At 59.6% G+C, this 57671-nt stretch carries 51 protein-coding genes and 1 tRNA gene (2 of these 52 cut by a window edge); 33 read left to right on the top strand and 19 right to left on the bottom strand.

Features of this window, described 5'->3' with window-relative positions; genetic code table 11:
• The 3 genes from AC2FJ6_RS13370 to AC2FJ6_RS13360 form a co-directional block, all read left to right on the top strand.
• Positions 1–642 carry the 3' portion of an amidohydrolase gene (locus tag AC2FJ6_RS13370; RefSeq protein WP_496669296.1) on the top strand. The gene continues 987 nt to the left of window position 1, outside the view, so only the last 642 of its 1629 coding nucleotides appear in the window; its start codon lies beyond the left edge, outside the window; it ends in the stop codon at positions 640–642.
• On the top strand, positions 639–1520 hold the full coding sequence (locus AC2FJ6_RS13365; protein WP_170773199.1) for a CobW family GTP-binding protein: 882 nt from the start codon (positions 639–641) through the stop codon (positions 1518–1520). Before AC2FJ6_RS13370 ends, AC2FJ6_RS13365 begins: the two co-directional genes overlap by 4 nt.
• A gap of 177 nt (positions 1521–1697) precedes the next feature.
• The gene (locus tag AC2FJ6_RS13360) at positions 1698–2066 is read left to right on the top strand and encodes a response regulator (RefSeq protein ID WP_170773197.1); all 369 of its coding nucleotides are present in this window, start codon (positions 1698–1700) and stop codon (positions 2064–2066) included.
• A gap of 9 nt (positions 2067–2075) precedes the next feature.
• Here AC2FJ6_RS13360 and AC2FJ6_RS13355 read toward each other — a convergent pair whose 3' ends face one another.
• Together AC2FJ6_RS13355 and AC2FJ6_RS13350 are read right to left on the bottom strand one after the other, a co-directional pair.
• Positions 2076–3689: an adenylate/guanylate cyclase domain-containing protein gene (locus AC2FJ6_RS13355; RefSeq protein ID WP_214646825.1), complete on the bottom strand. Its 1614-nt coding sequence runs from the start codon at positions 3687–3689 to the stop codon at positions 2076–2078.
• Between the two features lie 3 nt (positions 3690–3692).
• A complete protein-coding gene (locus tag AC2FJ6_RS13350; protein WP_496669294.1) occupies positions 3693–6416 on the bottom strand; it encodes a response regulator in 2724 nt (907 codons plus the stop codon).
• Positions 6417–6692: 276 nt separating this feature from the next.
• On the opposite strand from AC2FJ6_RS13350, the gene AC2FJ6_RS13345 reads away from it, so the two are divergent.
• The gene (locus AC2FJ6_RS13345; protein WP_496669292.1) at positions 6693–8867 is read left to right on the top strand and encodes a CARDB domain-containing protein; all 2175 of its coding nucleotides are present in this window, start codon (positions 6693–6695) and stop codon (positions 8865–8867) included.
• On the opposite strand, the gene AC2FJ6_RS13340 is transcribed toward AC2FJ6_RS13345, so the two are convergent.
• Positions 8864–9763, bottom strand: a complete 900-nt coding sequence (locus AC2FJ6_RS13340; RefSeq protein WP_480877014.1) for a LysR family transcriptional regulator — start codon at positions 9761–9763, stop codon at positions 8864–8866. The two genes, AC2FJ6_RS13345 and AC2FJ6_RS13340, sit on opposite strands and share 4 nt — an antisense overlap.
• 106 nt (positions 9764–9869) lie before the next feature.
• Here AC2FJ6_RS13340 and AC2FJ6_RS13335 point away from each other — a divergent pair, with 106 nt between their 5' ends.
• Genes AC2FJ6_RS13335 through AC2FJ6_RS13325 form a run of 3 tightly spaced genes read left to right on the top strand, consistent with a single transcriptional unit; the run spans position 9870 to position 12628 of the window.
• Positions 9870–10598 (top strand): TSUP family transporter, encoded by a 729-nt coding sequence (locus tag AC2FJ6_RS13335; protein ID WP_480877016.1) that lies wholly within the window; start codon positions 9870–9872, stop codon positions 10596–10598.
• A 6-nt stretch (positions 10599–10604) separates the two neighbouring features.
• Positions 10605–11627, top strand: a complete 1023-nt coding sequence (locus AC2FJ6_RS13330) for a D-cysteine desulfhydrase family protein (protein ID WP_480503631.1) — start codon at positions 10605–10607, stop codon at positions 11625–11627.
• A gap of 38 nt (positions 11628–11665) precedes the next feature.
• The gene (locus AC2FJ6_RS13325) at positions 11666–12628 is read left to right on the top strand and encodes a TAXI family TRAP transporter solute-binding subunit (RefSeq protein ID WP_480877022.1); all 963 of its coding nucleotides are present in this window, start codon (positions 11666–11668) and stop codon (positions 12626–12628) included.
• 46 nt (positions 12629–12674) lie between these two features.
• Here AC2FJ6_RS13325 and AC2FJ6_RS13320 read toward each other — a convergent pair whose 3' ends face one another.
• The 4 genes from AC2FJ6_RS13320 to AC2FJ6_RS13305 form a co-directional block, all read right to left on the bottom strand.
• Positions 12675–14180, bottom strand: a complete 1506-nt coding sequence (locus tag AC2FJ6_RS13320) for an FAD-binding oxidoreductase (RefSeq protein ID WP_496669290.1) — start codon at positions 14178–14180, stop codon at positions 12675–12677.
• Between the two features lie 79 nt (positions 14181–14259).
• Positions 14260–15063 (bottom strand): MBL fold metallo-hydrolase, encoded by an 804-nt coding sequence (locus tag AC2FJ6_RS13315; protein ID WP_170773184.1) that lies wholly within the window; start codon positions 15061–15063, stop codon positions 14260–14262.
• Positions 15064–15073: 10 nt separating this feature from the next.
• The gene (locus AC2FJ6_RS13310; RefSeq protein WP_496669289.1) at positions 15074–15421 is read right to left on the bottom strand and encodes a pentapeptide repeat-containing protein; all 348 of its coding nucleotides are present in this window, start codon (positions 15419–15421) and stop codon (positions 15074–15076) included.
• 150 nt (positions 15422–15571) lie between these two features.
• Entirely contained in the window at positions 15572–16168 is a 597-nt protein-coding gene (locus tag AC2FJ6_RS13305) for a cytochrome P460 family protein (protein ID WP_170773180.1), read from the bottom strand.
• A 313-nt stretch (positions 16169–16481) separates the two neighbouring features.
• Between AC2FJ6_RS13305 and bioB the strand changes: the two genes are divergently transcribed.
• From bioB to AC2FJ6_RS13265, 8 genes are all read left to right on the top strand, one after another.
• Positions 16482–17462 (top strand): biotin synthase BioB, encoded by a 981-nt coding sequence (gene bioB, locus AC2FJ6_RS13300; RefSeq protein ID WP_496669287.1) that lies wholly within the window; start codon positions 16482–16484, stop codon positions 17460–17462.
• On the top strand, positions 17459–18592 hold the full coding sequence (locus AC2FJ6_RS13295) for an 8-amino-7-oxononanoate synthase (RefSeq protein ID WP_170773176.1): 1134 nt from the start codon (positions 17459–17461) through the stop codon (positions 18590–18592). The genes bioB and AC2FJ6_RS13295 overlap by 4 nt, the downstream gene beginning before the upstream one ends.
• On the top strand, positions 18589–19209 hold the full coding sequence (bioD, locus tag AC2FJ6_RS13290) for a dethiobiotin synthase (RefSeq protein WP_170773174.1): 621 nt from the start codon (positions 18589–18591) through the stop codon (positions 19207–19209). Before AC2FJ6_RS13295 ends, bioD begins: the two co-directional genes overlap by 4 nt.
• A complete protein-coding gene (bioA, locus tag AC2FJ6_RS13285; protein ID WP_496669285.1) occupies positions 19206–20492 on the top strand; it encodes an adenosylmethionine--8-amino-7-oxononanoate transaminase in 1287 nt (428 codons plus the stop codon). The genes bioD and bioA overlap by 4 nt, the downstream gene beginning before the upstream one ends.
• Positions 20489–21103, top strand: coding sequence for a pimeloyl-ACP methyl esterase BioG family protein (locus AC2FJ6_RS13280; protein WP_170773170.1), 615 nt, complete (start codon positions 20489–20491; stop codon positions 21101–21103). Before bioA ends, AC2FJ6_RS13280 begins: the two co-directional genes overlap by 4 nt.
• Entirely contained in the window at positions 21100–21858 is a 759-nt protein-coding gene (locus AC2FJ6_RS13275) for a methyltransferase domain-containing protein (protein WP_496669283.1), read from the top strand. Before AC2FJ6_RS13280 ends, AC2FJ6_RS13275 begins: the two co-directional genes overlap by 4 nt.
• A gap of 471 nt (positions 21859–22329) precedes the next feature.
• The gene (locus AC2FJ6_RS13270; protein ID WP_170773166.1) at positions 22330–24213 is read left to right on the top strand and encodes a DEAD/DEAH box helicase; all 1884 of its coding nucleotides are present in this window, start codon (positions 22330–22332) and stop codon (positions 24211–24213) included.
• A 250-nt stretch (positions 24214–24463) separates the two neighbouring features.
• Positions 24464–25099 (top strand): hypothetical protein, encoded by a 636-nt coding sequence (locus tag AC2FJ6_RS13265; RefSeq protein ID WP_496669281.1) that lies wholly within the window; start codon positions 24464–24466, stop codon positions 25097–25099.
• A 147-nt stretch (positions 25100–25246) separates the two neighbouring features.
• Here AC2FJ6_RS13265 and AC2FJ6_RS13260 read toward each other — a convergent pair.
• Both AC2FJ6_RS13260 and AC2FJ6_RS13255 read right to left on the bottom strand, forming a co-directional pair.
• Positions 25247–25323 (bottom strand) — tRNA-Pro (locus AC2FJ6_RS13260).
• A gap of 88 nt (positions 25324–25411) precedes the next feature.
• Entirely contained in the window at positions 25412–26527 is a 1116-nt protein-coding gene (locus AC2FJ6_RS13255) for a THUMP domain-containing class I SAM-dependent RNA methyltransferase (protein ID WP_170773162.1), read from the bottom strand.
• A gap of 288 nt (positions 26528–26815) precedes the next feature.
• Here AC2FJ6_RS13255 and AC2FJ6_RS13250 point away from each other — a divergent pair, with 288 nt between their 5' ends.
• The 6 genes from AC2FJ6_RS13250 to nqrF are packed head-to-tail and all read left to right on the top strand — an operon-like array spanning position 26816 to position 32676.
• Positions 26816–28159: a Na(+)-translocating NADH-quinone reductase subunit A gene (locus tag AC2FJ6_RS13250; protein ID WP_170773160.1), complete on the top strand. Its 1344-nt coding sequence runs from the start codon at positions 26816–26818 to the stop codon at positions 28157–28159.
• 5 nt (positions 28160–28164) lie between these two features.
• Positions 28165–29373, top strand: coding sequence for an NADH:ubiquinone reductase (Na(+)-transporting) subunit B (locus tag AC2FJ6_RS13245; RefSeq protein WP_170773158.1), 1209 nt, complete (start codon positions 28165–28167; stop codon positions 29371–29373).
• Positions 29366–30181, top strand: coding sequence for a Na(+)-translocating NADH-quinone reductase subunit C (locus AC2FJ6_RS13240; protein WP_170773156.1), 816 nt, complete (start codon positions 29366–29368; stop codon positions 30179–30181). The genes AC2FJ6_RS13245 and AC2FJ6_RS13240 overlap by 8 nt, the downstream gene beginning before the upstream one ends.
• Positions 30181–30834, top strand: coding sequence for an NADH:ubiquinone reductase (Na(+)-transporting) subunit D (locus AC2FJ6_RS13235; protein ID WP_117873115.1), 654 nt, complete (start codon positions 30181–30183; stop codon positions 30832–30834). The genes AC2FJ6_RS13240 and AC2FJ6_RS13235 overlap by 1 nt, the downstream gene beginning before the upstream one ends.
• The gene (gene nqrE / locus AC2FJ6_RS13230) at positions 30834–31442 is read left to right on the top strand and encodes an NADH:ubiquinone reductase (Na(+)-transporting) subunit E (protein ID WP_050603817.1); all 609 of its coding nucleotides are present in this window, start codon (positions 30834–30836) and stop codon (positions 31440–31442) included. Before AC2FJ6_RS13235 ends, nqrE begins: the two co-directional genes overlap by 1 nt.
• 10 nt (positions 31443–31452) lie before the next feature.
• The gene (nqrF, locus tag AC2FJ6_RS13225) at positions 31453–32676 is read left to right on the top strand and encodes an NADH:ubiquinone reductase (Na(+)-transporting) subunit F (protein WP_170789852.1); all 1224 of its coding nucleotides are present in this window, start codon (positions 31453–31455) and stop codon (positions 32674–32676) included.
• A gap of 36 nt (positions 32677–32712) precedes the next feature.
• On the opposite strand, the gene tviB is transcribed toward nqrF, so the two are convergent.
• The 3 genes from tviB to AC2FJ6_RS13210 all read right to left on the bottom strand — a co-directional run bounded on the left by tviB (position 32713) and on the right by AC2FJ6_RS13210 (position 35626).
• Positions 32713–33996 carry a Vi polysaccharide biosynthesis UDP-N-acetylglucosamine C-6 dehydrogenase TviB gene (gene tviB, locus AC2FJ6_RS13220; protein ID WP_480878266.1) on the bottom strand — a complete coding sequence of 428 codons (1284 nt, stop codon included), beginning with the start codon at positions 33994–33996 and terminating at the stop codon, positions 32713–32715.
• Between the two features lie 5 nt (positions 33997–34001).
• Entirely contained in the window at positions 34002–35015 is a 1014-nt protein-coding gene (locus tag AC2FJ6_RS13215; protein WP_170773148.1) for a GDP-mannose 4,6-dehydratase, read from the bottom strand.
• Positions 35016–35101: 86 nt separating this feature from the next.
• Entirely contained in the window at positions 35102–35626 is a 525-nt protein-coding gene (locus tag AC2FJ6_RS13210; protein ID WP_170773146.1) for a CBS domain-containing protein, read from the bottom strand.
• A 110-nt stretch (positions 35627–35736) separates the two neighbouring features.
• Between AC2FJ6_RS13210 and AC2FJ6_RS13205 the strand changes: the two genes are divergently transcribed.
• The 7 genes from AC2FJ6_RS13205 to AC2FJ6_RS13175 all read left to right on the top strand — a co-directional run bounded on the left by AC2FJ6_RS13205 (position 35737) and on the right by AC2FJ6_RS13175 (position 43089).
• Positions 35737–35922, top strand: a complete 186-nt coding sequence (locus tag AC2FJ6_RS13205) for a hypothetical protein (protein WP_170773143.1) — start codon at positions 35737–35739, stop codon at positions 35920–35922.
• Between the two features lie 66 nt (positions 35923–35988).
• Positions 35989–37014: an FAD:protein FMN transferase gene (locus AC2FJ6_RS13200; RefSeq protein ID WP_170773141.1), complete on the top strand. Its 1026-nt coding sequence runs from the start codon at positions 35989–35991 to the stop codon at positions 37012–37014.
• A gap of 12 nt (positions 37015–37026) precedes the next feature.
• Positions 37027–37269: a (Na+)-NQR maturation NqrM gene (gene nqrM / locus AC2FJ6_RS13195; protein ID WP_170356551.1), complete on the top strand. Its 243-nt coding sequence runs from the start codon at positions 37027–37029 to the stop codon at positions 37267–37269.
• 65 nt (positions 37270–37334) lie between these two features.
• Positions 37335–39008: a sulfatase-like hydrolase/transferase gene (locus AC2FJ6_RS13190; protein WP_496669279.1), complete on the top strand. Its 1674-nt coding sequence runs from the start codon at positions 37335–37337 to the stop codon at positions 39006–39008.
• An 89-nt stretch (positions 39009–39097) separates the two neighbouring features.
• Positions 39098–40615, top strand: coding sequence for a 2,3-bisphosphoglycerate-independent phosphoglycerate mutase (gene gpmI / locus AC2FJ6_RS13185; protein ID WP_170773137.1), 1518 nt, complete (start codon positions 39098–39100; stop codon positions 40613–40615).
• Positions 40612–41742, top strand: coding sequence for a murein hydrolase activator EnvC family protein (locus AC2FJ6_RS13180; RefSeq protein WP_496669277.1), 1131 nt, complete (start codon positions 40612–40614; stop codon positions 41740–41742). The genes gpmI and AC2FJ6_RS13180 overlap by 4 nt, the downstream gene beginning before the upstream one ends.
• Before the next feature lie 6 nt (positions 41743–41748).
• Positions 41749–43089 (top strand): S41 family peptidase, encoded by a 1341-nt coding sequence (locus AC2FJ6_RS13175; RefSeq protein ID WP_170773133.1) that lies wholly within the window; start codon positions 41749–41751, stop codon positions 43087–43089.
• Between the two features lie 39 nt (positions 43090–43128).
• Here the strand turns inward: AC2FJ6_RS13175 and AC2FJ6_RS13170 are convergent, their stop codons facing one another.
• The 3 genes from AC2FJ6_RS13170 to AC2FJ6_RS13160 form a co-directional block, all read right to left on the bottom strand.
• Positions 43129–44655, bottom strand: a complete 1527-nt coding sequence (locus AC2FJ6_RS13170; protein ID WP_170773130.1) for an MFS transporter — start codon at positions 44653–44655, stop codon at positions 43129–43131.
• 77 nt (positions 44656–44732) lie between these two features.
• Complete coding sequence (locus tag AC2FJ6_RS13165) at positions 44733–45092, bottom strand: hypothetical protein (RefSeq protein WP_170773128.1); 360 nt, start codon at positions 45090–45092, stop codon at positions 44733–44735.
• A gap of 10 nt (positions 45093–45102) precedes the next feature.
• Positions 45103–45861 (bottom strand): DUF6478 family protein, encoded by a 759-nt coding sequence (locus AC2FJ6_RS13160; RefSeq protein WP_170773127.1) that lies wholly within the window; start codon positions 45859–45861, stop codon positions 45103–45105.
• A gap of 244 nt (positions 45862–46105) precedes the next feature.
• Here AC2FJ6_RS13160 and AC2FJ6_RS13155 point away from each other — a divergent pair, with 244 nt between their 5' ends.
• From AC2FJ6_RS13155 to AC2FJ6_RS13140, 4 genes are read left to right on the top strand one after another with little or no spacing between them, the layout of a single operon-like run.
• Positions 46106–49204 carry an ABC transporter transmembrane domain-containing protein gene (locus tag AC2FJ6_RS13155; protein WP_170773125.1) on the top strand — a complete coding sequence of 1033 codons (3099 nt, stop codon included), beginning with the start codon at positions 46106–46108 and terminating at the stop codon, positions 49202–49204.
• Entirely contained in the window at positions 49191–50093 is a 903-nt protein-coding gene (locus AC2FJ6_RS13150; protein ID WP_170773123.1) for a CPBP family intramembrane glutamic endopeptidase, read from the top strand. Before AC2FJ6_RS13155 ends, AC2FJ6_RS13150 begins: the two co-directional genes overlap by 14 nt.
• A 59-nt stretch (positions 50094–50152) precedes the next feature.
• Entirely contained in the window at positions 50153–51085 is a 933-nt protein-coding gene (gene accD / locus AC2FJ6_RS13145; RefSeq protein WP_170773120.1) for an acetyl-CoA carboxylase, carboxyltransferase subunit beta, read from the top strand.
• The gene (locus AC2FJ6_RS13140) at positions 51082–52356 is read left to right on the top strand and encodes a bifunctional folylpolyglutamate synthase/dihydrofolate synthase (protein WP_170773118.1); all 1275 of its coding nucleotides are present in this window, start codon (positions 51082–51084) and stop codon (positions 52354–52356) included. Before accD ends, AC2FJ6_RS13140 begins: the two co-directional genes overlap by 4 nt.
• A 75-nt stretch (positions 52357–52431) precedes the next feature.
• On the opposite strand, the gene zapE is transcribed toward AC2FJ6_RS13140, so the two are convergent.
• Positions 52432–53490, bottom strand: a complete 1059-nt coding sequence (gene zapE, locus AC2FJ6_RS13135) for a cell division protein ZapE (protein ID WP_170773116.1) — start codon at positions 53488–53490, stop codon at positions 52432–52434.
• A 147-nt stretch (positions 53491–53637) separates the two neighbouring features.
• On the opposite strand from zapE, the gene AC2FJ6_RS13130 reads away from it, so the two are divergent.
• On the top strand, positions 53638–54873 hold the full coding sequence (locus tag AC2FJ6_RS13130) for an MFS transporter (RefSeq protein WP_496669275.1): 1236 nt from the start codon (positions 53638–53640) through the stop codon (positions 54871–54873).
• Positions 54874–54962: 89 nt separating this feature from the next.
• Here AC2FJ6_RS13130 and AC2FJ6_RS13125 read toward each other — a convergent pair whose 3' ends face one another.
• The 3 genes in view from AC2FJ6_RS13125 to fghA are tightly spaced (at most 3 nt apart) and all read right to left on the bottom strand, a layout consistent with a single transcriptional unit that may run on beyond the window.
• Positions 54963–55418 carry a YaiI/YqxD family protein gene (locus AC2FJ6_RS13125; RefSeq protein ID WP_170773112.1) on the bottom strand — a complete coding sequence of 152 codons (456 nt, stop codon included), beginning with the start codon at positions 55416–55418 and terminating at the stop codon, positions 54963–54965.
• Positions 55415–56863, bottom strand: coding sequence for a Si-specific NAD(P)(+) transhydrogenase (gene sthA / locus AC2FJ6_RS13120; RefSeq protein WP_170773110.1), 1449 nt, complete (start codon positions 56861–56863; stop codon positions 55415–55417). The genes AC2FJ6_RS13125 and sthA overlap by 4 nt, the downstream gene beginning before the upstream one ends.
• A 3-nt stretch (positions 56864–56866) precedes the next feature.
• Positions 56867–57671 carry the 3' portion of an S-formylglutathione hydrolase gene (fghA, locus tag AC2FJ6_RS13115; RefSeq protein ID WP_170773108.1) on the bottom strand. The gene runs 29 nt beyond the window's last position, so only the last 805 of its 834 coding nucleotides appear in the window; its start codon lies off the right edge, out of view — the gene reads right to left on this strand; its stop codon occupies positions 56867–56869.

The raw sequence follows: 57671 nt of genomic DNA, 5'->3' as shown, positions 1-57671 counted from the left end.
CAGATTTTCCAGCTGTGCGAAGAGATGCAGCGCCAGGGGCTGCAAATGCATATTCATGTCAACGGGGATGAGGCGGCCGAGGTGACGCTGGACGCGTTGGAGGCGGCGGCGCGCAAACATCCGTGGCCGGGTGCGCGTCACGTGCTGCAGCATTGCCAGATGATGGATGCCGCCCTGTTTCGCCGCGCGGCCGAGCTGGGCGTTGCCTGCAACATCTTTGCCAATCACCTGTGGTATTTCGGCGATCAGCACGCGGCTCTGACCATCGGCCCGGATCGGGCGCAGTCAATGGATGCGGTGCGTGATTGTCTGGATGCGGGGGTGATCACCGCCATTCACTCGGATGCGCCGGTGACGCCGATGGGGCCGCTGTTTACCGCGTGGTGCGCCGTGAATCGCCGCACCATGAGCGGCCAGACGTTGGGTCGGGCGCAGTGTATCTCGGTCGAGGAGGCGCTTTACGCCATCACTCTGGGCGCGGCGCAGACGTTGAAAATGGATGCCGAGATCGGCTCGATCCAAACCGGAAAGCGCGCTGATTTCGTACTGTTGGGCGCGGACCCGACCGCAGTGGATCCGGACGCGTTGAAGGATATTACCGTCTTGGGCACGGTGCTGGGCGGTGAGGTGCATCGGCTATGACGCCGCTGCCCATGACGGTGATCGGAGGGTATCTGGGAGCGGGCAAGACAACGCTGATCAACCGGGTTCTGTCAGGCGATCACGGGTTGCGCATTCTTGTGCTGGTCAATGATTTTGGTGCGATCAACATTGATGCCGACCTGCTGGTTTCGGCCAAAGAGGACACGATAGAGCTGGCCAATGGCTGTGTGTGCTGCACCATGGGCGCTGATCTGTTTCTGGCGGTTGGCGATGTGCTGGACCGTCGCCCAAGGCCCGATCATCTGATCATCGAGGCCAGCGGCATCGCCGACCCCGCGCGGATTGCAAACGTGGCGCAGGCGGAGCCTGATCTGGACTATGCAGGGATCGTGACGGTTGTGGACGGTCAGCAGGTGCAGGCGCTGTGCGCTGATCCTTTGATTGCACCTCAGGTTCTAGGGCAGATCGCCTGCGGCGATATTATTGCCGTCAGCAAATGTGACCTGTCCCCTGCGTTGCGACAAACCCTGTCGGGCCTGAATACCACAGCGGTGCTGACCCGGACGCAGGACCTGAACATCGCGCAAGTGCTGATCGCACCGCAGGGTCCGATTGATCTGCCGCAGACCCCGCACCCGGCCTATACCAAGTGGTCGTTCACCGGCCCGGATCCGGTTGATCGGACGGCGTTGCAAGCCGCCCTGCGTGCCCGCCCCGAGGGGCTATTCCGGGTCAAAGGGCAGTTGAGGGGCCTGGATGGGTCGGGTCTTTTGGTGCAGGTGGCCGGGCGCGACATTGACATTGGCGATATCGAACAACCGGCGCAAAGCCAGTTGGTCGGGATCGGTCTGGCGACCAAATTATCAGCGAAGGCATGTGACCTTTGGTGGACGAAGTCCGCGTTGCGAAAGCAATAGTCGCAAAGGATTGAATATCTCCTCCGAAATACCCGTTGCACGAAAATAAATTGATGAGACAATGCAGTCACCGGCAAGGTTAGGGTGGTTGAGCCGCAGGGGAGGCGACTGAACGGGGGCTTTGTGCCTGGCCGGCATCATTCACAGTCAAAAAGCGCGGCTGCGCGGGGGGGAATTTTGACTAAAGTTCTTTTGGTGGAAGACAACGAGATGAACCGCGATATGCTGTCGCGCCGTTTGCAGCGCAAGGGCTATGAGGTCGTGGTTGCAAAAGACGGGTTAGAGGGTGTGTCGATGGCGGGTTCGGAAAACCCTGACATCATCCTGATGGATATGAGCTTGCCCGAGATCGACGGCTGGGAAGCGACGCGCCGCATCAAGGCCACGCCCGAGACGGCGGCGATTCCGGTTGTTGCCTTGACGGCGCATGCTATGGCCAGCGACCGGGAAAAGGCGCTGGAGGCCGGGTGCGATGATTTCGACACCAAACCGGTCGAGCTAAGCCGACTGCTGGAAAAAATGGACAAGCTGGTGCCTGCCTCCTGACAAGTCCGGTTATTTCGCTGGGGGTTTGCGCCCGGTGACGAAGTGCGTTCTGACCTGACCCTTGCCCTTGATGCGGGTCTCGATGGGATCCGAGACCTGAAACCTGTGTGCGATCCGCCACGCGGTGTCTTCAGACACCTGCACCCGACCGGGTGCACCGGTTGATTCCAGACGGCTGGCGACATTCACCGTGTCGCCCCAGATGTCATAGAGAAACCGGTGCGAGCCGATAATGCCCGCAACCACCGGCCCGCTGTGGATGCCGATCCTGATATGCATTGGATGATCAACCTCGCGATTCAGCGCCTCGACCTGCGCCAGCATCCTGTGGGCCATCTCGACAATCACCTCGGCGTGGTCATCGCGGTGATCGGGGACACCGGCGGCGACCATATAGGCATCTCCGATAGTCTTGATCTTCTCGACGCCCAGTTCTGTCGCGGTCCGGTCAAAGCCCGAGAAGATGCGGTTCAGGTAAGACACCACATGGGCCGGGGGCAGTTTGGCCGACATCTCGGTAAAGCCCACGATGTCGGAAAACAGGACGGTGACATCGCTGTGTCGGTCGGCGATGGTCGCTTCGCCTTGGTTCAGGCGCGTCACGATTTTCTGGGGTAGGATGCTGTGCAGAAGGTCTTTGTATTTCTGCTTTTCCGCCTCCATCTGATCCAGATAGTGGCGTTCGCGTACGCGCCAGCGTTTCTTCTCCAGCGCGGCGTTGATACGCGCTTGCAGCAGAACAGGGTTGAAGGGTTTGGGCAGATAGTCCTCGGCCCCGGCTTCGATACAGCGGGCGACGCTTTCTATTTCGTCCAGCGCCGAGATCATGATGACCGGGATGTCGTGCAGAGCGTCATCCTCTTTCAATCGGGCCAGCACGTCAAACCCGTTGATGTCAGGCATCATCAGGTCCAACAGGACCAGATCGAAGGGTTGCATGGACGCCATTTGCAGCGCCGAAAAACCGCCATCGGCGGTCCAGACCTGATGACCATCGCGCTGAAGCCGTCGGGCCAGCAGCGCCCGGTTGGCCTCGACGTCATCAACCACAAGGATGTTGCCAGTTAAAAGCTCGGTCTCGGCAATCGGGTCGATCGAGCGCATGCTGTCGGCCAAGTTGGCGAACATCGCGGCAGTGTCCTGCGGCGCGTTGGGGATGTCCGCCGAATTGCCTGCCGGATCATCGGACAGGGCGGCAAGATGGTCGATCTGCTGCAAAAGCGCGTCGGTATGGTCCAAAAGGCCCACCAGGTCACCCTGAAGGTGGCTTGCATCCAGATCGTCCAGATCCTCGAGCAGCATTTCACTGTAGCCTTTGATCGCGTTCATGGGCGTGCGCAGGTCGTGGCGCAAACGCTGCACGCTTTCATCGCCACCTACGGTCAGTTTCAGCGCCGTTTCGGGATGCAAAAGCTGATCCACCTGTGTGTTCAGATCGGCGGTGGCCTTCGAGATCCGGTCGAGATCCGAGGCCACGTCCGACAGCGCCTGCCGGTCGACCTCGGATTGAAGCAGCTCGTTGAATCCCACGATGGCGCTGACCGGTGAGATCAGGCTCTGGCGCAGATTGGCCAACCACGCCGCCTTGGCGCGCTGGGTTTCATTGTCGGGCTCGGGGCGCATGATCTAGCGGTTCCCGGTTCGCGCGTTGGGCAGGATGGCGTTCAACTGGGACAAGATGGTTTCAACCTCGTCCCCGTCCTTGCTGATCAGCGTCTGGACCGAACCATTCAGCCGGGCGCGGTCCTCGTTCGACAGGGTTTTTGCAGTCACCACGATGACTGGAATTTCACCCCAATCGGGGTTCTTGCGCATTCCGGCCAGAAATTCGAACCCGTCCATCTCGGGCATCATCAGGTCCAGCAGGATCACATCCGGGGTGGATTTCGACATCTGGTTCAGCGCGTCCAGCCCGTTTATGGCCTGATCAATCTGCCAGCCCTCTTTGGCCAGAACACGACAGATCATCTCGCGCGTGGCGGCTTCGTCCTCGACCACCAGTACGCGGGTGGAGGGTTGGGCGGAGCAATGCTGTTTCAGGGCGTTAAGCAATTCGACCGTGTCGATCGGCTTGCCCAGATACTCGCTTGCGCCCAGCGACAACCCGCGGGACCGGTCATCAGCGAAGGTCAGCATGATCACCGGAATTTCGGCCAGTTCGGGATCGTCCTTGAGTTTGGACAGCACTGCCCAACCGTCGATTTCGGGCATGAACACGTCCAGCGTGATCGCGTCAGGCCGGGTCTTGCGCGCCAATTCCAGCGCATCCTCACCTCTGGTCGAGGCCAGCACCCGGTATCCTTCGCGGCGCAGACGCCGCCCAAGCAGATCATGCACGGTCGGATCATCGTCAACCAGCAATATCAGCGGCGCGGTCGGATCACTGTTCGGATCGCCCTCGGTATAGCCCGGCCCGTGCAGCAGATTGGCCGCGGGATCGCGGCAGACACCTGGCAGGCGGATGGTGAAGGTCGAGCCTTCGCCTAGTGTGCTGGTGCAGTCGATATCGCCGCCCAATTGTTCGCAGAACACCTTGGTGATCGACAGCCCCAGCCCGGTGCCGCCGTAATTCCGGGTGGTCGAGGAATCAGCTTGGGTGAAAGCCTCGAAAACCTTCTCGACTTGCTCGGGTGTCATGCCGATGCCCTGATCGGTGACGGCAAATTCGATCAGATCGGGATCATCCGTGCGCTGCACAGTCAGAGCGATCTTTGCGTCTTCGGTAAATTTGCAGGCATTGGACAGAAGGTTCAGCAGGGCCTGCCGGACCTTGGTCAGATCGCAGACCATCTCGCCGATATCCTCGGGACACGAGATTTCCAGCGCATTGGCGTTTTTCTCGGCCAAAGGTTGCACCGTCGTGCTCACATCCATGACCATCTGGCAAATGTCAAAGGATTCTAGATTGAACTCCATCTTGCCCGCTTCGATCTTGGACAGGTCCAGAACGTCGTTGATCAGGGCCAACAGGTGCTTCCCGGCGGATTGGATCTTGGTCAGATCGCTGAGGTTGGCCTCATCATTCTGGTCAATGGCGTCTTCCAGCATCAACTCGCTGTAGCCGATGATCGCGTTCAGGGGCGTGCGCAGCTCGTGGCTCATATTGGCGAGGAAGGTGCTTTTGGTCTTGTTTGCCGTCTCAGCGATGTCGCGGGCTACGCGCAATTCGCTTTCCACCTGTTTCTGAGTGGTGATGTCGCGCCCGTAGATATTGGCATAGCCACCATCGGGCACGGGCCACAGAAGCAGGGCGTAAATCAAGCCGCCGGCCTCGTACTCGAAATCCTGGCGTTGATCTTCTTGCAAGCCCTTGGCAACGCGCCTGCGCCATCCGGTGCCGACCCGGTCGCCCACCTTGAGCTGAAGCGCCGAGATCAGCGCCGCACTGGCGCGGTTGGCGTAAATCAGTTTACCGTTGGCGCTGATGCGCATAACGGGGTTGGGGTTTTCCTCGGGGATGCGGGACAGTTCACGCATCCTGTTCTCGGCCTGTTTCAACTGGGTGACATCGCGGCCGTAGAGGTTGACATGTTTGGCATCGGGCAGGGGCCAGAGCAGCAGGGCATAGACCATCCCGCCCGCCTGACATTCGAAATCCTGTCGTTCGTTCTGGCGCAGGCCTGTCTCGACCCGCTTTAGCCAGTCGGGGCCGACCCGCTGGCCGACTTTAAGGTCCAGCGCGTCCAGCAGCGGGTCGCTAGAGCGGTTGGCATAGATCAGCACCCCGTCATTGCTAATGCACATGACCGGGTTGGGGTTTTCCTCGGGGATCTGCGCCAGTTCGGCGTTACGGGCCTCGACCTTCTTCAGGTCCGAGACATCGCTGTAGATAGCGACAATCCCGTTGTCGCTTGTCTTGCGCTCGCTGATCTTGATCCACCCGCCCGAGGCGCGGCTTTGCATCTGGGTGCCTTCAGGGTTGAAGTGGCGCTTGAGCCGCTTGGTCAGCCATTCCTCTTCACGACCGGCTGCGTCCTGTATCACGCCCAGCGAGAGGGCTTTGCGGACGACCTGCTCAAACTTCATTCCCGGTTTTATTACATCTTCATGGCCCGGATACAGCATCTGGCGGTATGTTTGATTGGCCAGCACCAACCTGTCATCCGCATCGTAAAGGGCGAACCCCTCGGGGATGGTGTTGATCGCATCCACCAGACGGGCCAGCGTCTGTTCTGCCGCGCCATTTTCGGAGCTGGGGCTAATACCCGCGCATTGGGTGGTGAGCTGTTGGGTCAGCGCGATCTCATCTTCGCTGAACCCGGCGGCTTGCAGACGTGTGGTCAGTTCGTCGGCGTCCTGCAACCGGGCGGTCAAATCTGCCAAAACCTGCAAGATCTCGGATCGGGTCATTTATGTGCTCTCCCACGTGGCGAGACCAGAAAACCGGGAAGCCGTCATATTGGTCGCCTGTCTATTCAGCAGTTCAAAGGAAATGCATGCACAAAACAAGGCGTTTTCCGAGAATGAGAGAAACTGTTTGGACCAGACAAGGCAGGAAAAGCACAGATACAAATATGTTCAAATACAATCTAAGATTAATCATATCTACATATCACACAACGCCAAATTGTTGACGCAATTCCTTGGCACTCAACTTTCAAAGTGATTTTTTGCAGGAGATTTTCGATGCCGAAGCCAAACAAGGGCGGGGGTGACAGCAACGTCATCTCAGGGAACAAGCGGGACAACACTCTGACCGGAACCAGCGCGGATGAGGTGCTGGACGGCAAAGGTGGTAACGACCGTCTGACAGGCGGCGGTGGCGATGATACGATCCTGGGTGGCAGCGGGACCGACACGGCGGTCTATGCCTATGCGCGCGATGCTTATGAGGTCACGCTGCTGGGTGACGGGCGCATTCAGATTTCGGGACCCGAGGGGACAGACACCCTGTCTGATGTCGAGCTGTTCGAGTTTGCGGATATGACCCAAACAGCCGCCGATGTGATATTGCCTCGTTTTGCCAATCTGAGCGCGCAGGCGGTGCAAGTCGAGGACACCGTGCTGTCGCCGGGTGAGGTGACGGATGTGAGCGTTTCGATCGCTTCCGACGGTGTGATCGACGCTACCGCGTCCAGTGTTGACCTTGTGATTGCCACCGCTCCGGACGAAGGGGCGATCATCGACACAATTGACACGGCGCAACTGGGTGCTTTGGCGACAGGCAGCAGCGGCTCGGTTTCCTTCACGCTTGATCCCGGCGCGTTGCAGCCCGGCACCTATTGGGTTGCGGTACGCGTGGACAGTGGCGATGCCCTGACCGAAGAGGATGAGACCGACAACCTGACAGAGTGGGTTCAGATCACAGTCGAGGCTCCCAGCACCGATTTGCAACTGCTTTCGGCCTCGGTTGGCGACGGATCGGACCTTGATTTGGACGGCGGCGCGCGGATCGAGATCGACTATGTCATTCAGGACGCCTCGAACATGGATGTGTCGGGGTATACGGTCGCCACCTATATCTCGACCGATGCAACGATTTCCGAAGATGATCAGCGTATTTCAGTGATCACTGGCGGCACCGATCCCGAGATGACGACAAATGTGACTGGAACGCATTGGCTGCCCGAAGGCTTCGCGCCGGGCACCTATCACCTGATAAGCGTCGTCGAATGGGATGACGGATCGACCGATACGCAGCCTGACAACAACACCATTGTGCATACCGTCACCCTGACCCCTCCGCCCGCGCCCGTGGTGGACCTGTCGCTGGGAATGCTCAGCATCGCCGCGTCCTCGGATCTGGATCTGGGACCCGAGGGATATTTGTCTGGCCCGACAGGCGGGCAGCTTGATTTCAGCTTTGACGTCTCGAACTTGGGCTCTGACCCGGCAATCAATACGGGCTTCACGGCCTATCTGTCGACGGACGGTACTGTGTCAGGCGACGATATTGTGATCTGGAGCGGTTCGGCCACTCTGACGGCTGGAGGTTCGGCGACTCTCACGGGATCGGCCAGTTTGGATGCGGGTCTTTCCGCCGGGGACTATCAGGTCATTCTAGTGGCGGATGCCCAGAATGAGGTGGACTCGTCTAACAATAGTGGCACCGCAGACGTCACCCTGATCGGAGGGTCCGCCGTGGGCACCGAAGGAAATGACGTTTGGGTCGGCACTGCGGGCGGTGATAGTGTTGATCTGCTGGGCGGCGACGATATCGCGTTTGCCGGGAGCGGGCTGGACACGGTAGATGGTGGCGACGGGGTCGATACGCTGGACTTCTCGGGCAGGGCACAAGGCGTGCAATTGGCTTATGATTTCGTTTTCGATCCCGAGGACCCTCAGTATCTGGTCGAACAGGGCGCGACCGAGGCGCAATACATCAATTTTGAAACCCTCATATTGACCGCGCAGGACGACCATATTGATCTGTCCGCTGGCGCGGCGGCTACGGTCAAAGCTGGCGCAGGCAACGATCTGATCTTTGGAAGTGCCGGGGATGATATCCTTGAGGGCGGCGCCGGGGACGATTTGATTGCTGGCTATATTGGCAATGACACGATCAGTACCGGTGAAGGTAACGATATGGTTGGTGTTGCGCGCAATGCCTCAGCGGACGGGATCAGCGGATTTGGTCATGATGTGGTGGATGATTTCGACTTTAACTTTGACGCCGTAGTGATCAATGTGGGGTATCAGGAAACCTACGACCCCATGGTCGATTTAATCCAGACCAGCGAGGGTGCGCTGTTGCAATATGCCGATGACTCGAGCCTGTTGCTGGAGGGGGTCGATGTTGCCGATCTGGATGCGAACCACTTTATCGTCGTCGAAGACGAGCCCGCTATGATCGGAATCTAGGGTGACGATCCGGGTGCTTGGGTGTCCAGAACCGCTGCGGTGAACCGGCGCAGGCCGGGGATGTCTTGTGACGCGGACAAGGTCGCAATTCGGGTCGGCCAGCTTAGGGGCGATGTTAGGCGCAACGTCGCAACGCCCGCGGTATCCGAGCTGCGCAGGATATTTGCATCGACAATGGCGCACCCGGCCCCATGCGCCACCATATGGACCAGAGCGGTCTGTGTCTCGGCCTCGGCCCGGACCTGAAACGATGTGCCGGCGCGGTCGAACATCATCTCGACCGCGCGTCGAAATGGGCTGTGCGGGGTCAGCGTGATCAGCGGTCTTGTCGCCAGATCAGCCGCCGAAACCTCGGTTCTGTCGGCCAGCGCATCGGTGCGCGGCACGATTGCGACCGGGTCCAGATCGGTCAGGCGGGTGCAGGCGAGGTTGGGGTCTCCGGGGTCCGAGGAGACGACCGCACAATCCACCCGTCCTTCTCGTAGGGCCGCAAGACCAGCCCTTTCATTCAGAACGACCACATCCACGCGCAAGGCCGGAAACTCGGCCATCAACCGTCCGGCTGCAATGGCCACCCGCGTATCGGCCACGGCCGGAACTGTTGCCACGCGCAAATGCCCTCCGGTCCCAAGGGCGATCTGGGTGGCGGTGTCGCGGATGCGATCCAGCCCTTGATAGTGTTTCTGAACCGCCTGCTGCAAACTATGCGCCGCGGCCGTGGGTTCGAATTTTCGTCCGGCGCGGTCAAACAGGGCCACGCCCATCTCAACCTCGAGCTCGGCCACAACGCGGCTGATTGCAGGTTGCGAGATGTGCAGGGCGTCGGCGGCTTTTCGGGTGGACCTGTGGCGGTAGGCCATCTGAAACAGCTCAATCTGGCGGGCGGTAATGCGCATGCAAGTTGATAACATTTGAGCATCAATAAATACAATAAGATGATTTTTCATCATAGTAGATGAGCGCTAGGGTCATCGCTGCGAACCGCAGAAAGGACCTTGCCCCGTGTCGGCTGATTTGCTGATCTTGCTGATTGCCATCGTTTTAGGGGCCGGGCTTCAGGTTGGGGTCGGGATCGGTTTCAGCATCGTGGTGGCCCCGGTGATGATGGTGTTGCTGGGCACGGCGACGGCGGTGCCGGTGCTGTTGATGCTGAACACGCTTGTGTCGCTTGTGGCCACCGACCCGCAGGTCTGGCGGCGCGACCGGGGGCTTGTGCGGGACGCGGTTCTGGCCTGCCTGGCTGGGATCGCGCTGGGGCTGCTGATCTATCCGCTTTTGTCCGAACGCGCGGTTCTGTTTTTGACCGCCGCGCTGCTGCTGATTGGGGTTGCAACTTCGTTGATCCCATTCGGGCAGAACATCGGACCATCAGGGTTCCGCACCATTTCGGGTCTGTCCGGCCTGGCAACTGTCTGGGCGGCCACGCCGGGGCCGTTGATGGTGCTTGGTCTGCTGGCGGTGGGCCGGTCGCCGCAAGCTGCCCGCAAACTGGTGCAACCCGTTGCTCTGATTGCCTATGGCAGCGCCTTTGCGCTGCATTTGGCGCTGGATTGGACGGCCTTTGCTGGTGCGCCGTGGTTGGTGCCTTTTGCCGCCGCGACGGTATTGGGCAGCGTTTTGGGTCGTTTGATTGGCCCGAAGTTACCGCAACGCGTAATTGGGCAGGCGATCCGGATGATTTCGGTTCTGGCCTGCGTGGCCCTCATTCGACGGGCCTGGATGATGGGATGACACAGGATGACCATGCACATGCAGATTGACCGAAAACTGACCGAATTTCCCCGCGTCCGGTTGATGACCGAGGTCACTCCGGTCGAGCGGCTGAACCGGATGTCGGACCGGTTGGGCATCGACCTGTGGTTAAAGCGCGACGACCTGACCGGGTTGAGTTTTGGCGGCAACAAGACCCGGCAGCTTGAATTCTACTTTGGCGAAGCCCTGCATCAGAAGGCTGACACGGTTTTGATCACGGGCGCGGTGCAGTCCAATTTTGTGCGCACTGCCGCCGCCGCTGCGGCGCGGTTGGGTATGACGTCGGTGCTGCAACTGGAAGAACGCGTACCGGGGATGGGGCCGGCCTATTACCGCTCGGGCAATGTTCTGCTGGCGCAGATTCTGGGGGCCGAGCATATGCACTTTCCGGTGGGCGAGGACGAGGTCGGAGCGGACAATGCGTTGCACGATCGCGCCGCGCGCCTGAGGGCCGAAGGGCGAACACCTTATGTCATTCATCTTGGCGTCGATCACCCACCGCTGGGGGCCTTGGGCTATGTGCAGGGCGGCGCGGAGCTGGCCGATCAGATGGCGGAATTTGATGTGGCGGTGGTGCCTTCCGGCAGTGGCGCGACCCATGGAGGGTTCCTGACCGGGCTGCGCCTGTCAGGTCATGGCGCGCAAGTCTACGGCATCTGCGTCCGCCGTGACCAAACCCAGCAGAAGGCCCGGATGGAGAAAGTTCTTGGCAAGCTGGCAGCGTTGATGGGTTTTGACCCGGCTTTGGTGAAGGAAGACATCCACGTCTGGGACGGTGCGCTTGCCCCCGGCTATGGTCAAATTGGGGACCGGACCCGCACGGCATTGGAGCTTATGGCCCAGACCGAAGGCATATTTCTGGACCCGGTCTACACCGCCAAGACCTTTGCAGGGCTTTTGGGGCTTCTGGACAGCGGCGCGATCCGCAAGGGCCAGAAGGTCGTGATGCTGCACACGGGCGGTTTGCCCGCGCTGTTCGGCTATCAGGACCAGCTTGAACCAACCTGACCAAACGACACTCAAGACAATCTCAAAGGGAGGAAATTATGAATAAGAAACTGATTTTGGCGTCGACCCTGACGCTTGCGCTTGGCACCGTGGCCGCTTTGGCCGAAGAGTTCGTGACCATTGGAACTGGCGGCGTGACCGGTGTGTACTATCCGACCGGTGGCTCAATCTGCCGTCTGATGAACAAGAATCGCAAGGAAACCGGGGTGCGTTGCACGGTCGAATCCACCGGTGGCTCGGTCTATAACATCAATACGATCCGCGAGGGCGAACTGGAATTTGGCGTGGCCCAGTCCGACTGGCAGTTCCACGCGCTGAACGGCACCTCAAAATTTGAAGAGGCCGGGCCATTCGAAGAGTTGCGCGCGGTATTCTCGGTCCATGCCGAGCCGTTCAACGTGATGGTTCGCGCCGATTCCGGGATTGAGCATTTCGATGATCTGGCAGGCAAGCGGGTTAATATCGGCAATCCGGGATCGGGCCAGCGCGGCACGATGGAGGTGCTGATGGACGCCAAAGGGTGGACAAAGGATACGTTTGCACTGGCGGCCGAGCTAAAATCGGCGGAACAGTCCAGCGCCCTGTGCGACAACCAGATTGACGCGTTCATCATCACTGCGGGCCACCCGTCCGGCAACCTGACCGAAGCCGCGACGACCTGCGATGCCAAACTGGTTCCGGTGACCGGTGACGCCGTGACCGGGTTGATCGACAACAACGCCTATTACCGGGCAGCGACCATTCCCGGAGGCATGTATCGCGGCACCGACGGGGATGTGGACACGTTCGGGGTCGGTGCGACGCTTGTGACCTCGGCCAAGGTCTCGGACGAGGCGGTCTATGCGCTGGTGTCGTCGATCTTTGAGAATTTCGACGATTTCCGTACGTTCCACCCGGCATTCGCAAATCTGACCAAAGAAGAAATGGTTTCAGCGGGCCTGTCCGCGCCCATTCATCCCGGAGCACTCAAATATTACCGCGAGCAGGGTCTGTTGAAATAACGAAAGCGCAATCGCGTGCTTATCTCAGGTGAGGCCCAAGAGGGCCTCACCTTGTTGCAGGACTGCCTGCGCCGGTTGTTTTAGGATCTTCCCGGTCGGGCGGATGCGTCAGGTTTTCGACGAGAAGGCATCCAGGGTTCATGATGCCTTTAGGGTCGAGCGTGAATTTCAACTGAGCCAACAGATCATGACGTGCAGGAAGAGTTTTTCGGAACCACCCGGCCTTGGTGCGGCCAATGCCGTGCTCTGCTGAAAATGAGCCGCCGAGCTCTGTGACAATGTCAAATATGCGCGCTTCGATGGTCTTTCCGACGGCGCGCGCCTCTTCCTCGGACTTGGACTCCGGGGGTAGGGCATTAAAGTGAAGGTTGCCGTCGCCCAAATGGCCGTAGGTCTGCGGTATCCAGCCCGGAAACTCCTCAGCCAGCATGGTTTCGAGCGCGACCGCGGCTTGGGGCACATGCCCCAAGCGAACCGACACATCGCTGCGCACGTGGTAGCCGCGCTTGATCTGTCCTTCGACCAGGCCTTCGCGGATGGACCAGAACCGGGCGGCCTGAGATTGCGATTGCGCGATGACGGCGTCCTGCACCACCCCTTGCTCAAATGCTGAGGCCAGAAGTGCCTCCAGATGGTCTTGCAGCGGTAGGTCCATCGCGGATGAAAACGCGATCAGCACATGGACGGGCGCATCGACCGGCAGGATCATCGAGGGGTCAACGGATTGGGCCAATGGCATACAGCTTTGGGACATCACTTCAAAGGCCGACAGGACCTCGTGCCCGTTGCTGCGAATATGCCGCAGCAGATCCAGCGCGCCCTGCATCGAGGTGCAGCCGGCATATGCGGTGGCGCTATGTGTCTGGCGGGGAAGAATGCGCAGGCAGGCACGGGTGACCACGCCAAATACCCCTTCGGCGCCGATAGCAAGCCGCAACGGGTCCGGCCCCCGGTTGTCTTTGTGCAATCCTGTGATCGACGACAGGATCTGCCCTTCGGGCAGCACCATTTCCAACCCCAGAACCTGAGCACCCATCATGCCGTGGCGCAGGACATTCACTCCGCCCGCATTCGTGGATATGAGCCCCCCGATCTGAGCGCTGCCCTGAGAGCCGATGGCAACACCGAACTGGAAACCCTGCTCGCCTAGGGTCGTTTGCACTGTTTCAAGGACGGCGCCCGCCTGCACCGTGCATGTCATGCCGTCGGCGTCGATCTCTTCGATTGCGGTCATGCGTTGGGTGGAAATCAGAATGCAATCGCCCCGATTGCGCTGCGCGCCTCCGACCAGACCGGTATGCCCCCCTTGCGGGATGATACCGATGCCTGTGGCGTGGCTGAGGGCACAGACCTGCGACACCTCGGCTGAAGTGGTGGGTTTGACAACGGCAAGGCATTGTCCGTGCCGGTCTCGGGTCCAGTCTCTGGTGTAGGTCTCGGAAATATCTGATCCGGTCAGGACGGCGGCATCGCCCAGCGTCGCCCTAAGCGTAGACAGATACGAATGAATTGTGGCCTTGTCGTGCGAATCTGCTGGGGCTGATGGTGTCATGTCGGACCTTTGTCACATCCGCCCCGCAAGTAAACCATTTTCGGTCCCTGCGCGTTTGCCCTATGCCATAGCGTCAGGATCAGCTGGCAAGGACGCTGTTGTGCAGAGCCAAAGGGAAGACGTGATCGGGGTAGCGGGCCAACATGCCAGCAATCCGCTCGGATTTGGTCATCCCCTGTTGGGCCACTCCAATATAGTCGCTGAGATAAGCGTCGGTTTGTTCGATCAACGCCGGCCCGCCGATTGCGCCGTGCCCCGGTAGAACAAGCACCGGAGAAAGGGCGCGCAACCGGTCCAGATTGCGCCGCCACGCGGGCCCGCGCCCTTCCACCAGCCACAGGTGCTGCCGGTTCAGCACATGATCTCTGGCCACCAAGACCCGGCGTGCCGGATCAAAAAGAATAAGAGGCGCGATGCTTTCCGCATCAGGTAAGATCGTGCATTGAAACTTGGTTTCAGCCAAAATGACGGGACCGGTTTTCAAGGCTTGAGTCGTGTTTGAATATCCCGGCCAGTCCAAGGCCGCGGTTTCAATGAATGTCAAAGACTGCGCTGCGCTCGCGACAATCGCCTGCGGAAACTGTGGCCCCAGAAATTGCAGGCCCAGATAGTGGTCGGGATGCGGGTGCGTGATCACGATATGGGTCAAAGGTTTGCCGGTTTCGCGGACCAGACGCGCCAGATCCAGCGCCTCGCTCAGGTTCAGATGTGCGTCGACCAACACACAGCTCTGAGGGCCTTCGATCAGATAGGCATTGGCGAAAAAGCCGGCCTCTGGGGCCGGGTGACGGTCGAGTTGCGGCGCACCGGCCTGCGCCGGACGGGCCAGTGCCGACAGCATGGCACAGCCCGCAACCCGCATCCATTGGCGGCGCGAGATCATGGCGGGCTGTTTACTTGCAACTGCCAACGGACCCAACGGCGCATTGTCGCGCGTCGTTGAAATAGGCCCCGTCAAATCTGGTGCCTTCGAAATTGTTGCCCCCCAATTGGGCTTTGGTCATGAAGGCCCCGCGCAGGTCCGCGCCCGCGAAATTGACTTGTTGCAAATCCGCGCCAATCAGGATGGTGCCGGTCAGATCGGCATGGGACAGATTGGTCCCGCGCAGCTTGGCTGCAGTCAGTTTTGCGCCGCTGAGGTTGGCGTGGCTGAGATCCAAGCCCGAGAAATCCTGATGCGCCAGATCACAGCCGTGCCAGTCCACTCGCGGCGCTGGTTCGGCATCGCAGTGATCGACCACAGCCCCCATCTGCGCCAGAGCGGGGCAGGCTGCAAAACAGGCGACGAGAAAGAGCTTATGTGATACGTGAAGATCCAGAGAGGTTTTTGGGGTGCGAATGTATTGGCCACCGCGCCGACCTGACGCGATGGCATTCAGAGGTCGATCCGCTTAGTTCGCGCTGAGGATCGCGTAAAAGCGGGTGAAAACCATATCCTCGTCTGCATTGTCGATATGGCACGAGGCACAGGCATCGATTGGGGCGGCGGCGGCGGTTTCCGCATAGGGTGGGGCATGGTGGCCAAAGTTGAAATAGCCCCAGTTGTTACTTTCCGCAAAGCGCGAGGAATCCTTGACCGCGATGTCGATGCCGTTGAACCCGGCCGGGAAATACCCCTGTCCCGACACCTCAAGCCGCGATCCGTCCGCTTCCTCGCCGGGTTGGGTCAGTTGCAGCTCTTTTAACAAGATAGTGCCTTCGGGAAATTCCCCGGTTTCCTTGTACTGAGCATAGGCCGTCGGATGCATGTAGACATTGTGGTATTCCGGGAATCCGGCCTGCCCGCCGTTTAGTGCGTTCGGCGTCAGGGGTGAGCCGAGGAACACCCATTCCCTGTAGCCAGTCGGTAGAACCAGTTGGCCATCCTCGGTCCATTGTGGCTGCCAGTCGTCGGACACTTGCGCGTTGACCGACGTGCTGAACTGACTGATCCCAAGCGCTGCGACGCCCATCGCTGCACCCAATGTCAGGATTTTCAATACTCTCATGGCTGATGTCCTCTTGCTTGGTAATTTACGTCGCCCGGAAATTTGGGGCGGGTTTATGTGACACCAGCCTATCCAAGCCGGCCCGGTGTCAAATTGCGTGTCATTCGGAAAAAGATGCAGATCGTTCAGCCTCACGAGCTTATCAGCAAAAACAGCGGTGATTTGACTGCCCGTGCGCATATTGGGCGCACGCATTCTTGCGATGCCCGCGTCCATTTGCCCTGACCTTGTCTGAGTGAAAAATATTGCAGTGTCAAAATTTATCGATAAAAAATGGCTGCAATCTCGGGTTACATGAAAGATTATAGATAAAATGCAGACCCAACCAAACTCGTGGACACGTGACGCGGCTCAGGCGCTGTATGATCTGCCGCTGATGGATCTTCTGTTTCGCGCCCAGACAGTGCATCGCGCCAATTTCGATCCCAACAAGGTCCAGACCTCGAAACTGCTGTCGATCAAGACCGGAGGCTGCGCCGAGGACTGCGCCTATTGCTCGCAATCGGCGCGCAACGGGTCCAAGCTGTCGGCCTCGAAACTGATCGAGGTCGAGCGGGTTCTTGCTGAGGCCCGCAAGGCGAAAGAGGGCGGCGCGACCCGGTTCTGCATGGGGGCCGCGTGGCGCGAGCCCAAGGACCGCGACATGGCTGCGCTGGTCGCCATGGTCGAAGGCGTGCGCGAAATGGGGATGGAATCCTGCATGACGCTGGGCATGCTGAGTGACACGCAGGTGGTGCAGCTGCGTGATGCAGGGCTGGATTACTACAACCACAATATCGACACGTCCGAGCGCTATTATTCCGAAGTGATCACCACCCGGACCTTTGCCGACCGGATCGACACGATGAACCGGGTGCAAGAGGCGGGGATCAAAGTGTGCTCGGGCGGGATTCTGGGCATGGGTGAGGGCGTTCAGGACCGCATGGACATGCTGGTGACATTGGCCAACATGGCGCCTGCGCCGGATTCGGTTCCGATCAACATGCTGATGCCGCAGCAGGATACACCGCTGGCGGATGCCAAGCCGATTGATCCGATCGACTTTATGCGGGTGATCGCGGTGGCACGGATCATGATGCCGCAATCCTATGTCCGTCTGTCTGGCGGGCGCAGCGACATGAGCGATGAGCTGCAGGCGATGTGTTTCTTTGCCGGTGCGAACTCGATCTTCGTGGGGGAAACACTGCTGACGGCGGAAAACCCTGAGGAAGACACCGACGCGGTTCTTTTTGCCAAGCTGGGGCTTCAGGCCGAGGTCGCGGCACAGGACAGCCGGGCTGACGCGGCCGAATGACGGTTACGGCGCGATTGTCCTCGATGCTTGAGGTGCTGGGCAACCGGCATCGTCGGCGGGTGTTGTCACCGCGCCGGGGGTTGGATTTCGCGTCGAACGACTATCTGGGGCTGGCGCCGTCGCCCGAATTGGCCGAGGCCGCGCAGCACGCGCTGTCGCGCGGGGTACCGCTAGGGTCGGGCGGGTCGCGCCTGTTGCGCGGCAACCACCCCGAGCACGAGGCTTTGGAACAGTTCGCTGCCAGTTTTTTTGGGGCCGAGGCCGCGCTGTTCATGGGTGGCGGGTTTCAGGCCAATCAGGCCATCTTTTCCAGCCTCCCCGCCGCGGGGGATCTGATCCTGCATGACGCTTTGGTCCATGCCAGCGCGTTCGAAGGGATGCGCACCGGGCGTGCCGACACACGGGGCTTTGCTCATAATGACTTGGCCGATGCGCGTCGGGTTCTGACGCAATGGCGCACCGAGGGTGGTTCGGGTCAAGTTTGGGTTGCGGTCGAAAGTGTCTATTCTATGGAAGGCGATCTGGCCCCGTTGGTCGATTTCGCAACGCTGGCGAGGGACCACGATGCGGTGCTGGTGGTGGATGAGGCCCACGCAACGGGCGTCTTTGGTCCACAGGGCCGGGGGCTGGCGCATGGGCTGGACGCGGATGTGCTGACCTTGCACACCTGCGGCAAGGGTCTGGGTGTTGCGGGCGGATTGATCTGCGGTCCGCGTGTGATGATCGACACTTTGATAAATCGCGCGCGCCCGTTCATTTTTGCCACCGCCCCGTCGCCCTTTAATGCAGCCCTCGTGCGGGCCGCGCTTGAGCTGCTGAGCAACGACCCGATTTGGACGCAGCAGGCGCAGGACCGGATCGCGCATGCCCATTCGGTGGCGCATAGTGCTGGGATCGCGCCGCAAGCTCTGACCAGTCAGATTATCCCCGTTATTCTGGGTGATGACGCCAGCACCATGGCAATGGCGGCGCGCTTGCAGGAACAAGGTTTTGATATCCGCGGCATCCGCCCGCCGACCGTGCCGAAGGGCACGTCGCGGTTGCGAATCTCGATCACCGGGAATGTCACCAAATCCGAGATCAGCGCCTTGTTCGAAACACTGTCGCGCTACCGGAAGGAGGCCGCATGAGCACTCTGGTCGTCACCGGCACCGATACCGGTGTGGGCAAGACCGTCCTGTCCGCCGGACTGGCCGCTGCCCTTGGGGCCAGCTATTGGAAGCCGGTCCAGTCCGGGTTGGAAGAGGCGACGGATACCGAAACCGTGCAGGCCCTGTCTGGCGCGCCGGTCTTGCCCGAGGCGTATCGGCTGAACCTGCCCGCCTCGCCGCATCTGTCGGCCGAGGATATGGGGGTTGAGATCGACCTTGAGCGACTGACTTTGCCTCAGGTTCCCGGCCCGTTGGTTGTGGAAGGGGCGGGTGGCGTGATGGTGCCTCTGACCCGGCAGCATTTCTTTCTGGACCTGTTTGCCCGTTGGCAGGCGCCGGTCGTTCTGGCGGCGCGCACGGCTTTGGGCACAATCAACCACACCGCGCTGTCCTTGCGCGCCTTGCGAGGCGTGGGTGTCGACGTGGTCGGCGTGGCATTCATCGGAGACGCCGAGCCGGATGTCGAACAGACTATTGTCGAGATGTGCGAGACGCGCCATCTGGGACGGCTGCCGGTTCTTGACGCCGTGACGCGTGCCTCTGTGGCTGATGCGATGGCGGGGATGGATCTGACCACGATACGGGGTGCGCTGTGACCCCATTGGATTTTGACGCGCGCCATCTGTGGCATCCTTATACGAACGTGATGGATCCGGGGCCTATGCACCTGATCTCTTCGGCTGAGGGCGTCTGGCTGACGCGCGAGGACGGCGGTAAGATGATCGACGCCATGGCATCTTGGTGGTGTGCGGTGCACGGCCATCGTCACCCGGCCATCATCGCAGCGATGCAGGCGCAGTTGGATCACTTGCCCCATGTCATGTTCGGCGGCTTGACGCATACGCCCGCGATTGAGCTGGGCAAGCGGCTGACCGACATGCTGCCCGATGGATTGGACCGGATTTTCTACAGCGACAGCGGCTCGGTCGCGATCGAGGTCGCGTTGAAGATGGCTGTGCAGAACCAGATGGCCAAAGGTCATTCGGGCCGGGCTGAATTTGCCACGATCCGGGGCGGATATCACGGCGATACATGGAAAGCGATGAGCGTCTGCGACCCCGTCAATGGAATGCATGGTCTGTTCCGGGGGGCGATGTCGATCCAGCATTTCCTGCCCCGGCCCTCTGTGGCGTTGGGACAGGACTGGCCGGAGGATCCGGCGTTGAATGGGCTTGCCGCTCTGGAAGAGTTGCTGGACCGTCTGGGCGACCGGATCGCCGCGCTGATCCTTGAGCCGGTGGTACAGGGTGCGGGCGGGATGTATTTCTATCACCCGTCCTGGCTGAAAGGCGCGCGCGAGCTGTGTTCGGCCCATGGGGTGTTGCTGATCTTTGACGAGATCGCCACCGGGTTTGGGCGGACGGGTCAGCTTTTTGCCATGCAACACGCGGATGTGGTGCCGGATATCCTGTGCGTGGGCAAGGCGCTGACGGGGGGTCATATCACTCTGGCCGCTACAATCGCGACCGAAGCCGTTGCGCGCGGGATTGGTGAAAGCGAGGCCAGCGTGTTGATGCACGGGCCGACCTATATGGCCAACCCGCTGGCGTGCGCGGCGGCCATCGCCAGCCTCGACCAACTGAAACAGCGTGACTGGCATCATGAGGTCAGCGCAATTGCCAAGCAGATGGAGCATGAGCTTGCGCCCGCGTGCGACATACCGGGCGTAGCCGATGTGCGGGTTCTGGGGGCAATTGGCGTGATCGAGATGGAGAGCGTGGTTGACCCTCGGATCGCGCATGCACAAGCGCCAAAGACCGGTGTCTGGCTGCGCCCCTTTGCGCGCAATATCTACTGTATGCCGCCTTTCGTGATCTCGCGCGATGAGTTGAGCCGGGTGACGGCGGCGATGGTTAATCTGGCGCGGGGCGAGGCATGAAGGCGGTTTGGCTGTCCCACTCTGGTGTTGAAAACCTGACACTGGTGTTCGGTGGTTGGGCGCTGGGGCCTGCCCCGTTTGCCGAGCTGGAGGGCGGCGGGGACGTCCTGTTTGTCGACGACTATACCCAGCTTGATGCTGAACTGCCCGAACTGGCCGATTATGATCGGCTCGATGTGCTGGCGTTTTCCTTCGGTGTCGCCTCGGCTGTGCACTGGTTAGAGGGGGCGGGGGTCAACCCGGATCGTCTGGTTGCGGTCAGCGGCACCTTGTTTCCGGCGGATGCGGAAAAAGGCATTGCGCCTGACATGATCAACGCCACTGCCGACAATCTGAGCGCGGCTAGCTTTGCCAAGTTCTGCCGCCGCGCCGGGTTCGAAGGACCAGCACCGCAGATTGACATCCATGCGGCGCAAGCGGAACTGCGTGCGATCCTTCAGCGCGGCCCCGCTCTGGCGCGTCGGTTCGACCGAGTGTGGATTCCGCACCAAGACCGGATCATCCCCACCAAGGCGCAAGAGGCGGCGTGGCAGAGCTCGGCCATTCGGCGCATTGACGGCCCGCATGTTCCGTTTCGAGCGGGTCAAAGCTGGGCAGAGTGGTTGGCATGAACGCATTGATCACAGACCGGGTACAACGCAGTTTTAGCCGCAGCTTCGGGAGCTACCACGACGAGGCGGGCCAGCAAGCGCAGATTGCGGCGGATTTGGTCGATGCCCTGCGAATCCATGGCGCGCCCGACAAGTTTACCCATGGGTTAGAGTTGGGGTGCGGCACAGGTCACCTGACCCAACGGTTGAAGGAAACTTTCCGGTTTCAGTCGCTGACGCTCAATGACCTTGCGCCTGAGGCTGAAAAAACGGCAACGGACGCAGATGCATCTTTCCTGTGCGGTGACGCCCAGCAGATCATGTGGCCAAATGAAGTCGATCTGATCTGCTCGGCCTCAATGATCCAGTGGTTTGAGGACCCGGCGATTCTGATGCAACGCATAGCAAATTGGCTGCAACCCGGAGGGTGGATGGCTGTTTCGGGCTTTGGTCCGAGGCAGTTTCAAGAGCTGTCCCAAGTCGGCTCCAACGCTGGTGCGCCGGGCCTGTGCCAGCCCGATGAGCTGTCCGCTGCCGTCCGCGATGAACTGGAGGTGGTTGCAACCGGTCATTCTATCCGGACACTACGGTTTGACTCGCCTCATGAGGTATTACGCCATTTGCGGAGCACCGGGGTGAACGGCCGCGCGCGCGCAACCTGGACCCGGTCGGATATGCGGCGGTTTTCGGATGACTATGTCGCGCGTCACGGCAGCGACGGGACCGTGCCGCTGACCTATCACCCGATCTGGATCGTCGCCCGCAAGCCGATCTGAGCAATCGACCGGGATCACAACGCTGTCACACAGGATTGACCCGTTGGTTACACGCCTCCGTGCTAGGCAGGACAGGCGCGCGTGTTTCCACCTGAATCTTCCGAACACAAAGGTCCCCAAATGATCAGAGCCGTCCTCATCTCCGCCAGCTTGCTATTCATCGCCGCCTGCGACAGCGGCCCAAGTGGCGGCAGCGCTGAAAATCAAACTCAGGACTTCGAAGAGAGCTTCCGCAATCGGGGCAGCTGATGCCTGATGGCTGGGCCGGGTGGTTTCGGCCCAGCTTTTCCTGACCGTCTGTCCAAGACGGGATACGGCAATCTGGTCGGTTTGCGTCCTGCGCGCGGCAGGTATGCGTGCCTCATTTCCGCTCTATACATCCCCGCCGTCTCTGGTTATGAGCTGCGCTTCGATGATGATCCGTGTGTTGGACGCTCTGAGGGTGACAGCATCACCAGAGCGAGCCGATCTATGAAACAGACATTGCAAGATGCGCTGACGCGCAAAGGATATGAGACCCTGACCCCGGTGCAACAGGCCGTGACCGCGCCCGAGTTGCAGGGGCGCGACCTGTTGGTTTCCGCGCAGACGGGTTCGGGTAAGACCATCGGGTTCGGATTGGCCATAGCGCCGACGCTTTTGGCTGAGGGCGATGTCTTTGACGTGGCCGCGGCACCTTTGGCGTTGGTGATTGCGCCCACGCGCGAGCTGGCGATGCAGGTCAAGCGCGAGCTGGCGTGGCTTTATGCTGATGCGGGAGCGTTTCTTGCCTCTTGCGTGGGCGGGATGGATATGCGCGACGAACGCCGCGCCTTGGCCCGCGGCGCGCATATCGTCGTCGCAACGCCGGGCCGGTTGCGCGATCATATCATGCGCGGTTCGATCGACCTGACCGATGTGCGGGCGGTGGTGCTGGACGAAGCTGACGAGATGCTGGATCTGGGCTTCCGCGAGGATCTGGAGTTCATTCTGGAACAAACGCCCGAGACGCGTCAGACGCTGCTGTTCTCGGCCACGGTGCCGCGCGCGATTGTCAGCCTTGCTGCGCGCTATCAACAGGACGCTGAACGGGTCAGCACGGTCAGCGAACGCACGCAGCACGCAGATATCGAATACCGTGCACTGAATGTGGCGCCGCGCGATGGCGAGAACGCGATCATCAACGTGTTGCGCTATTACGAAGCCCCGAACGCTATCGTCTTTTGCAACACGCGCGCCATGGTCAGCCGGTTGACGGCACGCTTGTCCAACCGGGGGTTCCCGGTTGTCGCTTTGTCGGGGGAGTTGACGCAGAGCGAACGCTCCAACGCGCTGCAAGCGATGCGCGATGGTCGTGCACGTGTCTGTGTGGCCACCGATGTCGCGGCGCGGGGGATCGACCTGCCGAACCTTGATCTGGTCGTTCACGCCGAACTGCCCAACAGTCACGAAACCCTGCTGCACCGCTCGGGCCGGACCGGTCGGGCAGGCCGCAAAGGGGTCAGTGCGCTGATCGTGCCCCCGGCGGCGTTCAAAAAGGCACAGCGCCTTTTGAAATTCGCCAAACTCACCGCCGAGTGGGGGGCTGCGCCCTCGGCCGAAGAGGTCAACGCGCAGGATTTGCAACGGATGTTTGCGTCCGACGACTGGCAGTCCGAGGTCCCCGAGACCGAGCGCGCCTCGGTCGAGCAACTGGTTGCGCGGTTCTCAGCAGAACAACTGGCCGCAGCTTACGTTCGCCAGTACACGCGCCAACATTCCGCGCCCGAAGAACTGGGCGAAGTCAGCGCGGCAACCAAACCCAGCGCCCCCTTTGGCCCCAGCGTCTGGTTTTCCCTGTCTGAGGGGCGCAATCAACATGCGTCACCGCGCTATGTTCTGCCGATGATCTGCAAGGCCGGGAACATCACGAAATCCGATATAGGCGCGATCCGTATTGCTGACGAAGTGACTTATATCGAGATCCGCGAAAGCAGCGTACCCGGTTTCATCGAAGCCATTGGGCCCGACTTGAAGGTCGAAGGCACGAAAGAGATCGAACGACTGGACACGGCCCCGGACCTGTCGCGCCCCGCAAAACCCGGGCCCAAACGTGGGATGAAGGGCAAGAAACGCGAAAAACCTGAGCGTCCGGAGCGTCTGATCGAACCGCAACCTGCAAAGACGCGGAAGAAGGACGCGCCCAAACCTGCGGACAACGGAAAAGCCGATCCCAAACCCAAGCGCAGCAAGGCCGGGGACGCCTGGGCAGGCAAGACACCGGATCGCCGCCCCAAAGGTCCTCCGCCGCCCAAGGGCAAGCCAAGCAGCAAGAAGAACCGCGCGCGGGCTGCGGCGGCCAAGGGCGGCAATGCGGTTCCGAAACGCCGGACGTAAACTAGGGCGTTAATCGCGCTGCGAAACCCCTTTGCAGAGGTCGTGCCTCGGTTCCGAGGCAGCCGCAGTCCGCTGCGCCGTACTCTCCCTGTGCGCGGCGATAGGGATGGACAATTAGCTGAAGCTCTAGGCAGCTTGCAAAAAACAATTGAGAGCGGGTCTGGGAAATCTATCAATGATGAACTAACAATCGTATTGGATCAGTCAGATAAGGCTGCTCTGTGTGTTACTTGGACACACAGTTTTTGTTATGAAGTATGACCCGTTAAAATTTAGACCATTTACCGCAGCAGAACTCTACGAAGCCCGATGGGAAACTCCCGATCATGCTGTGTTTGTCGAATTGGCGGATATGATACCTTTCCTGGAGGGGCAGAGAGACCAATGGTTATGGATCGGATTGATTAGGTCTCTAAATCCTGACATCAAAGGTTACATCGATGTTGTAACTTGGATTTTAGATCATGATGACTGTGACGTTGCAGTTGCAATGTACGCTTATGGTTGCCTACAGGGACCATATGCATGTGGTAGGCCGACATCCCGAGGAAACTCGTCTGACTCAGGTGGACTGATCCCTCTTCGCGTGATCGAAGCGCGAAACAAGTCGCGACCGTATACACAGAATAACCTCCTAGTTGAGCAAAATGACTTTCAGCGCGGTGATCCAGATCAACTGCTTCAACAGAGTTATGAATACGCTGACAAAATGCTTGAGAAAGCGAAGAAGGAAGCGGAAATCAAAGGCGAGACCTTGAGGGAGGAAGACTTTCCCAAGCCGTGTATTTCTCCCCCAGTGGAATTGCTAGAAACTCCCTTAACCGGACATCAAAGACGCGTCGACTACGTTATCGATGAGAACTACGCGGTTTTTGTGCCTGTTTGAAGCTTGCTGCATTAGAGTTGAACATCTATGGCCTTAGAACCCTGGCAGAGCTGCCAATGCTTTAGAGTTCGAATAATGCTCAGGTTCAATGGACCTCGGATTGCAGTCTTACAAACGACAAAGGTGCCCTTGGGCGCCTTGTTTTATTGGTCGGAGTGAGAGGATTCGAACCTCCGACCCCTGCCTCCCGAAGACAGTGCTCTACCAGGCTGAGCTACACTCCGACCGTGGCGGCGGGTCTATACCCGGCAATTTGGATGTGCAAGAGGGATTTTGCGAGTTCAAACCCTGCGCCCATCGCCGCGATTGGCGTCAGGGCAGGGCGTCCGTGTGGTAGAGGCGGATTTTGGTGCCGCCGTGGTCAACCACTGGTCCGGGCGGCAGCAAAGGCAGACGGGTTGCGCGGGCAAGCCCCGCATTGCTGGTCACGATCCCCACGCGCCAGCCGCTGAAACGGGACGCAAGCACTTTGCCTAACGCCCCGTAGAGAGAGCGCAGGCGTTTTTCATCGCCGATTCGGGCACCATAGGGGGGGTTGACGATGACCAGACCGGCGTCGCCGGGTGGGGGCTTGATGTCGCTGACGGCGCGGGTTTGGAACTTTGTGACCTCACTCACTCTGGCCTGCGTCGCATTGGCTTGGGCGGCTTCAACCGCGCCCGAATTGCGGTCGGAGCCGGAGAAAACAAGATCGGTTTCGGACATATCCCCGTTGGCGCGTAGATCGCCCCAAGCGGCAGGGTCGAACCCGGCAAGGTCTTCGAAGGCAAAGCTGCGGCCGCGACCGGGGTTCAGCCCCAAGGCGATCTCGGCGGCTTCGATGACGAAGGTGCCGGAGCCACACATCGGGTCCAGGACCGGTTCGGATCCGGTGTATCCGCACTCGCGCAGGAACATGGCGGCCATGGTCTCGCGCATGGGGGCTTTGGCAACTACCGGTTTGTGGCCGCGTTTGTGCAGCGGCTCGCCGGATGTATCGACTGAAAAAGTGCAGATATCCTTTTCAATGCGTAGCAGGACCCGCAGGGTGGCATCGCCCGAGATTGGCGCGCCGAGAGTTTCGGTAATTGCGTGCTCGACCCGCTGCTTCGCGGCGCCTGCATGGTAGATACGGGATTTGCGGCTGGTCGCCTCGACTTTGACCGGCACATCAGGGCGCAGAAAATCTGACCATGGAAACTTGCGGGCACGTTTGTCGAGCTGGGCCAGGTGAACGGCAGGAAAGCTACCGATGCGCAGCAAGACCTTGTTGGCACCCCGCAGACACAGATTGGCGCGCCAGACATCGGTCCATCCCCCGCGCAGGCTGACACCACCGGGTACGATTCTGGCGTTTTCGAATCCGTTTTCGACAGTCTCGGCCAGCAAGGGGGCCTCGAGGCCGGGCGTGGCCACCAGAAATATCTCGAATTTGTCGCTGTGTTCCATTTTGGGTGCTTACACCGGATGCGATCCGGGTGCGACATGCATTTTCCACGCATCGAAACTGCGCAACGTGATAGGAATGTGACAATTACTTGCGGCTTTGAGCGGTAACAGGTTTGCGTTTATGACCATCCCCGCGTAAAGGGTCCATGATCGAAAATATGCCTGCGGATTTTGGACCGTTTTCGGCGCTTTTGCGACGGAGATCCCGAAAAACCGTGCTATTGCAGGATTCCGAAAGGACGTCGGCAGAGTTGGCGCAGACAAAGAGGCTTGGAAGACCGTAGCGACATGCAAACTTTCAAACTGAAAAAAGGGTTCGAGCTGCCGGTGCTGGGTGCGCCGGATCAGACGATTCATCCTGGACCCGAGTTTTCGACCGTCGGGGTTCTGGGCGGCGACTATATTGGCCTGAAACCCAAGATGCTGGTACAAGAGGGTGACGACGTCCAGCGCGGCACGCCCCTGTTTAGTCACAAAGACGCGCCCGATGCGATGATGGTAGCGCCAATGACCGGCAAGGTCGTCGCAGTCAATCGCGGTGCTCGGCGCGTGCTGCAAAGCGTCGTGATCGAGGTGTCAGACCCCAATGACACCGGGGTTGATTTCTCGGGCACCGGGAATGCCGACAGCGCCGAGGGCGTGACGGCCAAGCTGTGTGCGGCGGGTCTTTGGACGGCCTTCCGAACGCGGCCCTATTCCAAAATGCCGACACCCGGCACCACACCTGCAGCGATTTTCGTGACGGCGATGGACAGTGAGCCTCTGGCGGGTGATGCAGCCGTGATCATCGCTGACGCAGGGGATGCTTTCGCTGCGGGTCTGGCGGCGGTCGCGAACCTGACCGAAGGCAAGACCTATCTGTGCCACAAAGAGGGTGACTCGGTACCGGGCGCCGATGTGCCAGGAATTGAAGCCGCCGCATTCGCAGGGCCGCACCCGTCGGGGCTGGCGGGGACGCATATCCATTTCCTCGAGCCGCTGGCAGGGGACAAGCAGGTCTGGACCATCGGGTATCAGGACGTCATCGCCATTGGTCGCCTGATGCAGACCGGCCATCTGGATCCCAATATCGTGGTCGCTCTGACCGGTCCGGGCGCGCGGCAGCCGCGTTTGATCCGCACGGTCATGGGCGCGTCGACCGACGATCTGACCCGCGACGAGGTTGATGTGGACGGGACGCCCCGGATTATCTCGGGCTCGATCCTGTCAGGTGCACAGGCTGAAGGCCCGACCGCTTATCTGGGTCGCTTTGCGCGGCAGGTTTCGATCATCCGTGAAGATCACGATCAACACACGATGGGTTGGATTCTTCCGATGCCGTCGAAATTCGCCGTACAGCCCGTGTTGGGCTCGGCCTTTGCGAAAAAGCTGTATGCGTTCACTTCAAACCTGAACGGCGGCCGTCGTGCGATGGTGCCGACGGGCGTGTTCGAAGAGCTGATGCCGCAGGACTACCTGCCGACGCAATTGCTGCGCGCTTTGTTGGTTATGGACACGGACACTGCCCAGGCATTGGGCGCGCTGGAGCTGGACGAAGAAGATCTGGGCCTTGTGGGCTTTGCCTGTCCGGCAAAATATGAATACGGGCTGGCGCTGCGCGACTGCCTGACCAAGATTGAAAAGGAGGGCTGATCCACATGGGTTTGCGCAGCTTCTTCGATCGGATTGAGCCGAACTTTACCAAGGGCGGCAAGTACGAGAAGTATTTCCCTATCTACGAGATGGTCGAAAGCTTCATCTACACTCCGAAAACCGTCACCACCGTAGCCCCACACGCACGGTCCTACGTGGATATGAAGCGGATCATGACCTATGTCGTGATCGCCACGATCCCTTGCATCCTGTGGGGGATGTGGAATACGGGTTATCAGGCGAATTCAGCTATTGCGACGCTTGGTCCGGATGCGGCTACCGGCTGGCGGATTGCTTTGTTGCAGATGTTCGGTATCTCGCTGGATCCGTCCAGCCTGTTTGCCAATGTGTTGCACGGGTTGCTTTATTTCCTGCCGATCTACATCACGACGCTGGTCGCGGGTGGTATTTTCGAGGTCATCTTTGCCACCGTGCGCGGGCATGAGGTGAACGAGGGCTTCCTTGTCACATCGATGCTCTACACGCTGATCCTTCCGGCATCGACACCGCTGTGGCAGGTCGCTTTGGGCATAATCTTCGGCGTTGTCATCGGCAAAGAGGTGTTTGGCGGCACCGGTAAGAACTTTCTCAACCCCGCACTGGTCGGGCGGGCGTTCTTGTATTTCGCTTATCCTGCGCAAATGTCGGGGGATTCGGTTTGGACTCCGGTGGATGGTTTCTCGGGCGCGACCGCGTTGGGGATCACCGCAGCCGAGGGCGTTCAGGCGCTGGCGGCTGACGGGATCACCTGGGCCAATGCGTTCTTCGGCACCATTCAGGGCAGTTTCGGTGAGACATCGACGCTGGCCTGTATGATCGGCCTGGCCTTCCTGCTGACAACGAAAATTGCCAACTACCGCCTGATCCTGGGCTGTTTGGCGGGGACCATCGGCTTTAGCCTGTTGCTGAACCTGATCGGGTCGGACACCAACCCGATGTTTGCGATGCCTTGGTACTGGCACATCGTTCTGGGCGGCTATGCCTTTGGTCTGGCCTTCATGGTGACCGAGCCGGTTTCGGCCAGCCACACCAACATGGGCCGCTATATCTACGGTGCGCTGGTCGGTGTCATGGTTGTGATGATCCGCGTCATTAACCCTGCTTTCCCCGAAGGTATGATGCTGGCTATCCTCTTCGGAAACGTCTTTGCGCCGCTGATCGACTATTTCGTCGTGCAAGCCAACATCAAACGGAGGGCGCGTCGCCATGTCTGATACGCAGTCCCAAGAATCAAAGGGCGCGATTGCAAAGTTTCTGGCCGCCTCGCCGGATTCTGTCGGCAAAACGATCATCGTCGCGGTCGCTGTCTGCCTTGTGGCCTCGATGGTCGTATCCGCCGCAGCCGTCAGCCTGCGCCCTGTGCAAGAAGCCAACGCGCTGAAGGACAAGCAGGTCAACGTTTTGCAAGTCGCCGGTGTCTATGAGCCGGGCGTAGATGTCACCGAGGCATTCGCCGCGTTCGAACCGCATGTACTTGAACTGTCGACGGGCGCTTTCGTCGACGATCGGTTCGACGCTGCCACGTTTGATGACATCGCTGCGGCCAGCGACCCGGACCTCAGCGTTGCGCTGGACAATGACCCGGCGGGTATCGGGCGTCAGTCTAAGTACCGTGTCATCTACCTGTTGCGCGATGATGCGGGCGAGTTAGACAAGGTGATCCTACCGCTGCATGGCTATGGCCTGTGGTCCACGCTCTATGGCTTTATCGCGCTGGAGAACAACGGCAACGATATCTTCGGTCTGCAATTCTATCAGCATGGTGAGACGCCGGGCCTTGGGGCCGAGGTGGACAACCCCCGCTGGAAGGCACTGTGGAACGGTAAAAAGCTGCGCGATGACGCGGGTGAGCTTCAGATCACCGTGGCCAAATCGCAGCCCGCCGCTGGCCCGGACTTTTATGTCGACGCGCTGGCCGGTGCCACGCTGACTTCGGTCGGTGTCGATAACCTGGTGAAATTCTGGATGGGGGATGCGGGTTACGCTCCGTTCCTGGCCAAACTGCAAGCAGGAGAAATCTGATGTCTCAGACCAAGAAAGAGATGCTGGTCGACCCGCTTGTCGACAATAACCCGATCACTCTGCAGGTGCTGGGCATCTGTTCGGCGCTGGCGGTGACCTCGTCGCTGCAAGTGTCGATGGTGATGGCGCTGGCGGTGATCTTCGTGACCTCGTTCTCGTCCTTCTTTATCTCGTGCCTGCGCAACCAGATTCCGGGCTCGATCCGGATCATCGTACAGATGGTGATCATCGCTTCGCTGGTGATCCTGGTGGACCAGATCCTTAAGGCCTATGCGTTTGAGATCTCGAAAACCCTATCGGTTTTTGTCGGCTTGATCATCACCAACTGTATCGTGATGGGCCGGGCTGAGGCGTTTGCGATGAAGAACCCGCCCGTCGCGTCGTTCATCGACGGCATGGGCAACGGTATGGGCTACGGCCTGATCCTGCTGCTGGTGGGCTTCATCCGCGAGCTGTTCGGGGCCGGGTCGCTGTTTGGCATCACCATTCTGGAGACCGTCAACAACGGTGGCTGGTACGTGCCCAACGGGATGCTGCTGCTACCTCCGTCAGCGTTCTTCATCATCGGTCTGATCATCTGGGCCTTCCGCACATGGAAGCCGAACCAGGTGGAAGAGCGTGAATACAAAATTCAGCAGGTAGAGGCCCACTGATGGAAGGTCTGATTTCATTGGCCGTAAAGGCTATCTTTGTCGAAAACCTTGCGCTCAGCTTCTTTCTGGGGATGTGTACCTTCATTGCCGTGTCCAAGAAGATTTCGACCGCGCTGGGTCTGGGCATCTCGGTCATGGTTGTGCAGGCCATCACTGTGCCTGCCAACAACCTGTTGCTGAACTACCTGCTGAAACCGGGCGCGCTGGCCTGGGCCGGTTTCCCGGATGTGGACCTGACCTTCCTTGGCCTGATCTCGTATATCGGTGTGATCGCGGCGATGGTTCAGATCCTTGAGATGGTTTTGGACAAGTATTTCCCGCCGCTCTACAACGCGCTGGGGATCTTCCTGCCGCTGATCACGGTGAACTGCGCGATCTTGGGTGGTTCGCTGTTCATGGTGGAGCGTGACTATAACTTTGCCGAGGCCGCGACTTATGGTCTGTCTTCCGGTTTTGGCTGGGCACTGGCGATCACTGCGATGGCGGGTGTGCGCGAAAAGCTGAAATATTCGGATATCCCCGACGGCCTGCAAGGGCTTGGGATCACCTTCATCACCGCGGGTCTGATGGCGATGGCCTTCATGTCCTTCTCAGGCGTGAAACTGTAAGGAGGGGCGCATGGAAACTTTTAGCTTAGGCGTCGTTCTTTTTACCCTGATCGTGTTGGGGCTGGTGGCCATCATCATGGCTGCGCGGTCCAAGCTGGTGTCGACCGGGAACGTGAACATCACCATCAACGGTGAGAAAACCATCTCGGTCCCAGCAGGTGGCAAACTGCTGCAAACACTGGCGGCCGAGAAGCTGTTTGTTCCGTCCGCCTGTGGCGGCGGCGGTACCTGCGCGCAATGCCGGGTGCGGGTGCATTCGGGCGGTGGCTCGATCCTGCCAACTGAGGAAAGCCATATCACCAAGCGTGAGGCTTCGTGCGGTGACCGTCTGTCCTGTCAGGTCGCGGTCAAGCAGGACATGGACATCGAAGTCCCCGAAGAGGTCTTTGGCGTCAAGAAATGGGAATGCACCGTTCGCTCGAATGAAAACGTGGCGACCTTCATCAAGGCCCTGACCCTGGACCTGCCGGAAGGCGAGGACGTGAACTTCCGCGCCGGTGGCTATATCCAGATCGAGGCCCCCGCGCACGCGTTGAAATATACCGATTTCGACGTGGAAGAGGAATATCGCGAAGATTGGGACAAGTTCAATCTGTGGCAATACGAATCCGTCGTGGCCGAACCGATTGAGCGGGCTTATTCCATGGCCAACTATCCGGACGAAAAAGGCATGATCATGCTGAACGTCCGAGTGGCTTCGCCGCCTCCGGGTTCGGATGGTATCCCCCCGGGCCAGATGTCGTCGTATATCTTCAACCTGAAACCGGGTGACAAAGTCACGATTTCGGGTCCGTTTGGTGAGTTTTTTGCCCGCGACACGCAGAAAGAGATGGTCTTTATTGGTGGTGGTGCGGGCATGGCCCCTATGCGCAGCCACATCTTCGATCAGCTCAAGCGTCTGGAAAACCGCGATCGCAAGATCAGCTTCTGGTACGGCGCGCGGTCGAAGAAAGAGATGTTCTTTGTCGAGGATTTCGACCAACTGGCCGAAGAGTTCGACAATTTCGAATGGCATGTCGCCCTGTCGGATGCGCAGCCCGAGGACGATTGGAAAGGCTATACCGGCTTCATCCACAACGTTCTGTTCGAGGAATACCTCAAGAACCACCCCGCGCCCGAGGATTGCGAGTTCTACATGTGTGGACCGCCGATCATGAACCAGTCGGTCATCAACATGCTGCTGGACTTGGGCGTGGATCGCGAAGACATCATGCTGGACGATTTTGGCGGATAAGACAGGATAAACCGGCGCAGCACAGCGCCGGTTTTTTTACAGCCGCAGGTCGCTGGCCTCTGGCGGCAGACAGGATTTGACGTCGAACAACACGCTTTGATCCTTGCCAAAGGCGCGTATCTCGGCTGGGGCGAGCGTCAGAAATTCCCGATGCGCAACTGCCAGAACGATACCGTCATAAGCACCGGTTTCAGGCTGCGAAGTCATTGAAATCCCGTATTCCTGCTGCGCGGCAACTGCATCCGCATGGGGGTCGTAGACATCGACGGCGACGCCGTAGTCTTGCAACTCGTCAATGATATCCACCACACGCGTATTGCGCAGGTCGGGACAGTTTTCCTTGAAGGTCAGCCCCATTACCAGCACGCGGGCGGCGGCCACATTGATCCCCTCGCGCATCATCCGCTTGACCAGTTGCGAGACCACATAGCCGCCCATACTGTCATTCAACCGACGCCCGGCCAGAATGATCTGCGGGTGATGGCCCACAGCTTCGGCCTTGTGGGTCAGGTAATAGGGGTCTACGCCGATGCAATGCCCGCCCACCAGACCGGGGCGGAAGGGTAGAAAGTTCCACTTGGTCCCCGCGGCGCGCAGAACTGCATCGGTGTCGATATCCATCCGGCCAAAGATCATCGCCAGCTCATTCACCAGCGCGATGTTCAGGTCGCGCTGGGTGTTCTCGATCACCTTTGCGGCCTCGGCCACACGGATGCTTTCCGCCTTGTGGGTGCCTACCGTGATGATCCGCGCGTAAAGCGCATCCACCAGATCGGCCACCTCGGGGGTCGAGCCGGACGTAACCTTGCAGATATCCGCGATCCGATGGGTCTTGTCGCCGGGGTTGATCCGCTCGGGGCTGTAGCCTGCAAAGAAATCGCGGTTGAACACCAGGCCCGAGGCGCGTTCCAACACTGGCACACAGTCTTCCTCGGTCGCGCCGGGGTAGACGGTGGATTCGTAGACCACGAGATCGCCGGGTTTCAGCACGCGTCCAACGGTTTCAGACGCGCTGAGCAAAGGTGTTAAGTCAGGCTGCTTGCCTGCCGTGATCGGGGTGGGGACGGTGACGATATAGGTGTCACATTCCGCGATTTCTGCCGCATCGGTGGTGAAGGACAGGCCGGTTGCGGCGCGCAGGTCCTCGGGCTCGACCTCATGGGTTGCGTCCTGACCGGCGCGCAGGGCGGTTATCCGGGCTGTGTTGATGTCAAAGCCGGTCACAGGGCCGATTTTGCCGAAGGCCACGGCCAGCGGCAGGCCGACATAGCCCAGTCCGATCACAGCGATCTTGCGGGCGTTGGGGTCTGTTTCAAACATCGCCGTCATTTACCATGGTAGTCGCGGAACCACGCGACGAACCGGGCAATTCCCTCTTTGAAATCGGTTTGCGGGCGGTACCCTGTCAGGGATTGCAGCAGATCATTATCGGCCCATGTCGCAGGCACATCGCCCATCTGCATAGGCATGTAGTTTCGGATAGCCTTTTTGCCCAAGGCATCCTCAATGGCCTCGATGAAGTCCATCAGCCGCACCTTGTCTCCATTGCCGATATTCACCACCCGCCACGGCGCTGCCGGAGACAGGCTGTCGCCCTCGGCAATCTGATCCGCGCTGTCCGGGCGCACGGGCGGCACGTCGATCAGCAGGCGGATACCCCGCACCAGATCCTCGACATAGGTGAAGTCGCGGTACATGTCGCCGTGGTTGTAGATGTCGATTGGTCGGTCATCCAGAATGGCGTCCACAAATTTGTAGAGCGCCAGATCGGGACGCCCCCAACTGCCGTAAACAGTGAAAAAGCGGAACATCGTCGTCGGCAGGTTCCACAGATGAGCGTAGGAATGGCCCATCGCCTCATTTGCTTTCTTCGTGGCTGCGTAGATCGTCAGAGGGGTGTCGGCCTTTTCGACCTCGGTAAACGGCATCTCTTCGTTCGCACCGTAAACGGATGAGGTCGATGCCATCAGCAGATGCGCAACTTCATGTTCTCGGGCAATCTCCATGACATTGAATGTGCCCACGACGTTTGAGTTGATATAGCTGCGCGGGTCTTCCAGGCTGTAACGCACCCCGGCTTGTGCGGCGAGGTGAACGATGACCTCGGGCTTGAAGTCATCGGCGATCTGTTTCAGGCGGTCGTGATTTTCCAGCAAGTCCTCGGTTGCGGAAAAGCCAGGGTTTTGCAGCAACATCTGGTGGCGGCGCTGCTTGAGGGTGACGTCGTAATAGTCGGTCATCCCGTCATAGCCGTGCACACGAAAGCCTTCGGCCAGCAAAAGCTTGGCCAGATGGAACCCGATGAACCCGGCCGTTCCGGTGACAAGAACCCGTTTCATGCAACCCTCTGTTTCATCGCCGTTTGATGCTGCATCAGGGATACTGTCACCGGCCCGAGGTCAAGCGGTTTTCGCACTTTGGAGCGTCAACCGACGATCATCTGTTTCATGCGAAGGGCTTCGTATTCCAGCTCTTTCAGGCGGAAATGCACGACGTCGCCAATGGTGATCACGCCGCGCAGGGCGCCGTCGGCGAGAACCGGCATATGGCGGAATCGCCCCTCGGTCATGGTTTTCAGAACGTCGTTCAGCGGGTCATCAGGTGCGCAGGTTTTGACCTCACGCGTCATCAGGTCCTCGACCGATTGGGGAAGCGTCTGACCGGGGGTGTCGGCCATGCGGCGCACGATATCGCGTTCCGACAGAATGCCCTGCAGTGCGCCGTTTTGATCGGTCACCAGAACCGCCCCGATTTTCTTTTCCTTCAGCGTGTTCACCACCGAGTGAATCGTGTCGTTTGGACGCACCGAGAACACCGCATTTCCCTTGCCCTCAAGCAGTTTCGCCACGGTCGTCTGCGAGTGTGACAGGTTCGAGTCGACCGACTGGCTGCGCGTGCTGGTCTCGGCCTTGTCGCCGCGGGTCGGTGGCTGGTAAGAGCTTGGGGCCATGGGCAATCTCCTTCTGCTTTGTTATTTACCTTAGCGCAGCCAAACGACCTGTATAGGGTGCAATTGCCCGTTCCGGGGAAAACTGCCGAAAACCAAGGATATCCGAACTTTTGTCCGACCTTTCTCTGACCCCGCCTGTTGCAGCGCTGATCTTTTTCGCCGTGGTTGTATGCGGGCACAATTTTCGCATGGCATGGAAACAACAAGCGCCGGGGTGGCAGAAAAAGGCGTGGCTGTTTGGCGTGCCTGCCGGAATTGGTCTGCTGGTTTTGGGCTTCATGCCGCTGAAACTCTGACGCAGGTTTGACTCTGATCCGGGGCGCTGGCATATGCCGGGCACGTTTTCCTAAGAGGGTGCTGTGATGCGTTTTGTCCCCGTTTTGGCTGTTGCCGCGCTGGTGTCTGGCTGTTTGTTCGACAAAGAACCAGAAGTCGTGCGCCTGTCTGGCGAAACCATGGGGACGACCTTCAACATCACCGCCATCGGCGTGGACCTTGACGAAGAGGCGCTGGCAGGTGCAGTCGATCAGACGCTGGCCGAGGTCAACGCCAAGATGTCCAACTGGGATCCGAATTCCGAGGTGTCCACCTTTTCTGCGTCGGACAGCACCGATGCCGTGGCAGTATCTGACGAATTTGCGTTGGTGATTGATGCGGCAAATGACGTGCACGAGAAAACGGGCGGCACGTTTGACGTCACCCTTGGCCCGCTGATTGAGCTGTGGGGCTTTGGCCCGCGCAAACCCGAAGATCCTGTGCCATCGGATGCCGAAATTCAGGCCGCGCTGGACAGCGTCGGTCAGTCCCGCCTGTTGACGCTGGACCGCGGGGCCGGGACGCTGGCCAAATCGGATGCGGGCGTGGGCATCAACCTGTCGGCCATCGCTAAAGGCTATGGAATTGACGCAGTGGCCGAAACGCTGCGCGAAGCTGGGATCGAGAACTACATGGTCGAGATCGGCGGCGATCTGGTCACTATGGGTCAGAATGACAAGGGTGAGGCATGGCGGATCGGGATCGAAAAACCGGAAACTGGCGTGCAGGCCATTCAGTTGATCGTTCAGCTTGACGATCTGGGGATGGCGACCTCGGGCGATTACAAGAACTTCTTCGAACAGGACGGCGTGCGCTATTCGCATATTATCGACCCGGTGACAGGCCGCCCGATCACGCATCGGACCACCTCGGTCACGGTGCTGGCGGAAAACGCGATGATGGCCGATGCCTGGGCCACGGCCATGTTGGCGCTGGGGCAGGAAAAAGGGCTGGAACTGGCCGAAAAGCATAAACTTGCCGTGTATTTCATCTCGCGGGATGTGACAGGGGGCGAAGATGCCTATATCACGGTTCATAGCAGCGCGTTCAAAGACGCCTTGGGCAGCAACTGACGGATACGGATCATGAGCACCTTTATTCTGGCTTTCATACTGCTGGCTCTTGTGATGGTGGGCATGTCGTTGGGCGTGATGCTGATGGGCAAGACCATCAAGGGCAGCTGTGGCGGTCTGAACGCGATCTCGGGTGCGGATAAATGCGTGGTCTGTCAGAAAGATGTCGACCCGAACAGCCCGCTGCGTGATCAGTTGCAGTGCAAACGCGCCAAGAAGATGCTGGAACAGATGGAACGCGAAGCGCAGGTGTAAATTCCGCTTCGCCGCTGACGCCGAATTGGTTAGCCTAAGCCCCGGACGATCAAAGGGGCGTATCCGTGGCAAAAGCCAAAAACATCCTGTTCATCATGTTCGACCAGCTGCGCTGGGATTACCTGAGCTGCTACGGCCATCCGCATCTGCATACTCCGAATATCGACCGGTTGGCGGCGAGGGGTGTGCGATTTGACAGGGCTTATATCCAATCACCCATTTGCGGCAGCTCTCGTATGTCGACCTATACGGGGCGCTATGTGCATTCGCACGGCGCATCCTGGAACGGCATCCCGCTGAAGGTTGGGGAGATGACGATGGGCGATCACCTGCGCAGGGCCGGAATGGAGTGCTGGCTGGTCGGCAAAACTCATATGCGCGCGGATGCCGAAGGGATGGCCCGGCTGGGTCTGGAGCCTGACAGCCTGATTGGGGCCCGTGTGGCCGAATGCGGTTTTGACGTATTCGAACGCGATGACGGGATGCTGCCCGAGGGGCCGGATGGTTATTACGATCCGGACGGCGCGAAAGAGTACAACAAGTACCTCACTGCCAAAGGGTATGAGAGTGACAACCCGTGGCACGACTTTGCCAATTCTGGTCTTGATGCAGATGGCAACGTTTTGTCCGGCTGGTTCCTGAAGCATTCGACCGAGCCCGCAAATATCGCCGAGGAAGACAGCGAAACCCCATACCTGACCGGGCGCGGGATCGAGTTCATGGATACTCATGACGGCCCCTGGTGTTGCCATCTGAGCTTCATCAAGCCCCATTGGCCTTATATCGTGCCCGAGCCCTATGCCTCGATGTACGGCCCCGATGACGTGCTGCCGGTAAACCGGTCCGAGGCTGAGCGTGACAACGCGCATCCCGTTCTGCGCGCTTTCATGGACACAAAGATCGGCCAGACATTCTCGCGGCAGGATGTGCGCAAGGCGGTGATCCCCGCCTATATGGGTTTGATCAAACAGGCGGATGACCAGATGGGCCACCTGTTCGACTGGATGGAAAAAACCGGCCGGATGGAGGACACGATGATCGTGCTGACCTCGGATCACGGCGATTTTCTGGGCGATCACTGGATGGGGGAGAAGACGTTCTTCCACGATGCCTCGACCAAAGTGCCGCTGATCATCTATGATCCATCGTCCGCCGCTGACGCCACGCGCGGCACGGCCTGTGATGCGTTGGTGGAATCCATCGATCTTGCCCCGACCTTTCTTGATGTGGCGGGCGGCGCAGATGCCTCACATATCCTTGAAGGGCATTCCCTGTTGCCGATCCTGCATGGGACGCAGGCGGAAACTCCGCGAGATGTGGTGATTTGCGAATATGATTATTCGGCCTCGCTGCTGGCGGAGAAACTGAATGCCTCGGTCCGCGATGCTGTGATGTTCATGGTCGCCGACAGGAAGTGGAAGCTGATCCATTGCGAGGGCGGCCATCGTCCTTTGCTGTTTGATCTGGAAAACGATTCACAGGAATTGACCGATCTGGGCGACAGCGCCGACCACGCCGACGTCGTCGCGCAGATGTATGCGCATCTGTTTACGTGGACCCGCAGGCAATCTCAGCGCACCACGCGGTCCAAGGCGCAACTGATCGAGATGCGGACCAAAAGCCGGGGCCGGGGGGTTGTTGTCGGCATCTATGATGAAAACGACATGCCGTTGGAGTTGACGGTGAAATACCGAGGCCGCAAAGCGCGCCCGTATCGGGAGATTGTTGGCAAGGATTAAATTCACCGCGTCTGCGCCGAAAGGCGGTTCACCCGGCGTCGGCCAAGGGGTAAAAGGTCAGGCAAGAGCAGCAATCCCGGAGAGTCCGAATGACCGCCCCCAAACCTGTCGTCCTGTGCATTCTTGATGGTTGGGGGCTGTCCGAGGACACCAAGGCCAACGCGCCCTATCTGGCGCAGACTCCGATATTTGACGCGATTATGGCGCAGGGGCCGCACGCGCAGCTGATCACACACGGGCCTGACGTGGGTCTGCCCAGCGGCCAGATGGGCAATTCCGAGGTTGGCCATACCAATATTGGCGCAGGCCGCGTGGTGGCGATGGATCTGGGGCAGATTGATCTGGCAATAGAAGATGGGTCATTTTTCGAAAATCAGGCGTTGCAGGCCTTCATCGCCAAGGTGAAGGCGGTGGGCGGCACGGCGCATCTTATGGGTCTTGTCTCGGATGGCGGCGTGCATGGGCACCTAAACCACATCGTGGCGGCGGCCAAGGCGATCACGGATGCGGGCGTGCCGGTGGCGTTGCACGCGGTGTCGGATGGGCGGGACGTTGCGCCGAAATCGGCCGCGCCCTTTGTTGACGAACTGGAAGAGCGACTACCTGACGGCGCGCAGATCGTCACTGTTAGCGGGCGCTACTATGCCATGGACCGCGACAATCGATGGGAAAGGGTCAGTCAGGCCTATGACGCCATGATCAAAGCTAAGGGCCGTGCGGCGGCTTCTGCGCGTGCAGTCGTTGAACACGCCTATGACCAATCCGAAACCGATGAGTTCATTCTGCCCACGGTGCTGAGCGGATTTGAGGGCATCAAGGACGGCGACGGCTTCTTCTGCCTGAACTTCCGCGCCGACCGCGCCCGCGAAATCCTGCGCGCCATAGGTGAGCCCGGATTTGCCGACTTCGACACCGGCCCGCGCCCCAACCTGTCTGCGCTGCTGGGGATGGTTGAATATTCCGACGGCCACAACGCCTATATGACTACCGTTTTCCCCAAGCGGGACATCGCGAATACGTTGGGTGAATGGGTGGCCAAACAAGGCTTGCGTCAGTTCCGTTTGGCCGAGACCGAGAAATACCCCCATGTCACCTTCTTCCTCAACGGTGGCAAGGAAACCCCCGAGGTGGGCGAAGACCGCTATATGCCCAAATCGCCAAAAGTGGCGACCTATGATTTGCAGCCCGAGATGTCGTCGGCCGAGGTGACGGCCAAATTCGTTGAGGCGATTGAAGAGGGCTATGACCTGATCGTCACCAACTATGCCAACCCCGATATGGTCGGCCATACCGGCGACCTTCAGGCAGCTATCAAGGCGTGCGAGGCGGTGGATCAGGGCTTGGCGCAAGTTGTTGCGGCGCTGACCAAAGCAGGGGGCGCGATGATCGTGACGGCGGATCACGGCAACTGCGAGGTGATGGTCGACCCTGAAACCGGTGGGCCGCATACAGCGCATACGCTGAACCCGGTGCCCGTGGCTTTGGTCGGCGGACCCGAGGGCGCCACGTTGCGCGAGGGGCGGCTGTCGGATCTGGCACCGACACTGTTGGACCTGATGGGGCTGGAGCAGCCTCAGGAAATGACAGGGCGCAGCTTGCTGTCATGAGGGCGCTTCCGGTTCTGCTCGCAGCCCTTCTGGCGGCCCCGCTTTACGCGCAGACGGACCCGTCCACTGCGGCGCTGAACGCGGCGCGCCAGCTCGAGGCGGCCTCGATCGCGTTGACCGAAGCTGACAGCGCGCGGGATCGGGTGCGGGCGTTGACCACCACGGTGCAGGCTTATGAGGCCGGGTTGACGGCCATGCGCGACGGCTTGCGCAAGGCCGCTACGCGCGAGGCGCAGCTGACCGCCGAACTGCACGCGCGGGAAAAGGATGTGGCGCAGCTGTTGGGTGTGTTGCAAACGATCGAGACCACAGCGCCGCCGGTTTTGATGCTGCACCCGTCGGGCCCGTTGGGGTCCGCGAGGGCGGGCATGATGTTGTCCGAGGTCACGCCGGGCCTGAACGCCCGCGCTCAGGCGCTGGCCAGTGACCTGCGAGAGGTTCAGACACTGCGCCAATTGCAGCAAAGCGCGACCGAAACCCTGACAGAAGGTCTGGTGGGTGTGCAAACCGCCCGAACCCAACTAAGCGCCGCGATTGCCGACCGTACAGACCTGCCGCGCCGCTTTGTCGAAGACCCTATTCGTACCGCCATCTTGATTTCCTCGACCGAGACTTTGGAAGGCTTCGCAAGCGGTCTGTCCGAGATTTCCGAGGGTGAGATTGCCGCCACCAATGCCGATATATCCGACCGCAAGGGTCAGATCGACCTGCCGTCGCAGGGGATCATCCTGCATCGCGCGGGCGAGACCGATGCCGCAGGCGTGACCCGCCCCGGCATTGTGATGGGCACCCGGCCCCGCGCGATTGTTACATCGCCCACGGCCGCGACGATCCGCTATCGCGGGCCGCTGCTGGATTTGGGCAATCTAGTGATATTGGAGCCGCAACCGGGTCTTTTGTTCGTCTTTTCCGGCTTGCAAGAGGTGTATGGAGAGACGGGTCAGGTGATCCCGCAAGGCTCACCAGTTGGGTTGATGCCAGGTGAAACGCCGGAAATCGGCGCTATTTTGTCAACAAGCAGTGATGGCACTGGAACTGACCGCTCAGAAACGCTCTATATAGAGGTAAGACAAGAAAATAGCCCCGTGGACCCGGAATCGTGGTTTCGGACCGACAAGGATGGATAACCGAGTATGAAGAAATTTGTGATGGCCGGTTTGGCCGGAACCGTGGCAGGCATTATCGCAACCACTCAGATTGCAGGCCCCTTGCTGGCGCAAGAGGCCGAGAACAAGGCGAGCGTCTATCAGCAGCTCGACCTGTTTGGGGACATTTTCGAGCGTATCCGTTCGCAATATGTCGAAGAGGTTGAGCCCGAAGATCTGATCGAAGCCGCGATTGACGGAATGCTGACCTCGCTTGATCCCCATTCCAGTTACCTGTCGCCCAGCGATGCGGAACAGATGCGCGTGCAGACGCGTGGTGAGTTTGGCGGGCTGGGGATCGAGGTTACGCAGGAAGAAGGCTATGTCAAAGTGGTCTCACCCATCGACGACACTCCGGCGGATGAGGCCGGGATCGAAGCGGGCGATTTCATCACCCATGTGGATGGCGAAAGCATTCTGGGCCTGACGCTGGACAAGGCGGTCGATCTGATGCGCGGGCCGGTGGGCTCGGAAATCGTGATCACCGTAGTTCGTGAGGGCGAGCAGGAGCCTTTTGACATCACCATTGTCCGCGACACGATCAAGCTGACTGCCGTGCGCGCCCGGACCGAAGGTACCAGTGTCGTTCTGCGTGTGACGACGTTCAACGACCAAACCTTCCCCAACCTGCAAGAGGGCCTGAACGAGCAGATCGAAGAGATCGGCGGCATCGACAAAGTCAACGGCGTTGTTCTGGACCTGCGCAACAACCCCGGTGGTCTGCTGACGCAGGCGATCAAGGTTTCAGACGCATTCCTGAACGAGGGCGAAATCGTTTCAACCCGTGGCCGCGATCCGGGCGAGGGTGAGCGGTTCAACGCCACCGCCGGTGATCTGGCCGAAGGCAAGCCGATCGTGGTGCTGATCAATGGCGGTTCAGCGTCGGCCTCGGAAATCGTGGCGGGTGCGCTGCAAGACCATCGCCGGGCGATTGTCGTGGGCACAAAGAGCTTTGGCAAAGGCTCGGTCCAGACGGTCATGCCGCTGCGCGGGGATGGTGCGATGCGTCTGACGACGTCACGCTATTACACGCCGTCGGGACGCTCGATCCAGGCGCTTGGGGTCAGCCCGGACATTATTGTTGAACAACCGCGTCGTACAGCGGATACCGAGGAAGAGGAAACCAACCCCCGCACCCGGTCCGAGGCCGATCTGCGTGGCAGCCTGAACAATGACAGCCTCAGCGAGGATGAGATCCGTCAGATCGAGGAAGACCGCGCCAAGGCTGAAGAAACCGCCGAATTGCGGGAAGAGGATTACCAATTGGCCTATGCCATCGACATCCTCAAAGGTCTGTCGGCCTTCCGGCCCAACGGCCCGTCCCAGTAAATCGAAGGGCCGCTCCAGGGCGGCCCTTTTCTTATGAACTTAGCTTTCGACCTTCCGCAGCTTCTCTTCATCCAGCATCGTCGCAAGGATCATACCGACCGAGACCGAGATTGCGGCGAAGACAAAGGCCATGTTCATGCCACTGTCGAACGCCGATGCGATGGCGGTTTTCACCTGTTCGGTCTCTGCCGGGGTCAGTTTTGCCATCACGGCTTTGGCGGAATCGGTGGTCAGCGTGCCGCCGTTGATGGCCCTTTGATCCGCTTCGGACATTTTGATGCCATCCACCGCAAGCTGTTTGCCAAGGCTGGAGAGGCTGGTGGCATACATGATCGCGGTGGCGAACGCGACTGAGATGGCACCATAGACGAGGTGGGTCATGAAGCTTAACCCGCCAACAAGCCCGGCGCGTTCGGGTTTGACCGCACTGACCGCAGCCGTACCCGATGGCCCCACTGTCAGCGTTGCGCCCAGCCCGATCATGGCCATGCCGGGCAGGATCTGGAAATAGCCCAGCCCTGTAGGCATCGCCACGATGCTGAGCGCCCCTATGGTGGCAATGAGATAGCCCCAGAACAACAGCCGCTTCGGCCCGAAGTCGTTATAAAGCGTCCCAGAAACGATCGACCCGATCGCCAACAGTAAAGTCAGCGGGGCCAGCCCAAGCGCTGAATGAAAGACCGACCAGCCCAGAACCTTCTGCATATATTGCGGGAAATACAGCAGCCCGACAAAGGCGGCTGAGACGTTGAACATGTTCAGACCCAGCGTGATCAGAAACTCTCGGTTCTGCATCATTTGGGGCAGCAGCAGCGGCTCTTTCACACGCTTTTCGATTATGGGGAAAGACAGGAACAGCACGGCGCTGACGAAGAACACCATCAGCAGTGGCGGCGAGGCCCAACCCCAATCCGCGCCCACATCCAGCCCGTAAAGCAGCAGCAGGACCGCCAAGGACAACAGAACCATTCCGGCGATGTCCAGATGCTCACCCTGTTTGTGCTGTTTTTCACGCTCCATCAGGATCAGTGCCGTAATCATCGAGATGGTCGAGAATATGACATTGGCCAGGAAGAACAGCCTCCAATCACCGAAACTGACCGCTGCGCCGCTGATCAAGGGACCAAACACATTGCCACTGGTGACACCCGCCAAGATCATGCCCATGACCAAGGCCCGCTGTTCAGGCTTGGCGATCTTGGTGGCGCCAAAGGCCAGCGCGCAAGGCCAAACACAACCTGCGCCGATACCTTGCAAGGCGCGCGAGAGGATCAGGAAATCGAGGCTGGGGGACAGAAAACACATGACCGAAGAAAACAGAAAGATCGACAGCCCGATCAGCATCATTTTGCGGTGGCCGAACATGTCCCCCATCCGGCCTCCGGCCACCATGGTCATGGCAAAGAACAGGGCGTAGATGTTTAACACCCATTGGGTCGAGGTGATGTCCGCGTCAAAGCTGTTTTCGATCGCGGGGACCAGTATCAAGGCGCCGGTAAAGTCGATCCCGATGCCAAACCCTGTCACCATCAGGGCGATGACCTTGATAATACTCGTCCGGTCCATACCAATACTCCACCAATCGCCTATCGGTTCATGATGCACGGAAAACGCTGGAAAGATAGGGGCTTGGGTCGCAGGCGTCAGGTATCGGACTGTTGCGACCGGCGAAAGGCGCGTTTCAGAAGGTCCAGTTCCGCGCGCAGCAGGTCAATCTCGGCCCGCAGATCGTCCGCCGCAGGAACCCCTGCAATGATGGTGAAATCGCCCAGTTTTTCCGAACTGTCCCGATCAAGAATTACAAAGCTGTGCACCCCGTCCGACAGAGCCGAGATCGGGATGGGTACAGTCAGCGCCCAGCCATCGGGCGAGGCGGTCAGAGTTACGCCGTCCAACACCTCATCCCGGTAGTGAACTGAGACGTGCGGCTCGGCTGAGGATGTGATCAGCCCTTGCCAGATTCCGTTTTCCAGTCTGAGCGGCGTCAGGATGGGGTGCGTCATGATATGGGCCTCATAAATCGGCGCGATGGTGGCGGCAGAAGGTCAGTTCGCGCACAAAAATGCGGTTCATCGTCGGGGCGTCAAAGATGAGATCTAGCCAGATCTTGTCGATCCGCCGCTCGTTCAAGGGGAGGTGGGCCAAATCGAAATCGACCCCGCCTGTTCGGTTTGGGTCTAACTCCCTGAGAACCTGTTCGGTATTGGGGCCGTGCTGGATGTTCAAACGGGCCATTCCGTGTGTATCGCGTTCCGCCTCGATCTGCGCATCGACCCGTATCAGGTGCTGCTTGGTCAGACCCTGCGCGGCATCTGCGGGCAACGCGACGGACAGGGACAGAAAGGAGCCGGCAAACTCGAACACCTCGAGGCTGAGCCCAAAGGGTGCCAGATCATTGTCGCGCCGGTTGCGCGTCTGGCGCAGGCTGATTTCCGACAGCGCGCAGTCGTGAAACAAGGTGGTTTGGTCGTCCAACGGCGTTCTGCGCGGAGCCGAGGCCAGGCCGCTGCGCGACAGCGGTTCGCGCCAGAGGTCGGGGCGCCAGCTCCAATCTGTGCCAAGGGGTTTGGCGAATTGGTTTGATCCGATCAGGGGCCGCGTCAAACGGCCATCCGCCGCATGGATCAACCGGTCCAGATCGGCGCGCAGCTTGCGCGCTTCGTCTCGCTGGTGGCGCAACTGGGTGGGGGGGGTGTGCCCGGCCTTCTGTGCGGCCTGCCGCCAACGGGCCTGCACCTTGCGGAAAATATAGCGATCCAGAAATTTGCCCATGGTCCCCGTCATCTTTTGTTGACCACTGTTTAGTCAATGACGGTGGTTAGGATAAAGCCGAAACCCGGAAATATCGCGTTAATTCCGGCGGAACAATCGGATTTCGGCTGGGCAGGCGGGTTGCGATCTGATACCCGCAGGGCCGTTCTTGCAATCGCGTGGACCAATGCGTACCGTCCGGCACCTGATTGCTGTAGATCATCCGAAAAAGCGCGTATCAAAAAACTTGAGGCAAGGCCGGGGTATGGAACCCACTCTTTTTTCGTTCATTTGGAAGTATTCGAAGAAACAACAGATTGTGCTGTTGGTGCTGACGGTTCTGTCCTTCCCGTTTCTCTACGCCTCGTTGGAGTTGCCCAAGCAGATCATCAACGATGCCATCGGTGCGCCCAGCGATACGGTGACGGTGCTGGGGATCTCGTTCACACAGGTCCAGTATCTCTTGATTCTGTGCTGCGCGTTCTTGCTGACGGTGATCATCAGCGGGCTGATGAAAATGCGCATCAACACGATGAAGGGCGTTCTGGCCGAACGGATGCTGCGTCGGCTGCGGTTTACACTGATCCACCGTACCATGCGCTTCCCAAAATCCTATTTCCAGACCACCAGCCAGGGTGAGCTGGTGTCGATGATCACCTCCGAGGCAGAGCCGATGGGCGGGTTGATGGGCGATGCGATTGCCCAGCCGGTGTTCCAGTTCGGGCAGATGATGACCATCGTCACCTTTCTGTTTATGCAAAGCGTTTGGTTCGGATTGGCCAGCATCGCGCTGATCCCGCTGCAAGCGTGGATCATTCCCAAGCTGCAACGGCAGATCAACCTGCTGAACAAGGACCGCATCCAGGAGGTGCGTCATCTGAGTTCGGAAATCGGCGAAAGTGCCGCGGGCATCAGTGATCTACGCACCAATGGGGGCTGGCGATATCGTCTGGCGCTATTCAGTCATCGGTTGGGCACCTTGTTCGAGATCCGGTTCAAGATCTACAACAAGAAATTCTTCATGAAATTTCTCAACAATATGATCACTCAGATGACGCCGTTCCTGTTCTATTCGGTTGGCGGCTATCTGGCGATCAAGGGAGAGGTTACGGTGGGCGCGCTGGTTGCGGCGCTGGGGGCCTACAAGGATCTGAGCGGCCCGTGGAAGGATTTGCTGACCTATTACAATCAGGTGCAGGATATGTCTCTGCGCTGGGAAATCGTGACCGAGCGGTTTGCGCCGGACAATATGATTCCAGAAAACCTGTTCGTGGGCGAGCCAGAAACGATTCCACACCTTACGGGCGCAATTCAGTTGCGCAACGTGACAGTCCGCGACGATGACGGCAAAACGATCCTTGAAGATATCGACCTGACGATCCCCAAGGGCGCGCGGGTTGCGATCCAATCCTCGAACGCGGCCGAGCGCAGTGCGTTGGCTCAGGTCCTCACGCGCGAGTTGCTTCCGGTGCAAGGCGATGTGACCATTGGCGGGCACGATCTGCAAGGGTTGCATCAGGCGGTGATCGCGGCCCGGATAGGCTATGCCTATTCGCGGCCCTATCTGTTCGACGGGACCTTGGGGGACAATCTGCTGATGCCCCTGCGCACCCGTCCGAAACATGCAGAAGAGGCCAAAAAAGCGCCGACACGTTGGCAGATCGAAGCGGAACGCGCCGGAAACCCGGTGGATTCCCTGTCGGACGAGTGGATCGATCCCGCGCTGGCCGGGTTAGAGGATATCGACGACATCCGGGACTGGTGGTTCCAGCTGGTCGAATCCATGGGCATTGACGAGTTCATGTTCCGTCGGACGTTGCGGTCTCAGTTCGATCCGGTGCAGCACCCGTCGTTGGCGCGTGAAATTGTCGATCTGCGCGGCCGCGTGGCCGAGCGGTTACAGGAAAAGGGGCTGGACCGGTATGTCTACCGCTTCGACCCGGATCTGTTCAACCCGGCGGTTCCATTGGGGGGCAACCTGCTTTACGCCGCGCCGTCGCATGATATTTCGCCCGATATTCTGGCGGGCGACCGGCGGTTCATGTCGATGTTGCGGGCACATGATTTGGATGACGACGCGATGGGGATCTCCAGCGCGGTGCTGAAGACACTGAACCGAACTTTCGGACGGGATGGCACCGATCACCCGCTATTCCTGCGGTTGGGCATGACCAAGGACATGTATTACCGCCTGCTGGATATCGAGGAACGGCGCAAGCTGAAGGGTGAGGCCGGGATCACCGATCAGGAACGCGCGCTGCTGTTGACCGTTCCTTTCCTGTTGACGGCGGAACAGATTGGTCCCGATTTCCCCGACGAATACAAAGAGAAAATTCTGGCCATCCGCAGCGGACAGGCGGACCGTCTGCGCGCGCATCTGAAGGGCATGTTCATCCCCGTCACGCCTGACACCTATATCGAGCGTATGACGGTTATTGAGAATGCGCTCTTTGGCCGTATCTCGTTGATGGCGGGCGCGCATGCGGATGAGATCGAGGATGTGGTGGCCGATATCTTGAACGAGGCCGGTCTGCGCCGTCGTGCGGCGGCGATCATCTATGACTTGCCCTCGGGGCTGGGCGGAAACAACCTGCCGACGGTGTTTCAAGAGCGCGCTGCCTTTTCGCGCGCTGGAATCAAGCGGCCCGATGTCTTAATCTTGGACAAGGCGCTGGCCAGCCACGATTCCGAAAGCCGACTGCGGACGCGGTTGAAACTGCGAGAGCTGTTGCCCGACTCGATCATGATCTTCATGGAAGATCACTTTGCCCATCCCGAGGCTTACGACCTGTTTGTCGAGATCAAGGATGGCCGTATCGACGGCGTCTCCAAGACGCGAACCCTGGACGAGGTGGACACGACTGAGGATCTCAGCCGCAAGCTCAAGATCATATCCTCGACCGAGCTGTTCGCCGGCATGGATGGCCGCAACCAGCGCCTGCTGGCTTTTTCGGCGCAATGGTACCATGCCACGGCTGGTCAGGTCATCTTTTCATGCGGTCAGGCACCGGATGCGGCCTATCTTTGCATCTCGGGCCGAGCCAGCCTGGAATGGCCCATCGAGGGCGGCACCTCGCGGCAGGTTTCGGTTATTGAACCGGGCCGTCTGATCGGGGATTTGTCCATCATCACTCGGGACCCCCGTCAGTTGGACCTTGTGGCGCTGGAGGAGTGTTCCTTCCTGCGCATTGGTGCCGAAGAGTTCCGCGCCGTGGTCGACAGCGACGCGGGTGTTGCCGTTCAGTTGCTTGAAACTGTTGCCGGGTATCTGACCTCACTGGCCAACCGGGTGAACGAGACCAAGGACCCAACCATCTTCCTGGAAGATCCCGGCCAGCCCGAGAGCGTAAATGAACGTGCCTGAGATTAGCTCGCCCCGCTACGGGTCGCATGAACAGCTTGTGGCCCCGGCTCGGGCGCGCGCTGAGATTTGGCGTCTGTTGGCGGGGTTGGGCATCGTCGCAGCCGTTGTCATTGCCCTGAATCTGGCGCTTCTGATCGTCATTTCAGCTATAGGGTCCTACGAATGGGCCGAGGCGTTTTTGTCCGGTTCCTCACCGTTGTCCATGTTGGTTCTGCTGAGCAGTTTCGCCTTTGTGACATTGGGCGTTCGACTGGCGGTCCGCCGTCTTCACCAAAGGTCGCTCGCGTCTGTTTTGGGCCCACTAGGTCAAAGTGTTGCACAGTTCTGGGTCGTCTTGCGCGCATTGGTGGTGCTTGGTGTCGTCATCACGGTGTTGCCGCCATATGATATGGGGGCCGCTTTCGTTCCGAATCTGGCCTTGTCGACATGGCTGTTGTTTCTGCCCCTGTCTTTAGGTGCAGTTCTGATTCAAACCAGCGCAGAAGAGTTTTTGTTTCGCGGCTATATGCAACAAGCCCTCGCTGCGCGATTCCGGTCGCCTGCGGTGTGGATACTCGTCCCATCTTTGCTGTTCGGAATAGGCCACTACGCCCCCGGTACCGCCGAAGGGAACGCCGGGCTGATTGCGCTTTGGTCTATCATGTTTGGCGTTTTCGCGGCTGATCTCACCGCGCGCTCAGGCACGTTGGGCCCTGCGATAGCACTCCATTTCTTCAACAATACCGTGGCGTTGCTGTTCATATCGTTGCCCGACAGCCTAAGCGGCCTTGCCCTTTTCCACCTGCCTTACGACATGTCCGATACCGGTATATTGCGGCAATGGCTTTACGTGGATTTCGCCATCATGACCGTCAGTTGGCTGACCGCGCGCCTGGCACTCAGGCGTTGATTGCATTTCTTTCCGTTGCGCCTTATTTGACGTCAAAGCCGCATTAGCAAGGTTCCGACATGAACTGGATCACAAACTACGTCCGCCCCCGGATCAACTCGATCTTTTCGCGCCGCGAGGTTCCCGAAAACCTTTGGCACAAATGCGATGAATGCGGAACGATGTTGTTTCACCGCGAACTGGCGGCAAACCAGAATGTTTGCACCCAATGCGATCATCACATGGCGATCACCCCACGGGAACGCTTTGCTCACCTGTTCGACGGCGGTATCTTTACCGAGGTAGAGGTCCCTGCGCCCAAAGACGACCCGCTGCAGTTCCGCGATCAGAAGAAATACCCCGACCGCATGAAGGCGGCGCAGAAAAAGACCGGCGAGAAAGAGGCGATGCTGGTCGCTGCTGGTGAAATCGGCCGTACTCCGATCATCGCTGCGGCGCAGGACTTTTCCTTCATGGGCGGTTCGATGGGCATGTATGTTGGCAACGCCATCATCGCCGCCGCGCAAGAGGCTGTGAAGCTGAAACGCCCGTTGATCCTGTTTTCTGCTGCTGGGGGTGCGCGGATGCAGGAAGGCATCCTCAGCCTGATGCAAATGCCGCGCACGACTGTGGCGGTCGAGATGCTGAAAGAGGCGGGTCTGCCTTATATCGTCGTCCTAACTCACCCGACCACCGGTGGCGTCACCGCGTCCTATGCAATGTTGGGTGACGTGCACATTTCCGAACCCAACGCGCTGATCTGTTTTGCCGGGCCGCGCGTGATCGAACAAACCATCCGTGAAAAACTGCCAGAAGGCTTTCAGCGCGCTGAGTATCTGCTGGATCACGGTATGCTGGACCGCGTCACCAAGCGCACCGAAATGCGGGACGAGTTGATCACCATCACCCGGATGCTGCTGAACCAGCCGCCGGCAGTGAAAGGCGATCTGCCCGCGCCAGCTCCGGAAGAAGCACAGCCCGAAGCACTGGCTGAACCTGCGGACGAAAAATGACCTCACCGTCTTCTGACGTCATCCTCGACCGGATGATGGCACTGCATCCCAAGATCATTGACCTGACCTTGGATCGGGTGTGGCGTCTGCTGGCCGCGCTGGATAACCCGCAAGAAATGCTGCCCCCGGCGATCCATATCGCCGGGACCAACGGCAAAGGCTCAACCCAGGCGATGATCCGCGCAGGGCTCGAAGGGGCAGGGCTGTCGGCCCATGCCTATACCTCGCCGCATCTGGCCCGGTTCCACGAACGTATCCGCTTGGCCGGAGAGCTGATCTCGGAACCGGCCCTGACCGAGGTGCTCGACGAATGTTACGCCGCCAATAACGGCGAAAACATCACTTATTTCGAGATCACGACCTGCGCCGCCCTTCTGGCTTTTGCGCGCACACGGGCCCATTACACTCTGCTCGAAGTGGGTCTTGGCGGGCGTCTAGACGCCACCAATGTGATCCACGAACCCGCAGTTACGGTGATCACGCCCGTGTCCATCGACCACGAACAGTTCCTTGGCAATACGCTGGGCAAGATCGCGGCGGAAAAGGCCGGGATCATCAAACCCGGCGTGCCCTGCATCGTCGGACCCCAACCAGACGAGGCGCTCGAGGTCATAGAATACACCGCCGCCCGTCTTGGCGCGCCGCTGCTGGTTTACGGCCAGCACTGGCATGTACACGAGGAAAACGGACGCCTGATCTATCAGGACGAAACGGGTCTGCGCGACCTGCCTCTGCCAAACCTGTTGGGCGCGCACCAGATCCAGAACGCAGGTGCCGCGCTGGCGGTCCTGCGCCACCTGAACCTGGGCGATGACGCCTATGAGGCCGCCGTCACCCGCGCCGAATGGCCAGCCCGGATGCAGCGCCTGAAAACCGGCCCGCTCGTTGATGCCGCTCCCCAAGCCGAGCTATGGCTGGACGGAGGCCACAACGCCGCCGCCGGGATCGCCTTGGCCGATGTGCTGGCGAAACTGCCTAAATGCCCCACCCATATGATCTGCGGGATGCTCAACACCAAGGACGTCACCGGATACCTGGCTCCACTGGCCGCACAGGCCCAAAGCCTGACTGCCGTTTCCATACCGGGAGAAGCCGCCACGCTTAGCGCTGAAGACACCGCATCCGCGGCCGCCAAAGTCAATCTGCCGGCCGCTACTGCAAACAGTGTCATGGATGCCTTGACCGCCATCGTCACTGATGACCCGCAAGCCCGCGTCCTGATCTGCGGCTCGCTCTATCTGGCTGGTCACATCCTGCGCGAAAACGGCTAACACCGATCCGCGCCGCTTCATCTGGCCAAAAATATCCCGGGGGAGGCGCGCCAAGCGCGTCGGGGGCAGAGCCCCCTATGTCCCCCAATCTTGTGCTTGCATCTCACGTAGACGCGACGCAGTCCGTTCAAATTCAAACGTCCCTTCACCCTCGACATACAACATCTCAGGTTCCGCAGCCGCCGAGCAAATCAATCGCACCTTCGCCTCGTAAAGCGCGTCAATCAACGTCACAAAGCGTTTCGCCTCGTTAAAATTGTTGCGCGACAGGCGGGGAATGTCCTCCAACACAAGCACTTTGATGGCTTCTGCAATGGCCAGATAATCCGCAGGCCCCAACATCCGCCCGCACAGATCATAGAAACTGGCGTGCGCCACCCCATTCCGAAACGCCGGTAGCTCGACCGCGCGACCATTGACCTGCAAAACCAACGGATCGGCCTGACCTCCGGACAAGTCCTGCCACACAGCCCGAACGCTCTGCCGCGCCTCAGGTCCAATCGGGGTGAAATAGACCGGCGCTCCTTCCAGACGATTCTGGCGATAGTCGGTGGGCGAGACCAACTCCCATACCTGAAGCTGTTCCTTGATATGCGCGATGAACGGCAGGAACAGCTGCCGGTTCAGGCCATCCTTATACAAATCGTCCGGGTGCCTGTTCGAGGTCGTGATCACCGCCACCCCGCCCGCATGCAGCAGGTCGAACAAACGGCCCACAATCATCGCATCGGTGATGTCGGTGATCTGCATCTCATCAAAAGCCAGCAGGCGGACGGATTTCACAACCGCATCGGCCACCGGGGCCAACGCATCCTCGACGCCATCGGCGCGGGCTTTGTGCATCCCGGCATGGATTTCCTGCATGAAGGCATGAAAATGAACGCGTCGTGCGGGAATATCCTCCAGCGCATCAACAAACATGTCCATCAGCATCGACTTGCCGCGCCCAACGCCGCCCCACAGATACAACCCCTGCGGTACAGGTGGGGCCTTGCGGAAAAATCCGCGTTTGACCGGGGCGGCCAGAGCCTGACGGATACGTTCGAAATGAGGAAGAACAGCCTCTTGCGCATCGTCTCGGGTCAGTCTGCCATCGGCAATGCGTGCCTCGTAAAGCGAAATCAAATCCGTCATATTCCGAGGCATACCCGCCGCGCAGCCCGTTGAAAAGCGGCCATTCCCGCGACGCATCAATTTTGCTGATCCGAAGTCCCAAAACTCCTGAATTGACCACGTCAAGATTTCCTCTACCGTCCATGGACCGAACCGTCCGAGGGCCCAATGCCGCAATATGAACGAATGCTGAACCCGATCCTGATCGTTGGCTGCATCATCATCACGGTCAGCTTTGCGGTACGCGCGTCGTTCGGGGTGTTCCAGATTCCGATCGCCGACGAATTCGGCTGGCTACGCACCGACTTCTCGATGGCGATTGCGATTCAGAACCTGGCCTGGGGGATCGGTCAGCCGATCTTTGGTGCGCTTGCGGAAAAAATTGGTGACAGGCGCGCGATTGTTCTTGGAGCGCTGACTTATGCCGCGGGCATGGTCCTGACCGCGTGGTCGGTGACACCGTTCGAACATCAACTATACGCTTGGCTTGTAGGTTTTGGCATTGCCGGAACCGGGTTTGGTGTAATCTTGGCTGTTGTCGGGCGGGCGTCTTCGGATAAGAACCGCTCGATGTCTCTGGCTATCGTGACGGCAGCGGGCAGCTTTGGACAGTTCCTTGGCGCCCCCGCAGCCGAATGGATGCTGAGCTTTCTGCCCTGGCAGCAGGTTTTCATCATCTTCGCGCTGCTTATTCTGGCCCTTGTCCTGACCTTGCCCTTCATGCGCGCGCCGCAAGCGGCCACCAAGGAAGAGTTGCAGGACAGCATGGGGGAAATCCTGGCGCGCGCTTTCCGCGACCCATCTTACGCACTGATCTTTCTGGGCTTCTTCAGCTGTGGCTACCAATTGGGCTTCATCACCGCCCACTTCCCTGCTTTCGTGACCGAGATGTGCGGGCCGATACAACCCGGAGGCATCCTGCATTCCGTCGGGATCACCAGCACATCTGCTCTGGGTGCCGTGTCGATTTCCCTGATCGGTCTGGCGAATATCGCCGGAACTCTGCTGGCAGGTTGGGCGGGCAACCATTTTCCCAAGAAATACCTTCTGGCGGGCGTCTACACCGCGCGGACATTGGCGGGCGCGGCGTTCATCGTGTTTCCCATCACCCCGCTTTCAGTCGTCGTCTTTTCTCTGGTTATGGGTTCCCTGTGGCTTGCGACGGTGCCGCTTACATCCGGGCTGGTCGCACATCTCTATGGCCTGCGCTATATGGGTACGCTCTACGGGATCATCTTTTTCAGCCACCAGATCGGTAGTTTTCTGGGAATCTGGCTAGGAGGGCGGATGTATGACGCCTATGGCGACTACACGATGGTCTGGTGGATCGGCGTTGCCATCGGCGCGTTCAGCGCCATTGTCCACCTGCCCATCCGCGAAAACCGGACCCCTGTTCCGGCGTGACCATGGCCCTAAAACCCGCAGCGCGGCACGCGCTGCTTGGCCCAACGGGAGGACGCGCATCTTTGATGCGCTGACGACCGGCGGGAGGGTTACGCCCGCAGCGCCGCCCGTAGCTCTCGCTCTAGCGCATCCAGAAACCGGGATCGGTCGGCCTTGCCGAAGGGTTTCCCTCCGCCACCCGCGCCCAGCGGATTGGCGGCGCGCAGGTCGGCCATCAGATCACGCATCGCCAGTTGCTGGCCGATATTGGCGGCGGTGAAGGCCTCGCCATTGGGGCGCAGAACCCGTGCCCCGGCTTCGACGCATTTCGCGGCCAGCGGGATGTCGGACGTTACCACCACATCGCCGACACCGCAGCGTTCCGCGATCCACTTGTCCGCCTCATCGGCGCCCTTGGATACGACCACAACCTGCACCAAAGGATTGGCCGAGGGGCGCAGCCCCCCGTTTGACACCAGCGCCATCGGTACCTTGTGCCGGGTCGCCACACGTTCGGCCTCGGCTTTTACCGGGCAGGCATCGGCATCGATATAAAGCGTGGTCACGCCTTTTTCGCCTGTTTTGCTGCGGGTTTTTTCTTGACCTTGAACTCTTCGGGAATGGGCATCCGATTGAACGCATCCAGCCCGGCGATTTTATAGGCTTCGGCCAGTGTCGGATAGTTGAACGTGTTCTGCACAAAATAGTCCACGGTGCCCTTCAGGTTCAGCACGGCCTGCGCGATGTGGATCAGCTCGGTCGCGCCTTCACCGACGATCTGCACCCCCAGAACCCGGCGGGTTTTCAGCGAGAACAGCATTTTCAGCATCCCGTGCTCCAGCCCCATGATATGCCCGCGCGAGGTTTCGCGGAACCGCGCCACGCCGACCTCATAGGGGATGCCGCGCTCTTGCAGCTCTTCCTCGGACATGCCGCAGGTGGAAATCTCGGGGACGGAGTAGATGCCGTAGGGGTACCACGGGCTTTCCGGTAGTGTGGGGGTTTCCAGCGCGTGACACGCCGCGACGCGACCTTGTTGCAGGGATGTGGACGCCAGAGAGGGATGCCCGATCACGTCGCCCGTCGCATATATATGCGGCACAGCGGTTTGATAAGTCTTGCGATCCACCGTGATCCGGTTGCGGTGATCTGTCTCCAGACCCACCGCCGACAGGTTCAGGGCCGAGGTCGCGCCCATGCGACCGGCGGCGAACAACAGCATCTCTGCCCGCACGTGGCGTCCGTTGTCCAGCGTGACTTCCACATGACCTCCGGCATCCTCAATCTTTTCGACGGCCGAGCCCAGACGTAAATCCACACCGTTTTCGCGGATTTGATGGGTGAAATCATGGATCAACCGGCTGTCGATAAAGTCCAGAAAAGTCTCGCGCGGTTCGATCAGCGTGACCCGCACGTCCAGCGCCGAGAACATGGTGGCGTATTCCACACCAATCACCCCGGCCCCGATCACAACCAGCGAGCGGGGAATTTCGGCCATCTCAAGGAAATCGTCGCCATCGACCACGGTCTTGCCATTGAAGGGCACATAATCGGGCCGATAGGTCTTGGTTCCGGTGGCAATCAGGAATTTCGCGGCGGTCAGGCGGGTAGTCTCGCCCGCGTCCGTCGCAACTTCAACTTCATGCGGGTCGATGAATTTGGCCAGACCGTTCAGCGTTTCCACGTGGTTGCGGTTGAACTGATGTTCCAGCACGTCCACCTCATGATCCAGCGTCATATGCAGACGCGCCTTGAGGTCTTCGGCCCGGATCTGATCTTTTACCCTGTAGGAACGGCCGTAAAAGCTGCGCTCGCGCCAGCCTGACAGGTTCAGAACCGTTTCCCGCAGGGTCTTTGACGGGATGGTGCCGGTATGTACCGATACTCCGCCCAGCCTATCCTTGCGGTCGATCACCAAGACGCGTCTTTGCAGTTTGCCTGCCTGAATCGCGGCCGCCCGCCCCGAAGGGCCAGACCCGATGATGATCAGGTCGTAGTCGAAATCGCTCATGCGTTAGTCTCCGTACAGCGCCTCGGCGTGGAAGGTGATATGATCTTCCATGAAGGTCGACACAAAGAAATACGAATGGTCATAACCCGGTTGTAGCCGGAAGGTTGCCTGTTGGCGACGCTCAGCAATCGCCTGCGCCAGCGCCTCGGGGCGCAGCAGGTCCATGAATTGATCGCTGGCCCCGGTGTCGATCAGGATGGGGCCGTCAAAGCCTTTTTCCTTCATCATCAGCGAGGCGTCATGTTTGGTCCATGCGGCCTCATCATCACCCAGATAGGCGCTCAACTGCTTGCGACCCCAATCGGCCCCCGTCGGGTTCGAGATCGGCGCAAAAGCCGAGACTGAGCGATAGCGCCCCGGCAGGTTCATTGCCAGCGTCAGCGCGCCATGACCGCCCATCGAATGGCCGGAGATGGCCTGACGCTCCATGTCGATGGCAAAGTTTTCAGCCAGCAGGGCGGGTAGTTCCTCGGCCACGTAATCCCACATGTTGAAATGTGGGCCCCAAGGGGTTTGGGTCGCGTTCACGTAAAAGCCCGCACCTTGGCCCAGATCGTAGTCCTCGTGATCGGCCACGCCCTCACCACGCGGAGAGGTGTCGGGAAACACAACCGCAATCCCTTGTTCTGCCGCCCACGCCTGCGCGCCCGCTTTGGTCATCGCGTTTTCATGGGTGCAGGTCAGGCCCGAAAGATACCACAGGACTGGAACTGGGCCGTCCTTGGCCTCGGCAGGCAGAAACAGGCCAAAGGTCATGTCGCATTGGCAAGCGGTCGAGGCATGGCGGTAGACGCCCTGTACGCCTCCG

Source organism: Ruegeria sp. CDSA089, from assembly GCF_059612205.1.
The sequence above is the reverse complement of the archived record's forward strand: the minus strand, read 5'-3'. Positions and strand labels throughout refer to the sequence as shown.

Coding starts and splice junctions, on each gene's coding strand:
- AC2FJ6_RS13365 (WP_170773199.1), top strand. CDS start 639: ATGACGCCGCTGCCCATGACGGTGATCGGAGGGTATCTGGGAGCGGGC.
- AC2FJ6_RS13355 (WP_214646825.1), bottom strand. CDS start 3,689: ATGCGCCCCGAGCCCGACAATGAAACCCAGCGCGCCAAGGCGGCGTGG.
- AC2FJ6_RS13350 (WP_496669294.1), bottom strand. CDS start 6,416: ATGACCCGATCCGAGATCTTGCAGGTTTTGGCAGATTTGACCGCCCGG.
- AC2FJ6_RS13345 (WP_496669292.1), top strand. CDS start 6,693: ATGCCGAAGCCAAACAAGGGCGGGGGTGACAGCAACGTCATCTCAGGG.
- AC2FJ6_RS13340 (WP_480877014.1), bottom strand. CDS start 9,763: ATGCGCATTACCGCCCGCCAGATTGAGCTGTTTCAGATGGCCTACCGC.
- AC2FJ6_RS13330 (WP_480503631.1), top strand. CDS start 10,605: ATGACCATGCACATGCAGATTGACCGAAAACTGACCGAATTTCCCCGC.
- AC2FJ6_RS13325 (WP_480877022.1), top strand. CDS start 11,666: ATGAATAAGAAACTGATTTTGGCGTCGACCCTGACGCTTGCGCTTGGC.
- AC2FJ6_RS13320 (WP_496669290.1), bottom strand. CDS start 14,180: ATGACACCATCAGCCCCAGCAGATTCGCACGACAAGGCCACAATTCAT.
- AC2FJ6_RS13315 (WP_170773184.1), bottom strand. CDS start 15,063: ATGATCTCGCGCCGCCAATGGATGCGGGTTGCGGGCTGTGCCATGCTG.
- AC2FJ6_RS13305 (WP_170773180.1), bottom strand. CDS start 16,168: ATGAGAGTATTGAAAATCCTGACATTGGGTGCAGCGATGGGCGTCGCA.
- bioB (WP_496669287.1), top strand. CDS start 16,482: ATGCAGACCCAACCAAACTCGTGGACACGTGACGCGGCTCAGGCGCTG.
- AC2FJ6_RS13295 (WP_170773176.1), top strand. CDS start 17,459: ATGACGGTTACGGCGCGATTGTCCTCGATGCTTGAGGTGCTGGGCAAC.
- bioD (WP_170773174.1), top strand. CDS start 18,589: ATGAGCACTCTGGTCGTCACCGGCACCGATACCGGTGTGGGCAAGACC.
- AC2FJ6_RS13280 (WP_170773170.1), top strand. CDS start 20,489: ATGAAGGCGGTTTGGCTGTCCCACTCTGGTGTTGAAAACCTGACACTG.
- AC2FJ6_RS13275 (WP_496669283.1), top strand. CDS start 21,100: ATGAACGCATTGATCACAGACCGGGTACAACGCAGTTTTAGCCGCAGC.
- AC2FJ6_RS13270 (WP_170773166.1), top strand. CDS start 22,330: ATGAAACAGACATTGCAAGATGCGCTGACGCGCAAAGGATATGAGACC.
- AC2FJ6_RS13265 (WP_496669281.1), top strand. CDS start 24,464: ATGAAGTATGACCCGTTAAAATTTAGACCATTTACCGCAGCAGAACTC.
- AC2FJ6_RS13255 (WP_170773162.1), bottom strand. CDS start 26,527: ATGGAACACAGCGACAAATTCGAGATATTTCTGGTGGCCACGCCCGGC.
- AC2FJ6_RS13250 (WP_170773160.1), top strand. CDS start 26,816: ATGCAAACTTTCAAACTGAAAAAAGGGTTCGAGCTGCCGGTGCTGGGT.
- AC2FJ6_RS13245 (WP_170773158.1), top strand. CDS start 28,165: ATGGGTTTGCGCAGCTTCTTCGATCGGATTGAGCCGAACTTTACCAAG.
- AC2FJ6_RS13240 (WP_170773156.1), top strand. CDS start 29,366: ATGTCTGATACGCAGTCCCAAGAATCAAAGGGCGCGATTGCAAAGTTT.
- AC2FJ6_RS13235 (WP_117873115.1), top strand. CDS start 30,181: ATGTCTCAGACCAAGAAAGAGATGCTGGTCGACCCGCTTGTCGACAAT.
- nqrE (WP_050603817.1), top strand. CDS start 30,834: ATGGAAGGTCTGATTTCATTGGCCGTAAAGGCTATCTTTGTCGAAAAC.
- nqrF (WP_170789852.1), top strand. CDS start 31,453: ATGGAAACTTTTAGCTTAGGCGTCGTTCTTTTTACCCTGATCGTGTTG.
- tviB (WP_480878266.1), bottom strand. CDS start 33,996: ATGTTTGAAACAGACCCCAACGCCCGCAAGATCGCTGTGATCGGACTG.
- AC2FJ6_RS13215 (WP_170773148.1), bottom strand. CDS start 35,015: ATGAAACGGGTTCTTGTCACCGGAACGGCCGGGTTCATCGGGTTCCAT.
- AC2FJ6_RS13210 (WP_170773146.1), bottom strand. CDS start 35,626: ATGGCCCCAAGCTCTTACCAGCCACCGACCCGCGGCGACAAGGCCGAG.
- AC2FJ6_RS13200 (WP_170773141.1), top strand. CDS start 35,989: ATGCGTTTTGTCCCCGTTTTGGCTGTTGCCGCGCTGGTGTCTGGCTGT.
- nqrM (WP_170356551.1), top strand. CDS start 37,027: ATGAGCACCTTTATTCTGGCTTTCATACTGCTGGCTCTTGTGATGGTG.
- gpmI (WP_170773137.1), top strand. CDS start 39,098: ATGACCGCCCCCAAACCTGTCGTCCTGTGCATTCTTGATGGTTGGGGG.
- AC2FJ6_RS13180 (WP_496669277.1), top strand. CDS start 40,612: ATGAGGGCGCTTCCGGTTCTGCTCGCAGCCCTTCTGGCGGCCCCGCTT.
- AC2FJ6_RS13175 (WP_170773133.1), top strand. CDS start 41,749: ATGAAGAAATTTGTGATGGCCGGTTTGGCCGGAACCGTGGCAGGCATT.
- AC2FJ6_RS13170 (WP_170773130.1), bottom strand. CDS start 44,655: ATGGACCGGACGAGTATTATCAAGGTCATCGCCCTGATGGTGACAGGG.
- AC2FJ6_RS13165 (WP_170773128.1), bottom strand. CDS start 45,092: ATGACGCACCCCATCCTGACGCCGCTCAGACTGGAAAACGGAATCTGG.
- AC2FJ6_RS13160 (WP_170773127.1), bottom strand. CDS start 45,861: ATGGGCAAATTTCTGGATCGCTATATTTTCCGCAAGGTGCAGGCCCGT.
- AC2FJ6_RS13155 (WP_170773125.1), top strand. CDS start 46,106: ATGGAACCCACTCTTTTTTCGTTCATTTGGAAGTATTCGAAGAAACAA.
- AC2FJ6_RS13150 (WP_170773123.1), top strand. CDS start 49,191: ATGAACGTGCCTGAGATTAGCTCGCCCCGCTACGGGTCGCATGAACAG.
- accD (WP_170773120.1), top strand. CDS start 50,153: ATGAACTGGATCACAAACTACGTCCGCCCCCGGATCAACTCGATCTTT.
- AC2FJ6_RS13140 (WP_170773118.1), top strand. CDS start 51,082: ATGACCTCACCGTCTTCTGACGTCATCCTCGACCGGATGATGGCACTG.
- zapE (WP_170773116.1), bottom strand. CDS start 53,490: ATGACGGATTTGATTTCGCTTTACGAGGCACGCATTGCCGATGGCAGA.
- AC2FJ6_RS13130 (WP_496669275.1), top strand. CDS start 53,638: ATGCCGCAATATGAACGAATGCTGAACCCGATCCTGATCGTTGGCTGC.
- sthA (WP_170773110.1), bottom strand. CDS start 56,863: ATGAGCGATTTCGACTACGACCTGATCATCATCGGGTCTGGCCCTTCG.